Source organism: Streptomyces sp. NPDC037290, assembly GCF_055603245.1.
Map to the genome: position 1 here is coordinate 686,961 of NZ_JBVJVZ010000004.1, position 55,134 is coordinate 742,094.

A 55,134-nucleotide genomic window follows, 5' to 3' on the forward strand; every position below is an offset into this window, starting at 1 on the left:
CGGACAGGCCCTAGCAGAGGGTCCGGCGCCGCGCAATCCGTGCGGCGCCGGGCGGCACCGACGGGGCTGTGGTGTCCCGCGCCATGGTGGCGACCCCCACACATACGTACGGTTCCGCCACGCCCGGCGCCGTGTGCGCCGCCCCGCGCGCGAGCGGCCCGGGACACCCGCCCTGCGAAGGAGCCGCCCATGCCGCTGCCGCCGTTCCGCCAGGTGCCCGGAGCGCCGCCCCGTGCCCGCTTCCTGACCCGCCTCCTCGCCGTCGTCGCCGTCGTCCTCGGCACCGCGCTCGCCGGTCCCCTGCCCGCCGCCCGGGCCTCTGTGGCGCTCACCCGGGTGAGCGACTTCGGGTCCAATCCGGGCGCCCTCGCCATGTACGTGTACCGGCCCGCGTCCCTGCCCGCGCACCCACCGGTCGTCGTGGCCCTGCACGGCTGCACCCAGAACGCGCAGGTCTACGCCGACAACTCCGGCCTGCCCCAACTCGCCGACCGCGACGGCTTCCTGCTGGTCCTCGCCGAGACCAGCTCCGCCAACAACCCGAGCCAGTGCTTCAACTGGTTCCAGACCACGGACAACCGGCGCGGTGGGGGCGAGGCCCTCTCCGTGCGGCAGATGGTGAGCCAGGCCGTGACCGCCTACGGCGCCGATCCCCAGCGGGTCTACGTCACCGGTCTGTCCGCGGGCGGCGCGATGACCGCCGTCATGCTCGCGACCTACCCCGACGTGTTCTCCGCGGGCGCGGTCGTCGCGGGCCTGCCCTACGACTGCACCAAGGACAACAGTCCCTACACCTGCATGAACCCGGGCGTCGACCTCAGCCCGGACCAGTGGGCCCAGCGGGTGCGGGACGCCCATCCGGCGTACACGGGGTCGTGGCCGCGCACGGCCATCTGGTACGGCGACCAGGACACCACGGTCGTCCCGCGCAACGCCACGGAACTGCGCGACCAGTGGACGGCCCTGCACGGCCTCTCCCAGACCCCGAGCCGCACCGCCACCATCGGCCCCGACGCCACCCAGCAGGACCAGTACCTCGCCGCCGACGGCACGGTCGCCGTCGAGGTCGACCGGGTCCCCGGCATCGGCCACGGCACCCCGGTCGACCCGGGCACCGGCACCCAGCAGTGCGGCAGCACCGGAGCCCCCTACTTCCCGGACTCGATCTGCTCCAGCTACTGGATCGCCCGGTTCTTCGGCCTGGACACCTCCGACCCGGGCGGCGGCGGTGGCGGCGGCGACGCCTCCTGCTTCACGGCGAGCAACTTCGCCCAGGTGCAAGCCGGAAGGGCCACCACCAGCGGCGGCTACACCTACGCCAAGGGATCACAGCAGAACATGGGCCTCTACAACACGTTCGTCACCCATACCCTGAAGGAGTCACCCACGGGCTACTACACCATTGCCGACGGCGGCTGCCCCTGACATCCAGTCAGCCACGCCCGGTCATAGTGGCCGACCATGCTACTGGGGCCGTCTTCATGGCGGCCCTACACATGTCCGCCGCATCCACTGAGCCCCTAGCCTCCAGCGCGTCCACCCACAGCCGGAGGAACCCGTATGCCCACCCCAGCGCCCGGACGGCGGACACGCCGAGCCGTTCTGCCCGCACTCTCGCTCACCGCGGCCTGCCTGCTCCTGACCACCCCGGCCACGGCCGCACCCACCGGCACACCGGACGGCCACTGCACCGGCCGCGCCCACCTCCGGGTGCCCGGCGCCGCCCGCCAACAGGCCGACTGCCTGGACGAGCTGACCACCGCCGGCACCGTGGCCTCCCGCCACACCGACCCGGCCGACTACGCCGGTCTCACCCCCAAGGACCTGCCCACACCCAGCGGCGTCCCCGGCATCCAGATCGACGGCTACTTCCCGGACACCTCCACCACCAACACCGACCACGGCTGGAACCACGACTCCCAGTTCGTCGTGCGCCTGCCCGACCACTGGAACGGCGGCCTGGTCGTCGCCGGCACGCCCGGCAACCGGGAGCAGTACGCGAACGACAAGGCCATCTCCGACTGGGTGCTCGCCCGCGGCTACGCCTACGCCGCCACCGACAAGGGCAACACCGGCACCGCCTTCCACCGCGACGGCCGCCGCCCCGGCGACGCCATCGCCGAATGGAACACCCGCCTCACCCAGCTCACCCGCGCCGCCCGCGCCGTCGTCACCCAGCGCTACCACCGGCCCCCGGCCCGCACGATCGCCACCGGCCAGTCCAACGGCGGCTACCTCGTCCGCTGGCAGCTGGAGCACCACCCCGAGCTGTACGACGGCGGAGTCGACTGGGAAGGCACCCTCTGGCGCACGGCCGGCCCCAACCTCCTCACCTTCCTGCCGCAGGCCCTGCGCGACTACCCCGCCTACGCCGCCGGCGGCCCCGCGGCCGCCCGGGCCGAGGCCGCCCTCCACCGGGCCGGCTACCCGGCCGGCTCGGAGTTCCTGTGGCCGTACCACTACCAGGTCTACTGGGACCTCACCCAGCGCATCTACCGGGAGGAACTCGACCCCGGCTACGACGGCGCCACCGAGGCCGGCACTCCGTTCTGCACCTCCGGCGCACCCCGCTGCGACGCCGACTACGACTACGCGACCCGGCCCGCCGCCGTCCACCGCGCGGTCGACCGGATCGCCCTCACCGGACGCATCGGCAAACCGCTGATCACCCTTCAGGGCACTCTCGACGTGCTGCTGCCGATCAGCCAGGACTCCGACGTCTACGCCCGCATGGTGCACGCGGCCGGACGGGGTGCCCTGCTGCGCTACTACCGCATCGAGGACGGCACCCACACCGACTCCCTCGTCGACGCCTTCCCCGACCGGCTCCGCCCGATGGTGCCCTGCCACCACTCGGCCTTCGAGGCCCTGGAACGCTGGATCAACGGCACCGCCCTCCCGCCCGCCGACCACACGGTCCCGCGCCCGCCCGACACGACCCCGGCCACGCTCCTGACCAGCTGCCGCCTGAGCTGAGCGGCGACGGTCCCGAAGCGGCGCGGGTCCCCGGCCGATCCCGGCACCGCCGGCGGACCGGCGCCGCACTTGCGGCGCAGCCCACGTACCATGTCCGCATGTCGTTCCTCCGCCGCCGCAGCGCCACTCCCGCCGGACCCGACTTCGACGTGCTGGCCATGGACCCGGGCGACTGGCCGGGCAACCTCGGCGCGGGCCTGCTGCCCGCCCCCGACGGCACCTGCCAGGGTGTCTTCCTGCGCTACGACCTGTTCGGCGGCCGCGGCCCCGCCATGATCATCGGCAATCTGCCGCAGGGATCCCCGGCCCGCGAGGTCACCGAGGGCGAGATCCCCTTCGAGGTGGGACAGCTCCTCCTCGCGCTGGAGAACGACGAGGAGGTCACCGTCGTCGGCGTCGAGGACACCCCGGTCCTCCAGGGTGACAACCTCCTGATCGTGCGGCGGCTGAAGCTGTCCGAGTCCCGGATCTCCTGCGTCCAGTTCGACCGCAGCGACGGCGTGCTCGTCACCATCGCCGCCTGGGACCGCCCCATCACCGACGACCTGTACGCCCTGCTGAAGCCGCTCCCGGCGGAGCTTTTCCAGCAGGGCTGAGGCCCAGGGGCCGCCGCTAGCCGGCCGAGCCCTCGAGGGTCACGTCCGCGGCGCGGACGAACCCCACGCGGTGGCCGTACTGGATCTCGTAGTACAGGTCCTTGCCCACCACAACCCGGTGCGAGTCGGTGGTGAAGGTGACCGAGTAGTAGTACTCGCCCGGCACCACGTCACCCACCACGTACTTCTGCCCGGCCGCGATCGTGTACGGCAGCGGCACGACCGACTGGGCGGGGACGTCCGCCGGGTAGGCCTCCTTCTCCGGGTACGCGCGGCCGTACACCGGAACGCTCGCCAGGCCCTCCTTGGGCGTGACCACGAGCCCCCTGGCCGGCACCGCCGCCGGTGCCTCGCGCGGGTTCTGGAACCAGGCCTTCTGACCCAGGTACCAGATGGCGGTCCAGTCGCCCCAGTGGTCCGCCACCGCGTACTGCTGGCCGGTCGAGACCCGCGACGACAGGTCGTTGACGTCGATGGTCGGGTCCTTCTTCAGCCCGATGTCCTTGATCAGTGGCGCGTTCACGTCGTGGTCGGAGTACAGCCGCACCTCGGTGGAACCGTGCGCCGTGCACGGCTGGCCCGGGGTGGTGCACCCGGTGTACGCCGGCTGGTTCGTCGTGTAGTCCGGCAGGATGGTCACCAGCCCGCCCTGTCTGCCCGCGGTACGCCTGAAGGGGTGGCCCAGCAGCTGGAAGTAGTGCCGCCAGTCCCAGTACGGGCCCGGGTCCGTGTGCATGCCGGGGATGGTGGACGTGGTCGGGCCGGGCACGTTGTCGTGGCCCAGGATGTGCTGCCGGTCCAGCGGGACGTCGTACTTCTGGCTCAGGTACCTCACCAGCCGGGCCGAGGAGCGGTACATCGCCTCCGTGTACCAGGCGTCCGGGTTGGCGAGGAACCCTTCGTGCTCGATGCCGATGGACCGGGCGTTGATGTCCCAGTTGCCCGCGTGCCAGGCCACGTCCTTCGCCTTGACGTGCTGGGCGATCAGACCGTCCGTGGAGCGCACGGTGTAGTTCCACGACACGTAGGTGGGGTCCTGGATCAGGTGCAGCACCCCGTCCCAGGCGCCCTCCGTGTCATGGATGACGATGTACTTGATGTGCTGCGACACCGGACGGTCGCCAAGGTCGTGGTTGCCGTAGTCGTTGTCACCGAACTGCGCGTACGGCGCCCAGACCGACTCGCAGGACACCGAGGCGGGGCACTCCACACCGTCCCTGGGCAGCGTGCCCAGGCCGGCCCGCAGCAGCTGGGCGGTGTCGGCGGTCAGCCCTGGCTGGGCCGCGAGCGCGACCAGTTGGCCGTCGTCCGTGGTGCGCTGCTCGCCGGTGCGCAGGACGTCGTAGACGTCGTTCGCGTACGCCGCCGCGGTCGCCGTGTCGTCGGCGCCCGAGAAGCGGGCCACCGCGCCGTACCAGTCGGCCGGGTCGGCGCTCAGTGGCTCGCCCAGCTCCTTCTGCGCGGCGGCGAGCAGGGCGGCGCCGCCGGCCACGTTCGCCGCCGGGTCGGTGCGCAGCGCCTCGGCCGGCAGACCGGTCAGCTCCGCCGCCTTCGCGAGTGTCTTCAGGCGGGCCGGGAGCGCTGACTGGGCCGGTACCCGGACGTCGGGGTGCACGGCGTCGCGGGCGGTGTCGCCGCGGGCGTCCCCCGTGCCCTCGGCGAGGTGCTCCGTGGCGGCGATCGCCGTCCGGGCGTCCGTGAGGTGCATCGGGCCGTAGCCGCCGGACACACTCGGCGCGCCCGCGTGCCAGTCCCAGCGGGACTGGAGGTAGGAGACGGCCAGCAGGACGCTCTGCGGCACGTGGTAGTCGGCCGACGCGGTCGCGAACGCCTCCTGCAGACCGTCGGTGGAGCCCGTGGCGCCCTGGGCCGGGGCCGCACCGAGCAGCGGCAGCAGCAGGGCCGCGGAGGCCAGGGGGCCGACGGCCCGCCGCAGGTGTCTGTGGCCGGGTGTGGGCGTGGGGTCGGTGGCGGAACCTCGCAATGCGGCCTCCTGTGACGGGCGGGCGTGGCGGGGCGTGCGGCGCCGAGCTGGGTCAGTGGTACCGGCTTGCCGACGATCCGTCAATGATGCCGTCAGGACAGGGATTTCCCATGTCACACAGGGAGTTTCGGCGAGTTTCGCGGCGGCGGTGCCCGGGCCTGCGCGGCGTCACTGGCGTACACCAGTGGCCATGGCCGGACCGGACGTGAGAAGTCCGGACACACGAAGGTCCGCGGTGCGCCGCCGCTCTGGCGCACCGCGGACCTTCGTCCCCGTCAGCGAGTGCCGACCGCCGCGCGGACGGCCCTGCGGGCCATCTGGCAGTCGTCGTGCAGCCGCCTGAGCAGCAGCCGCTGTTCCTCGCCGGACGGCGCGGCCCCCGCGTGGGCCAGGCCCGGTGCCGCCGGGGCCACCTCGTGCATCGCACGCTGCAGGGCCGTCTCGTACGTACGGATCTCCCGGGTCAGCAGCAGCATCAGGTTCACCAGGAAGGCGTCCCGCGAGGCCGGTCCCGCCGACTGGGCGATCTGGCTGATCTGCCGCCGGGCCGTCGGCGCGTCCCCGAGGACCAGCCACAGCGTCGCCAGGTCGTACCCCGGCAGATACCAGCCCGCGTGCTCCCAGTCCACCAGCACTGGACCGGCCGGTGACAGCAGGATGTTGGACAGCAGGGCGTCGCCGTGGCAGAACTGCAGCATCCCGTGGCGGCCCACCTCGTGGGCGATGCCGTGCAGCAGCTTCTGCAGGTCGCCGAGGTCCCGGTCGGTGAGCAGCCCCAGCTCGTGGAACCGGGAGATCCGGGTGCCGTAGTCCAGCGGCATGTCGAACGTGCCCGCCGGGGGCCGCCAGGCGTTCACCCGGCAGATCGCGCCGAGCGCGGCCCGGATGTCCGCGCGGGGCGGCGCCTCCGCCGGATGCCGTTGCAGCGCCGCCACCCGGCCCGGCGAACGCTCGATCACCAGTGTGCAGTTGTCCGGGTCCGCCGCGATCAGCCGGGGCACACGGACCGGGGGCCGGTGCCGGACGAACGAGCGGTATGCGGCTATCTCGTGGCGGAACCGCTCGGCCCAGGCGGGCGAGTGGTCCAGCAGACACTTGGCCACGGCCGTGCCGCGCCCCGCCGTCCCGACGAGGAGGACGGACCGCCCGCTGCGCCGCAGCACCTGCACCGGAGCGAACTCCGGACAGATCCGGTGCACCGAGGCGATCGCGGTGCGCAGCTGCGCACCCTGCGGACCGGACAAGTCGAGTCTCCCGCTGAGCGGTTGGCCACCGGGCTGCCCCGGGAGCCGGCGGGGCCGGCCCGCGACCGGAACGGGTCCGCCCGGACGCGCCACCGGGTCGAGGTACGGTCCGCCGCCCGCGGGGCGGGAGCGCAGCGGCCGGGGCGGGGCGGACACGGAGGACGATGCTGCGTACATGGGAGATACAGATCCCTTCGTGTGCCTGCGGTGCCTGCCTGTGGTGCCGTGCTCGACGCACATGCGCGGGGCCGGTGGCTCGAGGAGCCCGTACTCCGATCGCATGCACTGCGAGCGTGCGCCTGCCCGGCCCGGCCGTCCGGGTGCACCCTGGGGAATGCATCCGCCGGCTCGGTGGGGCCGAGCGGCGACCGGGTCGGGGTGGCGCGTTCCTACTCGACACCCGATGCCCAGTGGCACACCATCTGGCGGACCCTGGCGAACCCTGGCGAATAGTCGCCCGGCAACCTCCACAGGGCTACTGTCAACTCAGCCGAGAACCTGGGGGCTTGACGTGAGCGGACAACCCAACACCCGCCTTGCGGACCTGTTCGGCCTGGCCGGCTGGTCCAAGGGTGAACTCGCGAGGCTGGTCAACAAGCAGGCGGCGGCCATGGGCCACCCCCAGTTGTCGACCGACACCTCCCGGGTGCGGCGGTGGATCGACATGGGAGAGATCCCGCGTGATCCCGTACCGCGGGTGCTGGCGGCCCTGTTCACCGAGCGTCTCGGCCGTGTCGTGACCATCGAGGACCTCGGTCTGGTACGGCACGGGCGAACAGGGAAACGGCAGGGCGACGGGATCGAGGAACATCCCGACGGCGTGCCGTGGGCGCCCGAACGTACCGCCGCGGTCCTCACCGAATTCACGGGAATGGACCTCATGCTCAACCGACGCGGCTTGGTGGGCGCGGGTGCCGCGCTCGCCGCGGGATCCGCACTCAGCAGCGCCATGTACGACTGGCTGCACACCGACCCGGCCCTGAAGGCCGACGCCCCCGTCCTCGACGACCCCCTGCACGCCGACCCCGCTGGGTTCGACCGCTATGAGGCCGCCCCCATCGGGTCGCAGGAGGTCGAGGAACTGGAGCGCTCGGTCGAGGTGTTCCGTGCCTGGGACGCGGCCCGTGGCGGCGGGCTTCAGCGCAAGGCGGTCGTGGGCCAGCTCAACGAGGTGGGCGGCATGCTCGCCTACCACCACCCACCCCATCTCCAGCGGCGCCTGTGGGGCGTCGCCGCCAACCTGGCCGTCCTCGCGGGCTGGATGTCGCACGACGTCGGCCTGGAGCCCACGGCGCAGAAGTACTTCGTGATCGCCGCCCATGCCGCCCGCGAGGGCGGAGACCGGCCGCGCGCCGGTGAGGCACTGTCCCGGGCGGCCCGGCAGATGGTGCACCTCGGGCGGCCCGACGACGCACTGGACCTGATGAAGCTCGCCCAGTCCGGCGCCGGCGACCGCCTGCAGCCGCGCACGAAGGCGATGTTCCACACCATCGAGGCCTGGGCGCAGGCATCGATGGGCAAGAGCCAGGCGATGCGCCGCACCCTCGGCCAGGCGGAGGACCTCTTCGTCTCCGACCGGCAGGACGCGCAGACACCGGACTGGATGCAGACCTTCAAGGACGAGGACCTGTACGGCATGCAGGCCCTCGCCTACCGCACGCTGGCCGAGTTCGACCCGAGCGCGGCGGCGCACGCCCAGTACTACGCGGAGAAGGCCCTGGCCCTGCGCATCGACGGGCGGGAGCGGTCGAAGATCTTCGACCATCTGTCCATGGCGTCGGCCTGCTTCATCGCCGACGACCCCGAACAGGCGGACCGCTACGCGCGGCTGGCCCTGATGTCGATGGGCTCGAACTCCTCCCGTCGCACCTGGGACCGGCTGCGCCAGATGTACCGGCTGACCGCGGAGTACGCCGGCTATCCGAGGATCCACGAACTGCGGGAGGAGATCCGGCTCGCCCTGCCCAAGCCGAGGGCCAAGGGCGCGGGCAGCGCACAGGCGTGAGCGCACAGGCACAGGGCCTGCGCGGCACATCACCCCACCCACACCCGGTTCAGCTCATGCGGTGACCCTGGCGACGAGCACGCAGGCGTCGTCCTCGCGTCCGGCACCGCCGAACTCCTCGACCACCACTCGTACGCAGTCCTGCGCGGTGCGCGCCGCCCCGAACCGCGGGGCGAGGCCGAGCAGGCGGTCCACGGCGTCGGCCGCGCTGTGCCCCGGCACCACCCCGTCGGTGTGCAGCAGGAGGAGGTCACCCGGTTCCAGGGTCACCTCGGCCTGCCCGTAGACGGCGCCCGAGGTGGCACCGAGCAGGACGCCGTCCGGTGCGTTCAGCACGCGCCCCGTCCCGTCGCGGTACAGCAGCGGGGCGGGGTGTCCTGCCTGCGCCCACTCCAGGGTGCGGGTTGCGGGCCGGTAGCGGCAGCAGACGGTGCTGCCGAGGGCGGGCTGCACGGTGGCGTCCAGCAACTGGTTGAGCATGCGAAGCAGTTCGCCGGGCCGGGTGCCGGCCAGGGCCATGCCGCGTACGGCACCGAGCAGCGTCGCCATACCCGAGGCGACGGCCACCCCGTGCCCGGTGAGGTCGCCGACGCTGAGCAGGGTCTCGCCGTCGGACAGTTCCAGCGCGTCGTACCAGTCACCGCCGAGCGGTGTGGTCGTCGCCGCGGGCAGGTGCCGGGCGGCGAGGTCGAGCGTGGGCGGCCCCTGGTGCGGGAGCCGCAGGGAGCCGCGCCATGGCGGTAGCACGGCTTCCTGCAGCTCAGCCGCGATCCGGTGCTCGGTCTGCTCCCGCCGGCGCTGACGCTGCAGCGAGTCACGGGTCTCGCGCACCGTCCGCCGGCAGCGGCGCAGTTCGCTGACGTCCCGCAGCACGGCCCACATCGAGGCGGTACCGCCGTCGGCGCCGAGCACCGGTTCGCCCATCATGTGCACCGCCCGCACGGAGGCGTCGGGCCGTACGACGCGGAACTCACCGTCGATCGGTTTGCCGTCGACCAGGCAGTCCGTCATCATCGCGGTGAGTTTCGGCCGGTCCTCCTCCAGGACCAGCGAGGGCAGTTCGTCCAGCGTGAGGGCGGGGGCGGCCGGGTCGAGACCGAGGATCTGGTACAGCTCCCCGGACCAGGTCGCCTCGTCCGTGATCAGGTCCCACTCCGCGCTGCCGACCCGGCTGAGCAGTGAGCCGGCCGGGACGGGAGCCGGCCCGGGCGGGCCGGCGGGCGACTCGGCGGGCCCGACCGGGGACGCGGTCTCGAGGCCGTCCCGCAGCTGGGCCAAGTGCGTGTCCAGGTCGTCCAGTTGGTGCAGTGCGAGGGCGTACAGGGCGCGCTGCCAGCGCTCCTCCGGGTCCGCACCGTCGCTCTGAGTGTCCCGCCGTACGGCGTCCACGTCGCCCTTGAGCCGTCGCGTCTGGTTGATCAACTCCTCGACCGAGCCGCGTCCGGGTGGCTGGGCGGCTGGATGGCCCGCGGAGACTGGGGACGGCATGACGCACTCCGATGGGGGACGAAACGGCCGGGAGGGACGGGGGGGACCGTTACGACTCTCGCACAGCCCGCGACGCCCCGTAAGGGATTTGGCAACACACGATACGGTGGTGCTTCCGGCATATGCCAGAGTCTTCCCTGACCGCTCCCGGCACACGAATGACGTACGCGCGCTGCGGTCCAAGTCGTACCCCGACTACGGGAGTTGCCCCACGCGGGCAGGTTTCCGTCGACACTCGCTCGCGTGTTCGCTGCACCCGTGTTCGCCCGTGTCGTGATCGTCTTGTACCCGTCGAAGTCTGACCGGATTTGGCGGCATGCGAGGCGCCCCCGAAGACTCCATACAAGCATGGACGCCATCACAGTCGAACAGCCCGCCCAGGCACGGCTCATCACCGCCGAGGACCTGGAGATCCCCGTGTCGGCCACGCTGCGCTACAGCACGGACGACCCCCTGGCCGTCCGGGTGGACTTCCCTCCCGAGGCCGCCCTGGAGGGAGAGGAGGTCACCTGGATCTTCGCGCGCTCCCTGCTCGACCAGGGGCTGCGGGCCCCGTCCGGCCACGGGGACGTACAGATATGGCCGTACGACCGCACCCGGACCGTCGTGGAGTTCCACTCGCCGTACGGCCTCGCTCTGCTGCAGTTCCCCGCCTCGGCGCTGCGCCGCTTCCTGCTGTGTACCTACGCGGTGGTGGGTGCCGGGCAGGAGGACGTGGCCGGTGTGGTGGAGCGGGGGCTGAGTGCCCTGTTCGGCGGGGTGTGACGGAGCCCGGCCCCCTTTGACTTCTGTTCATCTCCGCCTCACCGCACCGGTATGGACCTCGACGTACACCGCGGGCACCCTGGCGCGCGGTGTGCCGCAGGGGCACTCCGGTGACGAGGACGGGGCGAATGACACCGATCAGCCGAAGAGGCTTCGTGGGGCTCGGCGCTTCCGCGGCGGCGGGTGTGGCGCTGGGCGCCGGCACGCGTACGACGGCGGCCGCCGCCACCACGGCGACCGGCACGATCAAGGATGTCCGGCACGTGGTGATCCTCATGCAGGAGAACCGCAGCTTCGACCACTACTTCGGCCGTCTGAAGGGCGTGCGCGGCTTCGACGACCGCAGCGGCATCACCCTCAGCGGCGGCCACCCGGTCTTCAACCAGCCGAACGGGACGGGCCGTCAGTACCCGTGGAAGCTCAGCGCGACGCCGTCCGCCGGCGGCAAGGACGGCGAGACGCTGGCCCAGTGCAACGGTGACCTGCCCCACTCGTGGTCCTCGCAGCACTCCGCCTGGAACAAGGGCCGCATGGACAACTGGGTCGCGGGCGTGGGCAACGTCCGCTCGCTCGGTTACCTGGACCGCTCCGACATCCCCTTCCACTACGCGCTCGCCGACAACTACACCGTCTGCGACGCCTACTTCTGTTCCGCGCTCAGCGCCACCGGCCCCAACCGCACCTACCTGTGGAGCGGCAAGGTCGACTCCACCTCCTACGACGGCGGCGACGAGTCCGGCCTGACCTGGCAGACCTACGCCGAGGCGCTGCAGGCCGCCGGGGTGACCTGGAAGGTCTACCAGAACGCGGCGGACAACTACGGCGACAACGGCTGCGCCTACTTCAAGGCCTTCGCGAACGCCAAGGCGGGCGACCCGCTGTACGACCGCGGCATGTCCTCGGTGCCGAAGGTGACCGGCTCGACCCCCGACGACATCGCCGCCGCCCTGAAGGCCGACGTCGTCGCGGGCACCCTCCCGCAGGTCTCCTGGATCGTGCCCAACCAGGCCTTCTCCGAGCACCCCTACGCCCCGCCCGGCGACGGCGCCCACTTCGTCAACCTCGTCTACCAGGCCCTCGCCGCCGACCAGGACGTGTTCGACTCCACCGTCCTGTTCCTCAACTACGACGAGAACGACGGCTTCTTCGACCACGTGCCCCCGCCGGCGCCGCCCGCCGGAACGGCCGGGGAGTTCCTCAACGGGGTGCCGTACGGCTTCGGCTTCCGTGTCCCGATGATCGTCGTCTCGCCCTGGACGCGCGGCGGCTGGGTCTCCTCGGAGGTCTTCGAGCACACCTCGGTGCTGCGCTTCCTGGAGACCTGGACCTCCGCCATCGGCAAGCCGGCCAAGTGCGCCAACATCAGCGACTGGCGGCGCAGGGTCAGCGGCGACCTCACCGGCGTCTTCGACTTCGCCAACCCGGTCCTCGGCCCGGTCTCCCTGCCCGCCACCAGCGTCATCGGCATCGGCACCTGCGGCCCGCTGCCCAACCCGGTGCCGACGGACAACGCCCAGCCCGCGCAGGAGTCCGGCACCCGTCCGGCCCGCGCGCTGCCCTACCAGCCGAACGGCTTCCTGGACCATCTGGAGTTCGGCGCCGCCGGCAGGATCCTCGCCTGGTTCACCATGGCCAACCAGGGCGGCCCGGCCACCCGCGCGGCCCACTTCTCCCTCCACCCCAACGCCTACCGGGACACCACGCCCTGGCAGTACACGGTCGACGCCGGCGGCACCGCCTCCGACTCCTTCAACATCGGCACCGGCTTCGGCGGCGGCAGTTACGACTTCACCATGACCGGCCCCAACCGATTCCTGCGGCGCTTCCAGGGCGACGCGACCAAGGCCGGCAAGGCGGCGGAGGTGAGCAGCCGGTACGCGGTCGAGCCGGGCACGGGCAAGCTCGCCGTCTACTTCAAGATGACCAACTCGGGCACGTCATCGGTGAAGTTCACCATCACCTCCCACCACTACCGCAGCGACGGCCCCTGGACCTACACCGTCGCCGCGGGTGCCTCGACGGAGGACTTCTTCAACGCCGTCGCGTACCAGAACGGCTGGTACGACTTCACGGTGACCGTCGACTCGGACGCGACCTGGTCGCGCCGGTTCACCGGGCACCTGGAGACGGGCGCCGCCAGCATCAGCGGCTGACCGCGGCGTACAGGTCCGGGCGCGGAGCGAGGCCGACGGCCACCCGCCCGCCGCCGTCCAGCGCCCGGACCCCCGCCTCGGCGACGACGGACGCCGCGTACCCGTCCCAGGCGGTCGGCCCGGTGACCTCGCCGCGCCGGGCGGCGTCGACCCAGACCTGGACCTCGCGGTCGTAGGCGGCGCGGAAGCGGGCCAGGTAGTCCTGCGCCACCTCCTCGCGGGCACCGCCCGCGGTGGTGACGACCATGGTGTGCTCGTCGCCGATGCGTGCGCTGCCCTTCTCGCACACGGCCTCGCAGCGCACCTGGTAGCCGAAGCCGCAGTTGACGAACACCTCGACGTCGACCAGTGCGCCGCCTTCGGTCTCGAACAGCACGAACTGCGGGTCGAGCAGGCCCTCGGGGGCGTCCGCCGACGGGGTGGGACGCAGCACGGTCACCGCCGTGAGCTCCTGCCCGAGCAGCCAGCGCGCCGCGTCGATCTCGTGCGAGACGGAGCTGTTGATCAGCATCGCGCTGGTGAAGTCACCGGGGGAGGAGACGTTGCGGTGGGTGCAGTGCAGCATCAGCGGCCGGCCCAGGCCGCCGCCGTCCAGCAGCGCCTTCAGCCGGCGGTACTCGGCGTCGTAGCGGCGCATGAAGCCGATCTGCGCCAGTCGGCGCCCCAGCCGTGCCTCGGCCTCCACGACCCGCAGCGCGCCTGTGGAGTCCGGCACCATGGGCTTCTCGCACAGCACCGGCAGTCCGCGGGCGAACGCGGCGAGCAGGGCCTCCTCGTGGGCAGGCCCGGGGGAGGCGATCAGCGCGGCGGCGACACCGGGCGCGTCGAGCGCGGCCACCGGGTCCGTGTGCACGGTGACCCCGTCGAGGCCGGCCGTCGCCTCCTTGGCCCGCTCGACGTCGGGATCGGCCACGGCCGCGACCCTGGCTCCGCTGACCGTGTGGTCGAGACGTCGTATGTGGTCGGCCCCCATGTGTCCGGCACCCAGTACCGCCACTCCCAGCAGGTCACCCATGCGTGCGCTCCCTTACGCCGACGATCACGCCGTAGCGTACGCCGCGCAGGGAGCGCCGCCCGGGGGCCCCGCTCCGGGGAAGTACCGCCGCCGGGGCCGGGGTTCAGTACCGGAGCACTCCGGCGATCCCGTTCGCGTCGTCCAGCGTGCCGTCGGGCACGAAGCGGACGTCGGCGCCGGTCTCCAGGCACTGCTCGACGATCTCGTCCACGATGTCCTCGCGGGCGTCCAGGTCGCCGGGCTCCGCCGGCACCAGGTGCTCGCCGAGATCGCGGACCGTGGCCCGGAAGTTCTCCTCCACGGCGAGCAGCCGGACCCGGCCCTCGCGGGCGCTCTGCCACAGTTCGTCGAGACCGGCCGCGTAGGTCCGGTGGCCGCGTGCGGAGACCAGCTCCCGGACCACGCCGGTGGTGTCCTTGCGGGCCTCCGCCTCCAGCACCGGCCGCAGCGCCTGCCACACCGCCTCGGGACCGGCGTGCGCGAGACCGCCGTGCGGGACCTGTACGGCGGCCTTGGCGACACTGCCGACCTCGTCCAGCAGGGACAGGGCCGCCTGATCACCGGTGACGTACAGCGGCCGGGGCTGGTCGCGCAGGACCGTGTTCATGGCGGTGTCCGCCTCGCGCAGGAACTGCCGCGTGCCCTCGTCGCTGAACGTGCTCGGCAGGCCGCCCGTCCGCATCTGGCGCTCGGGATCGAAGTTCTCCTGCCGGCGCTCCAGGGGGAAGCCGCCCGAGCGGTCCTGCACCACGCGGTCCTCGCCGCCGCTCCACAGCGTGACGCGGTCCGCGGAGACCGACAGCGCCCAGAAGGGACGTTCGGCGGCCTGTGCGGCGACCAGGTTGCGGGTGAGGAAGGTGTCCGAGAGCACCACCCGCTCGGGGACGGTGCGGGCCAGGGACCACACCTGGTGCTCACCGGGGGCGGCGAAGATCACCAGGCCGTCCTCGGCATGCGCCAGGTCCACCTCCGCCAGCGCCCGGTCGAGCTGCGCCACGACCTCGTTGCGCCGCTCGCGGGTGACGGCGGGGTCGGACTCCAGGCGCCTGCGCGCCTCGGTGACCACATTGCGCAGCCGGACGGGATCCTGGCCGTTCTCGGGTTCTCGGCGATGTGTCGGGGTCAGCACCGACACCGCCGGGTACGGGCGCGGGCGCCGGAGTTCGGCGAGGGTCGCGGGACTCAGTGCGTGCTCCATGACAGCACGATAGGTCGGATTCACAGGTACGGCATTCGGGGTAATCCGGACCGGAGGCCGCCGGGGATCCACCCGCCGGACCACGGGGACGCGATGCCCTCGGGACGGGTACCGTACCGGCCAGTAACCGCATCGCGGCGCACCCCGGGAGGCCTGACATGCCGCAGCTCGAACTCGACGGAGCGGCCCTGACGTACGACGACGAGGGTCCCCGTGACACGGGGGAGGTGCCCCTGGTGTTCGTCCACGGCTGGACCGCCGACCGGCACCGCTGGGACCACCAGATCGCGCACTTCTCGCCGAGACGCCGGGTGATCCGGCTGGACCTGCGCGGGCACGGCGAGAGCAGCGGGGCGGGCGTACCCACGATCGGGGAACTGGCCCAGGACGTCGTCGCCCTCCTCGATCACCTGGAGGTCGAACGGTTCGTGCTGGTCGGCCACTCGATGGGCGGGATGATCGCGCAGACCATCGCGCTGGCCCACCCCGAGCGGGTGGAGCGGATGGCGCTGGTGGGCTCGATCGGCCGGATGACGTACAGCCGCGGCCGGGGTCTGCTCATGGCCGCCTCCACCCTCGTGCCGTACCGGCTGTTCGTGGCCGCCAACATCCACCGCGCCTTCGCGCCCGGCTATCCGCGCGAGGAGATCCGCGCGCACGTCCGTGCCTCGGCCGCGACCCCGCGCGAGGTCGTGATGACGCTGTACGGCGCCATGCGTGCCTTCGACGTCCTCGACCGGGCCGGCGAGATCCGCACGCCCACGCTGATGGTGCACGGCTACCACGACGTCCAGCTGCCGGTGCGGCAGATGCTCCGGATGGCGAAGGCCTACCCGGACGCGGTCGTGCGCGTGCTCGACGCGGGACATGAGCTGCCGCTGGAGAAACCGGCGGAACTGACCGCCGTGCTGGATCGCTTCGTGTCCGAAAGGCGTGGCGCTTTGTGACCGGAAATGCCTGACGCTTGCTCCCTTGGGGAAGTTTTTGCCCGTGGCCGGTTCCTGATGGCGCCGGCCCGGGGGTGCGGGCTTCGCGGGATTTCGCGCGCGCAAAATACGGCCGAAACCGTGGGGGAGGGGGAGGGGCGGGGAGGCCGTCCGTGTTACCGCCACGTTGACTGCCTTGGGCAACCGGTGGAGGCTGGCCGTATAGGTGCTAGATACAACTGGTTTGCCGGCCGGTCCCTGGTTCACCTGGGAAAGTCGAGGTGAGCGGGGGAGCCGGCGGCGAGCCGGAGGCAGGAGTAGCGCATGTGCGGCATCACCGGATGGGTCTCCTTCGACCGTGATCTCACCGTCGAGGCCACCACATTGCATGCGATGACCGAGACGATGGCCTGCCGCGGCCCGGACGACCGCGGCACCTGGGTCCGGGGCCCGGCCGCCCTCGGGCACCGCCGCCTCGCGATCATCGACCTCCCCGGCGGCCGGCAGCCGATGTCCCTCGACACCGCCGAGGGAACCGTCGCCCTGGTGTACTCCGGGGAGGCGTACAACTTCACCGAGCTGCGCCGGGAACTCGAGGACCGGGGGCACCGGTTCACCACCGACTCCGACACCGAGGTCGTGCTGCACGGCTACCTCGAATGGGGCGACGCGGTCGCCGGACGGCTCAACGGGATGTACGCGTTCGCCGTCTGGGACGGCCGCCACGACAAGCTCGTGATGATCCGCGACCGCATGGGCATCAAGCCGTTCTACTACTACCCCACCCCCGACGGCGTCCTGTTCGGCTCCGAGCCGAAGGCGATCCTCGCCAACCCGCTGGCCCGCCGCCGGGTGACGCTGGACGGGCTGCGGGAACTGTTCGTCCTGGTCAAGACCCCCGGACACGCGATCTGGGACGGCATGCGCGAGGTGGAACCGGGAACGGTCGTCACCGTCGACCGCTCCGGCCTGTCCACCCGTGTCTACTGGCGCCTGGAGACCCGCCCGCACACCGACGACCGCGACACCACCATCGCCACCGTGCGCTCGCTGCTCGACGACATCGTGCGCCGTCAACTCGTCGCCGACGTCCCGCGCTGCACCCTGCTCTCCGGCGGCCTCGACTCCTCCGCGATGACCGCGATCGCCGCCCGGCAACTCGGCGAGCAGGGCGAGAAGGTGCGCAGCTTCGCCGTCGACTTCGTCGGGCAGACCGACAACTTCGTCGCCGACGAACTGCGCGGTACCCCCGACACGCCCTTCGTGCACGACGTGGCGGAACTCGCGCGCACCGACCACCAGGACATCGTGCTCGACGCGCGGTCACTCGCCGACCCCGCCGTACGCGAGCAGGTGATCCGCGCCCGCGACCTGCCGGCCGGCTTCGGCGACATGGACGCCTCGCTGCTGCTGCTCTTCCGCGCCATTCGCGAGAAGTCCACGGTGGCCCTGTCCGGCGAGTCCGCCGACGAGGTCTTCGGCGGCTACCTGCAGTTCTTCGACGAGGAGGCCCGCCGCGCCGCCACCTTCCCCTGGCTGACCAGCATGGGCCGGCTCATGGGCGACGACGCCGAGGTGCTGCGCGCCGACCTCGGCAAGTCCCTGGACCTGGAGGGGTACGTCGCGGACGGCTACCGCACCGCCGTGGCCGCCATCGACCGGCTGGACGGCGAGAGCGACTTCGAGTACCGGATGCGGCAGATGAGCCATCTGCACCTGACCCGGTTCGTCCGCGCCCTGCTCGACCGCAAGGACCGGATGAGCATGGCCGTCGGCCTGGAGGTCCGCGTACCGTTCTGCGACCACCGGCTGGTCGAGTACGTCTACAACGCTCCCTGGGCGCTGAAGTCCTTCGACGGCCGGGAGAAGAGCCTGCTCCGGGAGGCCGCCGCGGACGTCCTGCCGCGCTCGGTGTACGAGCGGGTCAAGAGCCCGTACCCGTCCACGCAGGACCCCCGCTACGCCCGCGCGCTGCAGGAACAGGCCCGGGAGCTGCTGTCCCGCCCCTCCCACCAGGTCTTCGACCTCGTCGGCCGCGACCGGCTCCGCCAGGCCGCCGAACGCGAGGCGCCGATCAGCACCCAGGCCGCCCGGCGAGGCCTGGAACGCACCCTGGACCTCGCGCGGTGGCTGGAGGTGTACACCCCCGAGGTGACGCTCAGCTGAGGCCGATGGCCCGGTCCGCGGCCGCCGCCGTGGGCTGCCACCACGTCGTCACCGGCTCCCACACCAGGACCTGCTTCCCGGTGCCGAGCCGCGCGGCGGTGAAGGAGCGGCCCCCGTGCGCGGCCGAGGCGGCCACGGTCACGCTGTCCGTCCGGCGGGCCTCGGGGTCCGCCGGGTCGCCGATGGTCCGGACGTCGGCGTGGGCGGTCCTGCCCGCCGCGAGCCGGTAGCTGCCGCTTGCGCCCTGCGGCATCGGCAGGGCGGCGCCGTCGAGGTTCCCGAAGGTCACCGTGGGCACGCGGTCGACGACGCACGCGCGCGTGCCCCGGTTGGTGACGCTCATGCGCACCACGGTCGGGTCGCCGGCCGCGGCCTTCGCGTGGACCGTCAGCGACGTCTCGGCACAGCGGACGGGCCGGGCCCCTCCCGCGGCGGCCTGGCTCTGCGGCGCGGTCAGCAGCAGGACCGCCGTGGCGGCCGAGACGGCGGGTACGGCGATGGCGGCACGGATACGCATGGTGGTCTCCCCCTGTCGTGGTCACGTACGGGTTGCGGCGGCCGAAGCACGCCTGCCCAGTGTGACGACCGCGATGCGTGGGAGGTTGTGCCGGATTCGCGCCTGTTACCCGGTTGCGTCACCGCTGTCATCAGCTGGCGGAGTTCGCGGTGCCGCTCCTGTCGTCGCCGTCCGCCGGGCAGGAGCTGCCGCTCGGGGGCAGGGTGCCGTAGAGGAGGAAGTCGTCGACCTTCCGGTGGACGCACTTGGAGGAGCCGTACCCGGTGTGGCCGTCGCCCTTGTTGTCGAGCACCACGGCCGACGGGCCGAGCCGGGCGGCCGTCTCCACGGTCCACCGGTACGGCGTCGCCGGGTCGCCCCGCGTGCCCACGAGCAGCATCTTCGCCGAGTGGACGTCCTTCACCCGGTCGCGGATGAAGTCGGTGCCCCGGGGCCAGCCGTAGCACATGAGCAGCTGGCTGAGCCGGTAGCGGCCGAAGACCGGCGAGGCCTCCTCGTACGCGGACCGCAGGGTGCCGAGGTCCTTGGTGAGCTGGGCCGCGTCGGGCCGGTCGGGGTCGTCCGCGCAGTTGATCGCCATCAGCGCGGACGCCAGGTTGTCCGACGGGACGTTCTGCGGATCGACCAGACCGCCGTTCTTCACGTGCCCGACGCGCCCTGCCCGGGGCGGAGCGGCGCCGCCGTCGGCGAAGTTCAGCACCCCGCGCGTGTCACCGTCCTCCGTCAGTGAGGCCAGGGCGCGCTCCAGGGCGGGCCACAGCTGCCTGCTGTAGAGGGCCTGGCCGATGGCGCCCACCAGGTCCTGTCCCGAGAACGTGCCGCCGAAGTCCATCGGGATCGGGTTCTCGTCCAGCGACCGCACCAACCGGACCACCTGGTCATCGGCTGTCCGCCGGTCCTGGCCGAACGGACAGGCGACGTCCGCCGTACACCAGTCCAGGAAATCGTCCAGCGCGGTCTGCTCGCCCTGTGCGCCGGCCACCCCCTGCTCGGAGAGCGGCTCGGTCAGGGTGTCCACGCCGTCCAGGGCGAGCCGGCCGACCTTGTCCGGGAACTGCGCCGCGTACACCGCGCCGAGCCGCGTTCCATAGGAGAAGCCCAGGTAGTTGAGCTTCTTGTCACCGAGGGCCTGGCGGATGACGTCCAGGTCGCGGGAGGCGTTCACGGTGCCGATGTGCTGCAGCACCGGGCCGGAGTTCCGGGCGCAGTCGCCGGCGGCCTTGCGCAACTTGGTGAGCAGCGCCTGGGGATGGCCGAGGTCGGCATGGCCGTCCACCGCGTCCGAGGCCTCGCCGCTGCCCTCGCCGCAGCTGACCGGGGAGGACCGGCCGACGCCGCGCGGGTCGAAGCTGACCACGTCGTAACCGTTGGTCAGGTCCATGAACTCCTTGCTGTCCGAGGCGAGTTCGGAAATGCCGGCGCCGCCCGGGCCGCCGAAGTTCAGCAGCACCGAGCCCCGCGACGGCCCCGTCGCCCGATAGCGGGCCAGGGCCAGGTCGAGGGTGCCCGCGCGAGGCCGTGCGTAGTCGAGCGGGACGGTGACCTTCGCGCACTGCAGGTCCTTCGGCATGTCCGGGCCCTTGCAGGTCGTCCACGTCACCTTCTGCCGGTAGAACCGGGACAGGTCGGGCTGCGGCTGCGGTCGGTCGGTGCCCGCCCGGGGCAACCCGGCTCCGAGCAGAGCCAGGGCGAGTGCTCCGGCGCCCGCGCAGCGCCGCACGGCGGGCCGTCTGGACAGCTTGGCCAGCATCGATCGCCTCCCGGGACGCCTGTCGCGGACCGGGGGGACGGCGCCCTCGACCCACCATAAGCGGGCCCCGCGGGGCCCGCCTCCGGACGAGCGGAACGACAGCCGCTGCCGTACCCTTCGCGCCCTCCATGCCTGTTGGCGATCATTGAGCGGCTTTACATGCAGTTCGATAACAGTGTCGCTCGACGGGGTGAAAGACCGATAAGCCATAACTCGGATGGTTCGCCTGCGTTCTATGTGGTGCGGGTGAGTACCCGTGACGACGTCTGGAAGGCAGGGAACCTATGAGACGGGCTACCCGAAACGGTGTGATCGCCATTGCCGCCGCCTCCGGGGCGATGGCCCTGGCGCTGCCGGTGTCCGCCGCCTTCGCGGCCGACGGCGCGGGCGCCGACGGCTCCGCGGCCGGCTCACCCGGGCTGATCTCCGGCAACGGCATCCAGCTCCCGGTGCATGTGCCGGTGAACGTGTGCGGCAACACCGTGAACGTGGTGGGGCTGCTCAACCCGGCCGCCGGCAACGCCTGCGCGAACCGCGGTGCCGGCAAGGCCGGCTCGTCCGCCTCCGGCGGGGCGTCCGCCCATGGCGGCGCACAGGACTCGCCCGGCGTGGTGTCGGGCAACGACATCCAGCTCCCCGTCGACCTGCCGGTCAACCTCAGTGGCAACAGCGTCAACGTGATCGGGGTGGGCAACCCGGCCGAGGGCAACCACTCCGTCAACGGCGAGGCGCCCGCCACCCCCCGCCATCCGCGCAGCCCGAAGCCGCCGGCCCCCGCCAAGCACCGCCCCAGCCCACGGGCGAACCCCGTCACACAGGCGGCGGTGCTGGCCCACACCGGAATGGACGTGACGGCCCCCGCCGTCGCCGGCAGCGCCACGCTCCTCCTCGCGGGCACGGCCCTCTACCGCCGTTTCCGCCCCGGTCACCGCATCTGACCCGGCACCCCCGAAAAGGCCCCACCGGACGCCGGCCCGGTGGGGTACCGGGCGGCCACGGGCCGACGTCGCCCAGGGCGCGGTAAGTTGACCGGATGACGGGCGGCGTACACGAGCGATGGCGGGCACTGTCACGCCCGACTCGTTGGGTGCTCGTGGTGTATGTCGGCGGATTCCTGGAGGGAACCTGGTCCCACGTCCTCTACCTGGTGCGGGACGGCATCCACGCCTACTCCGGCTTCGGCCCGCTCCCGTTGCAGGTGTTCTTTCTCGCCCTGGTCGTCCTCGACCCCCTGGTCGTCGTCCTGACCCTGCGAGCGCGGCCCTCGGCCGTCTGGGCGGCGGGCGGCGTGATGACACCGGACGTCCTCGGCAACTGGTACGTCAACTGGTCCTGGGTGAAGGCGAACCCTGATCGACTGCTGCAGCCGGTGGGGCTGTTGCCCATCACCCTGTTCGGACTCTTCGTCGCGGCGACGGTGCTTCCCCTGGGGCGCGCAACGGCTGATCTCCCCGTGGCGCGGCCCCCGTTGATCCGGAAGGATGCGGCACGGCAGTCCGGTCCCGACGGAAATGGAGCGCACCGATGACCTCTGCGGCCCCCCACGACCTCGTCGTCACACAGGCCACCCTCGACGACTGGCCGGTGATCGCCGGATGGGCGGCGGCGGAGGGCTGGAACCCGGGGGTGTCCGACGGTCCCGCGTTCTTCGCGCAGGATCCCGACGGGTTCTTCCTCGGCCGGATCGACGGGGAGCCGGTCTCGGCCATCTCCGTCGTGAACTACGGCGCGGACTACGCCTTCCTGGGCTGCTATCTCGTCCGCCCCGACCTGCGCGGCCACGGCCACGGCCTCACCACCTGGAAGACCGCCCTCGCCCACGCCGGCAACCGCACCGTCGGCCTGGACGGCGTCGTCGCCCAGCAGGACAACTACCGCCAGTCCGGGTTCGAACTCGCCTACCGCACCATCCGGTTCGCCGGCACCGCCCCGCGGAGCGGGACGCCCGCGGGCGTCCGGCCGGCCGGCCCCGCCGACCTCGCCGCGATCACCGCCTACGACAGCGCCTGCACCCCGGCCGACCGCCCGCGCTTCCTCACCGAGTGGCTCACCGGCCCCGGTCACCGGGCCGTCGTCCGCCAGGACGGCGCCCGCATCACCGGCTACGGCGTGCTCCGTCCCGGCCGGGACACCCTGCGCATCGGCCCCCTCTTCGCGGACACCGCCGACGACGCCCGCGCCCTCTTCGCGGCCCTCACGGCCGACATCGCCGGACGCGAGGTCGCCATCGACGTACCCGAGCCGAACGCGGCCGGCGTCGCGCTCGCCGAACAGGCGGGACTCAAGGCCTCGTTCGAGACGGCCCGCATGTACACCGGGCCGGTCCGTGAGCACGCCCGGCACCGCGTGTTCGGCGTCACCACGCTCGAACTGGGCTGACGCTCAGGAGCGTTGACGCGGACGTGTGCGGCAGCGCACCTCGGGCGGCGGTACGGGCTCGGCCGGCGCGTCCGCCCGCGGGGCAACGGCGTGCCGCAGGCGCGGGAAGGCGTACCGCCGGGCCGCAGCGACCGTGGCCAGGGCCAGCACGGCCGGCGGCAGGGCGGTCCAGGGGAGGGCTCCGGGGCCCAGCGCGTCCAGCGCCACGCCGCCGGTGAGGGAACCGGCGGCGATGCCCGCGTTGTAGACCGTGGTCTGCAACGCCGTCGCCACGTCGGCCTCGGCCGGCCCCGAGGCGTCGACCAGCGCGGTCTGGATCAGCGTCGGCGCCCCGCCGAAGGCCACGCCCCACAGCGCCACCGCGCCGAGCAGCAGCGGGTGCGCCCGCGACCCCAGGCCCAGCACGATCAGGACCCCGGCGAACAGCGCGAGCGCACCGAGCAGCGTCGCGCGCAGGTGCCCGTCGATCAGGACCCCGGTGATCCAGATCCCGGCCACGGTGGCCGTCCCGAACACCGCGAGCAGCAGGCCCGTACGGCCGTAGCCGGCCTGCCGGGCGAACGGGGCGACGTAGGTGTACATCACCTGGTGCCCCAGCAGCAGGAACAGGGTCACCGACAGCACGGGGCGGATGCCGGGGCGCTGCGCGACCCGGATGAGCGGCACGCGCGCGTGCGTGGGTTCGCCGGGGAAGGCGGGCACCCGCAGCCGTGTCCAGCCTGCGATCAGGACGGCGAGCGCGGCCAGTGTCGCGAAGGCCGCCCGCCAGCCCACGGCACCGGCGAGGGCGGTACCGGCGGGCACTCCGAGGGACAGGGCCAGGGTGATGCCGGCGAGCACGATCGCGATGGCCCGCCCGCGCCGCTCGGCCGGTACCGTCCGGGCCGCGTAACCGGCCAGCATCGCCCACAGCGTGCCGCCGGTCGCGCCGGCCAGCAGCCGTGCCGCGAACGTGAGCGGATACGAGGACGACAGCGCCACCAGCGCGTTGCTGACGGCGAAGCCCAGCAGGGCGCCGCACAGCACCGGCCGCCGTGGCAGCCCGCGCAGGGCCGCGGTGACCGGGACCGCGGCCAGGAAGGAGGCGGCCGCGTAGGCGGTGACCAGGTAACCGATCCGGGACTCGGTCACCCCCAGCGGGGGCGCCATCGCGGGCAGCAGGCCGGCCGGCAGGAGTTCCGTGAGAACGGCGGTGAACGCGGCACAGGACAGGGCCAGCAGCCCCGACCACGGCAGCGGACCAGCTTTGACCCGGGAAGGCGTGGAGGACACGGTCATGCGACCATGGTCGGAGCCTGACATCAGTGTGAAGGTCAAGCGTGGACGGGGAGGCAGGCATGCGGATCGGTGAACTCTCCCACCGCACGGGCGTTCCCACCCGCCTGCTGCGCTACTACGAGGAACAGGATCTCCTCCACCCCGACCGCGCCGCCAACGGCTATCGCAGCTACCCGGAGTCCGCGGTCGCCGACATCCAGCAGATCCGCGGCCTGCTGGACTCCGGACTGACCACGGAGATGATCCGCGCCATCCTGCCGTTCCTCTCCGGCCCCGGCGAACTCCACCCGCCCGCCGAGTGCGTGACCTCCACGACGGCCGCCCTGCTCCAGGCACACATCGAGCGCATCCAGTCCCGCATCGACTGCCTGTCCCGCAACCGCGACCGGCTCAGCGCCTATCTGGCCGCCGTGCGGCCGGACCCGCGGTAATCGCGTTGCCCGGCCGGAGCATTCCTGCTGAGCTGGGCCCATGGATCACTCGGCGGTGCTCGCCCACTACGACCGTGACATGCGCGAGAACGCGACCCCGGACGGCCCCGCTGCCCGGATCGAACGGGCCGGCGGCGTGGTGCGTCAGGTCGCGGACGCGCACGGCTGGAACGGCGTGCTCTGGTCCGACCTGGACCGGGTGGGCGCGGACCGGGCGATCCAGGACCAGATCGCCCACTACACGAGCCTCGGCCGCGACTTCGAGTGGAAGCTCTACGGCCATGACCGGCCGGCGGACCTCGGCGACCGGCTCACCGCCGCCGGATTCCGTGCCGAGCCGGAGGAGACGCTGCTCGTCGGCGAGACCGAACGGTTCGCCGTGGACGCCGAACCGCCCGCGGGCGTCCGGCTCGTGCGGGCCACCGACCCGGCCGGCGTCGACCTCGTCGTGGACGTCCACGAGAAGGCCTTCGGGACCGACGGCACCCGGCTGCGGCACCGGCTGCTCGCCCGCCTGGCCGCCGACCCCGGCACGGTCGTCGCCGTGGTCGCCCTCGCCGGCGACGAACCCGTCAGCGCCGCCCGGATGGAGATGGTGCCCGGCACTTGGTTCGCCGGGCTGTGGGGCGGCGGCACCGTCGAGGCCTGGCGGGGCCGGGGCGTCTACCGCGCCCTGGTCGCCCACCGTGCCCGCGTGGCCGCCGCCCACGGCTACCGCTACCTCCAGGTCGACGCGTCAGCGATGAGCCGCCCGATCCTCGAACGCCTCGGCTTCCACGCCCTGAGCACCACGACCCCCTATCTGTACGGGGGTTGACCCCGGCGTCAGTGGCGCACCCGGGCCCGGTCCAGGGCCGCGATCCCCGCCGCGGCGAGGGCGATCTGGATGAACCACTCTATCCAGTCGGGCCCCTTGGTGTCCGCCACCCCGAAGCCGGCGGCGATCGCCGAGCCCAGCAGCGCGGCCACGATGCCGACGACGATGGTCCACAGGATGCCGATGTGCTGTCGTCCGGGGACGACCAGGCGCCCCAGGACGCCGATGACAAGGCCGATGACGATGGCGCTGATGATGCCCGAGATCTCCATGACCACCCCTTTTTGTGTTGCCTCCCGCTCATCGTCTGCCCGCTGTGAGCGGAGGCAGTCCGCTCGGCTCATTGCCGGGACTTTCTGTTCATCCGGCCTTCATGCCATGTACCTTTCAACCAATCGACGCGTGTAGAACCCTCAAGCGGGCTCTACGCGCGCAGACTTGGCGCCGCACCGCCTCTCCCCACCCCTCATGGAGGTTCGCCGGATGCTTGGATCCAGGAGATCCCGCCGCAGACTCACCACCGCCCTGGCCGGATTCGGGCTGCTGCTCGCCGGGGCCGCGGTCCAGGTCGGCAGCGGCACCGCCGCCCACGCGGCGACCACGCACCGCATCCTGTTCGACAACGCCCACGCCGAGACGGCCGGCAACGCCGACTGGATCATCTCCACCAGCCAGCCCGACCCGCTCGGCCAGGACTCCACCCCGTCGGCCGAGACGGACTGGACCGGCGCCCTGTCCTCCTGGGGCGTGGCGCTGCAGAAGACGGGCGACTACAGCCTGAAGACCCTGCCGTCCGGCTCCAGCCTCAGCTACGGCGGTTCGTCCTCGCTCGACCTGTCGAACTTCGACACGCTGGTCCTCCCGGAGCCCAACACGCTGTTCACCAGCGCCGAGAAGACGGCGATCATGAACTTCGTCAAGAACGGCGGCGGGCTGTTCATGATCTCCGACCACACCGGAGCCGACCGCAACAACGACGGCGAGGACGCGGTCGAGATCCTCAACGACCTGATGACGAACAACAGCGTCGACTCCACCGACCCGTTCGGCTTCTCGATCGACTCGCTGGACGTCAAGAGCGACTACCCGGCCGCGATCAGCGACAGCACCAACCCGGTCCTGCACGGCTCCTTCGGCACGGTCACCAAGAGCCTGATCGCCGACGGCACGACCGCCACCCTCAAGCCCGCCGACAACTCCTCCGTCAAGGGCCTGGTCTACCGCAGCGGCTACTCCGGCAACACCGGTGCCTTCTTCCTCACCAGTACGTTCGGCAGCGGCCGGGTCGCCTTCTGGGGCGACAGCTCCCCGATCGACGACGGCACCGGCCAGTCCGGCAACACCCTGTACGACGGCTGGAACGACTCCGGCGCCACCAACGCGGCCCTCGCCCTCAACACCACGGCCTGGCTGGCCGGTTCGGGCACCAGCAGCGGTGGCGGAGGCGGCGGCACCGGCGGCTGCACCGCCGCCCAGCTGCTGGCCAACCCCGGCTTCGAGTCCGGTGCCACCTCCTGGACCGCCTCCAGCGGTGTCATCAGCAACGACACGGGTGAGGCCGCCCGCACCGGCTCCTACAAGGCCTGGCTGGACGGCTACGGTTCCGCCCACACCGACACGCTCTCCCAGCCGGTGACCGTCCCCGCGGGCTGCACGACTGCCACGCTCTCCTTCTACCTGCACGTGGACACAGCGGAGACGAGCACCTCGACGGCCTACGACACCCTCAAGGCACAGGTGGTCAACAGCAGCGGCACGGTGCTGTCGACGCTCGCGACCTACTCGAACCTGAACGCGGCGAGCGGCTACACCCAGCGCAGCTTCAGCCTCGCGAGTTACGCGGGCCAGACGGTCACCGTCAAGTTCACCGGCACGGAGGGCTCCACCCTCCAGACGTCGTTCGTGATCGACGACACCGCGCTCAACGTCAGCTGAACCACGAGGGGGCGGGCCGTCCGGGCCCGCCCCCGCCCGGTCAGGCCGCCGGCACCGTGGTCTGCGGTACGTTCCAGCCGGAGACCCGCACAGCCGGCGCCGAGCCGTGCAGATCGGCCGTGCGGTAGGTGGCGGTCAGCGTCACCGACTCGCCCGGCCACAGGCTCACCTCGTTGTCCGACCAGCGCACCGGCAGCACCGGCTTCCCCTGCCCGTCCACGAGGTGGGCGTCCGTCAGCAGCGCCGGGGTCTTCCCGCTGCCCGCGTTCCGCAGCGTGACCGTCGTGGTCGAGGTCCCCTCCGACGACTCGGTGACCGCCGTCGCCGACACCGGCACCGGCGCCATCGAGGCGAGCCCCTGGAGGTCGGCGTAGCTCGTCGTGGGCGTGTAGTACCAGGTGGTACCACTCCAGTCGAGGGCGTCGGGCCGGGTGGAGAGCCAGTACACGTTCCGGCTCACCTCCTTGCCGTCCGCGCCCGTCAGGACCAGACGCAGCAGATACGCCGACGCCAGTCCGCTCACCGAGGACGGCAGGGTGAAGGCGGTGCCGTGCGCCCCGTCGCCGCTCACCGCCAGGCCCGTGGCGGTCTTGTCGTACCTCTGCGTGCCGTCGGGATCGAACAGCGTGGCGCGTGCGGTGAGGCCGCTCGCCGGGGCGTGCCCGTGGTTGACGACGACGACCGAGCGGTCGTCGTAGGAGTACTGGACGTGCACCGGCTCGTTCGCCTTCTTCGCGCCGAAGTAGGCCCCGCCCTGGTCCAGGTAGCGGTCCGTCAGCTGCCAGTGCAGCGAGGTCCAGCCGCTGTTGAACATCCAGTGGATGACGCCGGTCGAGGGCGCCGTGGAGTCCGTGGCGTTGCGGTCGTAGGCCTCGTACTGGGCGCGGACGTTCTCGTACTGGGCCAGCTGGGCCTTGCGCACATAGTCGGCGAGGCTCGTCGGGGCGCCGTAGCGGCCGGCGAGGGCGGCGTCGTAGATCTTGAGCGTGCCGAAGGTCGGGGACGGCGAGCGGTGGTACTGCTTGGCGTCCGGGTCCTTCCAGAGGGTGTCCAGTTCGGCGGGGGTCATCATGCGGCGGAGCGTGTCGAGGGTGGGGATGCCCGGGCCCGCGCTGGTCTCGGAGTTGAAGCCGGTGGCCCCGCCCTCGCGTTTGGCGTACCAGTACCCCGGCGGTACCCAGTCGTACGGCCCGGTCATCTTCATGCCCGAACCGCCGAGCTGCGGGGACGCCTTCCCGGAGGCGGCGGGGACCACCGGAGCGGTCCAGTCGGCGGCCTTCAGGGCGTCCAGGTAGGTCTTCTCGATCCTCGCGTCGGGGGCGAAGTCGCTGCCGATCAGGAAGGAGATCACGCTCGGGTGGTCGCGCAGCCGGGCGGCCTCGGCGGCCATGGACGCCTGCGCCACCGGATAGTCGGCCTCGGTCCACTTGTCGCCGGCCTCGCTGCCGTTGACCTGGCCCTCCCACTTGTCGCAGCACTCCCAGCCGGGCAGGGTGAGCACGCCGTAGCGGTCGGCCAGGTCGAAGAACTCGTCCGGCTCCAGGTGGCCTTCCAGGCGGATCGTGTTCAGACCCAGGTCGACGGCGTACTTCAGCCGGTCCTCGGCATACGTGCGGTCCCAGCGCAGGAACTCGTCCGGGGACCAGCCGCCCCCCTTGATCAGCAGCCTGCGGCCGTTGATCCGGTACTCGCGAGCGCCGTCGGCGTTCAGGGGCGCCTGGACGTCACGGATGCCGAAGGTCTCGTGCGCGGTGTCCGAAGCCGTACCGGCGACGGACGCCGTCAGGTCGAGGTCGTACAGCGGCTGACCACCCATCCCGGCCGGCCACCACACCTTGGGCGAGGTGAGACGCAGGCCAGGGGTGTCGGCGGGGGAGAAGGTGACGGTCCTCGTCTCGTGGGCGGCCAGCGGCACCTGCCGGGTGAACGTCGTCGCGCCGATGCGTCCGGTGACCTCGGCGGTGACCGCGGCGCCGGTGTCGTTGCGGGCCTGTGCCCGCACCGTGAGGTCGGCGGAGGCGAGCGACGGCATCGCGAGCCTGGTCACGACGTGCGCGTCACGCAGCGCCACCGGGCCGCTCCTGCGCACCACGACGTCCCGGACGATGCCCATGTTCCGGTCCGCGGGCGGCTGGAGCCAGTCCAGCCAGCCCATGGTGAGGTCCTTGCTCGGGTCGTTGGGCTGGATGCGGAAGGCGACCGTGTTGGTGCCGGACCTGACCAGCGCGGTGATGTCCAGTTCGTGGTGCGGGTAGACGCCGGTGACGTCGGCGGCCTTCGCCACCTGGTGGCCGTTGACATAGACGTCGGCCGCGGAGATCACCCCGCTGAAGTCGAGGAAGGTGCGCCGGGTGGTGTCGTCGACCGTGAAGTCGGAGCGGTACCACCAGGGGACCTGGAAGTCGGCCTTCGCGATCTTCTGCTGGTTGGTGGAGAAGAACGGATCGGCGTACACGCCGTCGGCGAGCAGTGCGGCCAGGACCGTCGAGCGGGGCCCCGCCGGAAACCAGCCCTTGGCCGGGTAGCCGGGGGAGGAGACGGCCGCCGGTGCGTCGCTCATCTTCGTCGAGGACTGGATGGTGTATCCGTTGAGCGGGGTGCCGGTGCCGGCCGCGGAGGGGACGCGGGTGGCCGGGACGGGCCCGTGCGGCGGTACCTGGTGTCCGGCGCCGGCCCAGGCGCCGCTGGTCAGGGAGCCGAGCAGGGCGAGGGCCAGCCCGGTGACGGCGTACCGGCGTGTGGCGGCGGGGCGAGGGAGCATGGCAGAAGCACCGGCCTCGTAAAGTTAGGAAACTTTACTAACCTGGCTCAAGCTAGGGGGCGGCGCAGGCCGTGTCAATGACCGTCGGCCCCGGCGGTGTTGAGCCGGTCAGCTTCCGGCCGCCCTGCGCTCGAACACCAGGTCCCGTGCCGTCTCCAGCGCCGTGGCCACCGCGCCGAGCAGGACCGCGTCCTCGCCGAGCCGGCTCGGCGCGATCCGCGGACGCAGCGGGGTGAGGGTGCGCACGTGCTCCTGGACCGGGCGCAGCAGCAGGTCGACGCTGTGCCCGACGCCGCCGCCGAGCACCACCAGGTCGGGGTCGAGCACGGCGGCGGCCGCCGCCACGGTGTGCGCGATCCGCTCGCTCTCCCGTTCCACCGCCCGCGCGGCGGCCGGATGGCCCTGCCGGGCCGCGTCGAAGACCGCCTTCGCGGTGAGCTGCCCGCGCATCCCGAACTCCCGGGCGGCCTCCACCACGGCCACCCCGGACACCGCGTCCTCCAGCCGCTCCGGCTTGTGCCGGCCCGGCCAGGGCAGGAAGCCGATCTCACCGGCCAGCCCGTGCGCCCCCGTGAACAGCCGCCCCTCGCTGACGACGCCCATGCCGAGTCCGGTGCCGATCAGGATGTACGCGAACAGCCTGCTGCCCGCCGCGACGCCGTACGTGTACTCGCCGAGCGCGGCCAGATTGGCGTCGTTGTGCACCTCCAGCGGCACCCCCAGCTCCTCGCGCATCCGGTCGACGAGCCCCGCCCGCCCCCAGCCCGGCAGGTGCATGGCGTACCGCACCCTGCGCTGCTTCGCGTCGTAGACGCCGGGCGTGCCGACCACGCCGTGCACCACCTCGGCCGGGTCCACCCCCGAGTTGGCGATCACCTGCTGGGCGGTGCCCACGACCAGGTCGGCAAGGGCGGCCGAGGCGCGGGCCCGGTTGCGCACGTCGGCCCTGGCGACGACCGTGCCGTCCAGGTCGACCACCGCCACCCGCAGCCAGCCCCGGCCGATGTCCACGCCGAGCGCGTACCCGGCGGCGGGGTCGGGGGCATAGAGCACGGCGGTGCGTCCGCGCTCCGGGGCGTGGGTGCCGACCTCGTGCACCAGGCCGGCCGTCTCCAAAGAGGCCAGCGCGCTGGAGACCGTCGGCTTCGACAGGCCGGTCTCCCGGGCCAGCTGGGCGCGCGACGCGGCGCCGAGGGCGCGCAGCCGGTCCAGCAGCAGCCGCTCGTTGGCGCTGCGCAGCCGCCGGCGGCTCCAGGGCTGTTCCTGCTGCTCTTCGACGTCACTGGCGGTCATCGGACCATTCTCAGGTATTCCCGGCGCATACTTGACGCCCCTAGTAAGGCTCCTTAACTTTATCGGCCAGTCAGCCCGCCGGGTGCCGCCGAGGCCGCCCGTGGCGTCAGGAGTCCCCATGTCCGGTAGTCCTCCACCCACGGGTGGTTTCGTTCGCCGTGTCGGCCTGTTCCAGGCCACGGCCATCAACATGAGCCAGATGTGCGGCATCGGCCCGTTCGTCACGATCCCGCTGATGGTCACCGCCTTCGGCGGCCCCCAGGCGGTCATCGGCTTCGTCGCGGGCGCCGTCCTCGCCCTGTGCGACGGCCTGGTCTGGGCCGAACTGGGCGCCTCCATGCCCGGCTCCGGCGGCAGTTACGTCTATCTGCGCCAGGCCTTCCAGTACCGCACGGGCCGGCTGATGCCGTTCCTGTTCGTGTGGACGGCGATGCTCTTCATCCCGCTGATCATGTCCACGGGCGTGGTGGGCTTCGTGCAGTACCTGGGGTACCTGGCCCCGGACCTCGGGCCGACGGCGGGCGACCTGACCGGCCTCGGCGTCATCGCCCTGGTCGTGCTCCTGCTCTGGCGCGGCATCGAGCACATCGCGCGCATCACCGCCGTGATGTGGACCGTGATGATCGCCTCGGTGGTGCTGGTCATCGGCGCCGCGGCCACCGACTTCAGTCCGCACCGGGCCTTCACCTACCCGTCGGGCGCCTTCGACCTGACGAGCAACCACTTCTGGCTGGGCTTCGCCGCGGGCCTGACCATCGGCATCTACGACTACCTCGGCTACAACACCACCGCCTACATGGGCGCCGAGATCAAGGACCCCGGCCGCGCGCTCCCGCGTTCGATCCTCTTCTCCATCCTCGGCATCATGGCGATCTACCTGCTGCTCCAGATCGGCACGCTCGGGGTGATCGACTGGCAGCGGATGTCCGACCCGCACGACATCGCCTCCACCTCGGTCGCCTCGGCGGTGCTGGAGAGGACCTGGGGCAAGGGTGCCGCCGACACGGTGACCGTGCTGATCCTGGTCACGGCGTTCGCCTCGGTCTTCACCGGCCTGCTCGGCGGCTCCCGGGTGCCGTACGACGCCGCCCGCGACCGCGTCTTCTTCAAGCCGTACGAGAAGCTGCACCCCGAGCACCGCTTCCCGACGCTGGGCCTCGCGACCATGGGCGTGATCACCGCGGTCGGCTTCCTGATCGGCCGCCACACCGACCTCGCCACCCTGATCCAGCTCCTGACCACGGTGATGGTGATCGTCCAGGCGCTCGCCCAGATCGTGGCCGTGACCGTGCTGCGCCGGCGCCGGCCGGACCTGCGCCGCCCCTACCGGATGTGGCTCTACCCCCTGCCGGGCGTCATCGCGTTCGTCGGCTGGTGCGTGATCTACGGCTATGCCGACAGGAACTCCCCGGGCCGCCACCCCATCGAGTGGTCCCTGGCCTGGCTCGCCCTCGGCTGCGTGGCCTTCGTCGTGTGGGCGCGGACCGAGAAGGTGTGGCCGTTCGGCGAGCGGGAGATCACCGAGGAGTACAAGGTCCTTGAGATGAGCTAGGGTTACGGCAGACTTCGCGAGCCTCCCCGGACCGGACACCATGTCCGCCGGGGAGGCTGCGTGTATGACCGAGACATTCCCGGCGGACGTGACCGTCCGCCCCGCCACCCATCAGGACCGGCCCACCGTCGCACGGCTGTGGCTGATGTTCCGACACGACCTCTCCGAGTTCGGGGGCGTCCTGCCCGCCCCCGACGGCGGCTTCCGCGACGAGTGGGTCGACTGCGCCTTCACCCGGGCGGACTGGGCGCCGTACCTGTTCCTCAGCGACGAGCGTCCCGTCGGCTTCGCGTTCGTGCGCGGGCTCGACGGCCCGGTGCGGGTGCTGAACAGCTTCTTCGTCGTGCGCGGCGCGCGGCGGCGCGGGCTCGGGACGCGCCTCGTGGAGGAGGTGCTGCGCCGGCACCCCGGGACGTGGGAGATCGCCTACCAGGACCACAACCCGGTCGCCGTACGGTTCTGGCCGTACGTCGCCCGGGTGCTGGCCGGGGACGCCTGGACGCGCGAGCTCCGGCCGGTGCCGGACCGGCCGGAGCTGCCTCCGGACGTGTGGATCTCCCTCGCCGTGACCGGCTGAGCGGGGCCGGTCCGCCAGGCGGACCGGCCTCACCTTCCTCGCGTCCTCGACTACGGCCTGGGGGTGCTCCTCGCCGCCGTACCGGCGCAGACGAGGCCGAGTACGAGCGCGAGTGCGCCGATGACGATGTTGTTGATGATCACGCCCGCGTCGGGGCCGCTGCCCACGATCCAGGGGGCGATGATCATCCAGATGCCCATGGCGCACATGGCCCAGCTGAGGCCGTACATCCGCTCGGGGGCCCGGGTGAATCCCAGTGCCAGCAGCCCTATCGCGACACCGATGATCAGGTTGTGCGTCATCAGGGCGGGCTGGCTCGCCGTGTAGTGCACTATCCACGGAGATGCCGCGCAGTAGAGCCCGAGCAGGAAGACCGGCCCGTCCACGAGCGCCACATCACGACCGCCGAGCATACGGGCGTAGCGGTCCCGCATTTCGGAGACATCGGGGTGGGTCGTCATATCACCCCTGTGCAGGTTGGCCATGACTCGTCTCCTTTGACTTCGCAGGCCAGACCGCGTCTGGTGCGGTGTGCGGATATCCCCGCATATTCCCAGTTTGCTCTTATTTATTCTTTATGTGTAGACCCGCGTCGGGTGACATGTCGGCGTCGACCCGGGGAAGCCGAGAAGTACAGGACGTACATTCCGTCCGGCTGCCGACCCTGGAGGTGACCGACCGTCATGGATGCGAAGGTGCTGGAGCGGTTCCCCGCGGGGGCCCCGCGCGGATCGTGGCCCGCCGAGGAGTACGCGGCCGCGCGCCGGGCCGCGGGTGAGCGGGTGACCGTGGTGATGGACCTGAAGTCCGACGCCTTCCTCGTCGTCGCCGAGGCGCCGGACGGCGACGGCCACCGCTGAGCGGGGACCCGCGGCCGGGACGCGGGGGCCCGGCGTGCCGGGCTCAGGCCGCCGTCAGTTCCCGTGCCCGGTGTACGAACGCCGCGTGCAGGTCCCGGGCCGCCTGCGGCACCGACTCCGCGCGTCGGCGCTGGAGCATCAGCAGCACCCGGGTGGTGTCGCCGGCGATCGGCCGGCAGGTGATCGTGCCGGACCGCTCCAGCGGGTCCCCGAGGACACTGAAGTCGGGCAGCACGGTCACCCCGAGCCCCTCGGCGACCAGCAGCTTGCCCATCTCCGCGCCGTCGGTGGAGCAGGAGAACGCCGGCGTACGGCCGGACAGCAGCCGGTGCACGTACCGGTGCATCACATAACCGGTGCGCATCGCGATCAACGGCACACCGAGCAGGTCCTCGGCACCGACCGCCGGCAGTGAGGCGAGCGGGCTGTCCGGGCGCAGGCACACCACCGGCCGGCCGCGCAGCAGCTGTGTGCACTCCATGCCCGCCGGCACGTCGTCGCCGTCCAGGTGGTTCACCAGCCCCAGGTCGAAGCCGCCCTCCACGAGACCGCGCTGGATCTCCGTCTGCTGCGCCCCGACCACCTCGACCTGGGTGACCGGATGCGCGGACCGGAACGCGCGCAGCACGGGAATCAGCAGCGGCACGGTCGCCGCGTTGACCGTCCCGACGCGCACCATCCGGCTGATGCGGTGCTGCTCGCCGGCCGCCGCCCGCAGCCGGTCCACCGCCTCCAGCACGCTCACGATGTGCGGCAGCAGCTCCCGGCCCGCCGCGCTCATCGTGGCGCCCGACCGCTTCCGCTCCAACAGATCCACCCCGAGTTCCCGCTCCAGGTTGCGCACGGTCTCGCTCAACGCGGGCTGGGACAGGCGCATTTCATCGGCCGCCCGGCGCAGTGAGCCGAGCCGGGTCACGGCCGCTATGTATTCCAGCTGTTCGGTCCGCACCGTCGCACAATGCCGGGCACCCACGGACCGGTTCAAGGGTTTTCCTGTCACACCTTCGTGAAATTCAGTGGTCCGCGATACGAGACCGGTCGGGTTCTCCTTGACGGCTTTGACCGGCGACTGCCACGATCGACGGCATGACGATGCGACTGGACCTCACGCGGCGACGCCATGTCGACCTCGCGCGCGTTTCCAGCGCCTCCTGTTGCGCCGCGGCCTGATCGCCCGAATCCTCCTCCGGTCCGCCGCCCCCGCTCTCCTCCGGCACCGCCTGAATTCTCCGCTCCCTGCCCGCACGGAATTCGGCCTGCCCGGAAAACGTCACCGAGCAATTCCGCACCAGGAGTTCCGCATGCCCGCAGCGCCCCTGAAATTCGCCTACTGGGTCCCCAACGTCAGTGGGGGACTCGTCACCAGCACGATCGAACAGCGCACCGACTGGGGATACGACTACAACCGCGAACTCGCCGTACTCGCCGAGAACAACGGGTTCGAGTACGCCCTCAGCCAGGTCCGCTACATGGCCAGTTACGGCGCCGAGTACCAGCACGAGTCCACCAGCTTCAGCCTCGCCCTGCTGCTGGCCACCGAGCGCCTGAAGGTCATCGCCGCCGTCCACCCGGGTCTGTGGCACCCCGGTGTCCTCGCGAAACTCGGCGCCACCGCCGACCACCTGTCGAACGGCCGCTTCGCCGTGAACGTCGTCTCCGGCTGGTTCAAGGGCGAGTTCACCGCGCTCGGTGAGCCCTGGCTGGAGCACGACGAGCGCTACCGCCGGTCCGAGGAGTTCATCACCGCCCTGCGCCGGATCTGGACCGAGGACCACGCCGAACTCGCCGGTGACTTCTACCGGTTGCGTGACTTCTCGCTCAAGCCCAAGCCGCTCAGCACACCCGAGCGGCCGCACCCGGAGATCTTCCAGGGCGGCAACTCCACCGCCGCCCGGCGCATGGCCGGCCGGGTCTCCGACTGGTACTTCTCCAACGGCAAGGACTTCGACGGCGTCGTCGAGCAGATCGAGGACGTCCGCGCCGCCGCCGCCCAAGCGGGCCGCACCGCACCGAAGTTCGGCCTCAACGGCTTCCTCATCGCCCGGGACACCGAGGCCGAGGCGCGCGAGACCCTGCGCGAGATCGTCGCCAGGGCCGACACCGAGGCGGTCGAGGGCTTCGGCGCGGCCGTGAAGCAGGCGGGCCAGTCCACGGCCGACAAGAAGGGCATGTGGCAGGACTCCGCCTTCGAGGACCTCGTGCAGTACAACGACGGCTTCCGTACCGGGCTCATCGGCACCCCGGAGCAGATCGCGCAGCGCATCGTCGCCTACAAGAAGCTCGGCGTCGACCTCTTCCTCCTCGGCTTCCTGCACTACCACGAGGAGGTCGAGTACTTCGGCAAGCGCGTGCTCCCGCTCGTGCGGGAGCTGGAGGCCCGGCTGCCGCAGCAGGAGCCGGAGGCCGTGCCGGCGCGTGCCTGACCGGCCGCCGACCTCCTGCACGGCACCGCACCGCACCGCGTCGCATCGCACCGCGAGATTCGATTCCCCTCCCGGGCGCCCGCCCCGTACGGGCGCCCGGCGCACCCCCAGAAAACGAGGCACCCCATGGCCACCGTCCTGTCCGTCTCCGGCAGCCCCTCCGCCTCCTCCCGCACGGGACGCCTGCTGCGCCACCTGGACCAGCGGCTGATCGCCCAGGGTCACCAGGTGGTTCCGCTGGACGTCCGTACCATCCCCGCCGAGGCCCTGCTCGGCGCGGACTTCCGGCACCCCGCCATCGCCGAGGCCACCGAGCTGTTCGCCCGTGCCGACGGCGTCCTGATCGGCACACCCATCTACAAGGCGTCGTACTCCGGTGTCCTGAAGGCACTCCTGGACCTGCTTCCGCAGTACGCGCTCACCGGCAAGACCGTGCTGCCCCTGGCCACCGGCGGCTCCGCCGCGCACGTCCTCGCCATCGACTACGCGCTGCGCCCGGTGCTGAACTCCATGGGGGCGGCCCACATCGTCCAGGGCTGGTTCACCCTCGACAAGGACATCACCGTCCGGGAGGACGGCTCGCTCACCGTCGCCCCGGCCACGGCCGAGGCGCTCGGCCACGTGGTGGACCAGTTCTCCGCGGTCCTCGACCGCACCCCGGCCCTGGCCGCGGCGAGCTGAGCCGCCCCATGACCGCACACGTCATCGCCGACGACGCCGAGGCGCTCGCCGTCGCCGAGGCCCTGGCCGTGGAGTTCCGCGCCGGGGCCGCCGAGCGGGACGCCGGGCGGCGGCTGCCACGGGCCGAGGTGGACCGCCTGTCCGCCTCCGGGCTGCTCGCCGTGACCGTGCCCGCCGACCACGGCGGCGCCGACGTACGCGCCGGGACCCTGGCGGAGATCTTCCGGCTGCTCGGCTCGGCCGACGGCAGCCTCGCCCAGATCCCGCAGAGCCACTTCGCCTACGTCAACGTGATTCACCGTCAGGGGACCGATGAGCAGCGGAAGTTCTTCTTCGCGGAACTGCTCGCCGGCCGCCGGTTCGGCAACGCGCAGTCCGAGGCCGGCACCCGGCACGTCCAGGACATCCGCACCCGCCTGAGCCCGCGGCCCGACGGGTCGTACCTGCTGACCGGTGTCAAGCACTACTGCACCGGTGCGCTCTTCGCCGACTGGATCCCGGTGCTGGCCCGCGCCGAGGACGACAACCTGCACGTCGCGTACGTCCCCCGGGACGCCCCCGGCGTGACCGTGGTCGACGACTGGGACGGCATGGGACAGCGGACGACCGCGAGCGGCACCGTCCGGCTGGACGCCGTCCCCGTGCCCGCCGACCGCGTCCTGCCGCACCACCTCACCTTCCGCGGCCCGCAACTCCACGGAGCCGTCGCCCAGTTGCTGCACGCGGCCATCGACACCGGCATCGCGCAGGGAGCGCTCACGGAGGCGGCCGAGTTCGTCCGCACCAGGAGCCGCCCCTGGTTCGAGAGCGGAGCCGAGAGGGCCACCGAGGACCCCCTGCTCGTCCAGCGCTTCGGTGAACTCGCCCTCCAGGTACGCACGGCCGAGGCACTGCTGAAGGAGGGTGCCCGCGCGGTCGACGCGGCCCGGGCCCGGCTCACCGACGACTCGGCGGCCGAAGCCTCCGTCGCGGTGGCCGCCGCCAAGGTGCGCTCGGCCGAGGCCGCGGTGGAGGTGGCGAGCGCGCTGTTCGAGGTGGCCGGCACCCGCTCCGCGCTCGACTCCCTGAACCTGCACCGCCATTGGCGCGACGCCCGCACCCACACCCTGCACGACCCGGCCCGCTGGAAGGTCCAGCACATCGGCCGGTACGTGCTGAACGGAACCCGGCCGCCCCGGCACGGCCTGCTCTAACGGACACTCGCGATCGGAGACCCCCGTGTCCCTCACCTTCCACTGGTTCCTGCCCACCAACGGCGACAGCCGCCATGTCGTGGGCGGCGGCCACGGCACCCCGGCCACCGTCTTTGGCCGGGACCGGCCCCCGACGGTCGCCTACCTGAGCCAGATCGCCCGGGCCGCCGAGGACCTCGGCTTCGTGGGTGCGCTCACCCCGACCGGTGCCTGGTGCGAGGACGCATGGCTGACCACCGCGATGGTCAGCCAGAACTCCGAGCGGCTGAAGTTCCTCGTCGCCTTCCGGCCCGGTTCCGTCTCGCCCACGCTCGCCGCGCAGATGGCGTCCACCTTCCAGCGGCAGACCGGCGGACGGCTGCTGCTCAACGTCGTCACCGGCGGCGAGAGCCACGAACAGCGGGCCTACGGCGACTTCCTCGACAAGGACGCCCGCTACCGCCGTACCGGCGAGTTCCTGCACATCGTGCGGGACCTGTGGGACGGCAAGAGCGTCGACCTGCACGGCGAACACCTGCGGGTCGAGCAGGCGCAGCTCAGCCGGGTGCCCGACCCGGTGCCCGAGGTGTACTTCGGCGGCTCCTCGCCCGCCGCGGGTGAGGTCGCGGCCCGCTCCGCGGACGTGTACCTGACCTGGGGCGAGCCTCCGGCCCAGGTCGCCGGGAAGATCGCCTGGATCCGGAAGCTCGCCGCCGGACACGGCCGCAGCCTCCGCTTCGGCATCCGGCTGCACGTCATCACCCGCGACACCGCCGAGCAGGCCTGGGCGGAGGCGGACCGGCTGCTCGAGGGATTCGACCCGGAGACCGTACGGGCCGTCCAGGCGGGCCTCGCCCGCAGCGAGTCGGAGGGCCAGCAGCGCATGCTCGCCCTGCACGGCGGCAGCCGTGAGAGCCTGGAGATCCACCCCAACCTGTGGGCCGGTATCGGCCTGGTGCGCGGTGGTGCGGGTACCGCTCTGGTCGGCAGCCACGACGAGGTCGCCGAGCGGATCAAGGAGTACCACGCCCTCGGCATCGACGAGTTCGTGCTCTCCGGCTACCCGCACCTGGAGGAGGCGTACTGGTTCGGCGAGGGCGTGCTGCCCCGGCTCGCCGCGCAGGGACTGTGGGCGCATCCCGGTGGCACGGCGTCCGTGGCCTCGGCCCAGGTGCCGTTCGCGAGCTGACCAACCGGCCCTGGCAGACTGGGCGTTCATGACACGGGAACCGAAGGACATCACGGGGGCGGTCACCTGGGGCCTGCTGGCCGCGTGGGCCGTGCACGACACCGAGGAAGTGGTCATGGTGCCGCGCTGGGTGCGCACCCATGTGCCGGAGTTGCGCAAGAGGTTCCCCCGGGTGCCGGAGACGGTGTGGCGGCGGCTGGAGGCCGTGGACGCGAGGGAGTTCAGCACCGCCGTCGCCGCGATGGCGGTGGTGCTGGCCGCCGCGGCCGCCGACGGTCACCGGACCGGGGGCCGCTCGGCCGTGTACCAGACGGCGCTCAACGCCTTCGGTCTGCACGGCCTGGTCCATCTGGCCCAAGCGGCCGCGATGCGCGGCTGCACACCGGGCTGCGCGACCACGCCCCTGGTGGTCCTCCCCTTCACCGTGTGGGCGCGCGGCCGGCTCCGCCGGGCCGGCGTCCTGCGCCCCACCCGGCCACGTCATCTGGCCGAGGGCCTCGCCTTCGCCGCAACGGCCGCGGTCGGCACCCACGCCCTGGCCCAGGCGGCCCTGCGCCGACGGTGACGACGAGCACCCCGGCTCAGCCGAGCCGGTGCGGCGGCGCTGACTCACGCACCGGTATCCGCGGGCGTTCCTGGCTCAGGGGCCTGCCAGGGTCCGCAGATGCGCTGCCCGGGTCTCGGGCGTCTGGCCCTGTACCAGCAGGAACAGCGCCTCCCGGGCCAGACGCTGGGCGCGGCTGGTGAGGGCCATCGAGCGGCCGCCCCCGGCCACGACCGCCGCGGTGGTGGCCGTACGCAGCACCTCGTACGCCTGCGCCCGCACCGCCAGCCGCTCCTCGACCCGCTCCAGTGGTGCCGGATGGCCGGCCAGGGCGTAGGCGCGGCGGCGGACGTCGGCGAGCCGGGCCGTGAGCGGGGCGGACGTCTCCGGGTCCAGCAGGGACAGCGCGGCCTCCGCCACACCGAAGACCGCCGGACTGGCGTTCAGCGTCCTGGCCCGGTCCCCGGGCGCCCAGCGTTCGTACGGCGTGCGCAGGGCCACCGCGTCCTCCGGCAGCCACAGCCCGGCCAGCTCCAGCGACACCGTGCGCGCGGCGGTCAGCGCCGCGAGACGCATCGGCTCGGATGCCCGCAGCCCCGGCTGCTCGCGGGCCTCGGCGAAGGCGAACAGCACTTCACCCGTGTCGGTCGCCCCGGCGAGCAGCAGCACGTCGTTCAGGCCCCACCCGGTGTACCAGGGCACGGTCCCGTCGAACCGCCAGCCGCCGCCCTCCCGGCGCACGCGCACGGGGACGCGACGTGGATACGACCGCAGATGCGCGTACGCCACCCCGGACAGCAGTTCCCCTCGTACCAGCGGGCCCAGCAGCCGGTCCCGTACCGGGAGCTCGCTCTGGAGCAGGGTCTGCACCGGTGTGTGGTGCTGGGTCTGCACGAACCACGTCGAACAGCACGCCCCGGACAGGAGTTCCGCGATCCGGCGGACCGCGTCCGGTGGCGCGCCCGAGCCGCCGTACGCGGCCGGAGCACCCGCCCCGAGCAGCCCCGACCGTTTCACCGCCTCGACATGGCTCTCCGGCACGCCCTCCCGGTCGACCCGCTCGGCCTCGGGGATCAGCAGGTCCGCGGCGAGCCGGCGGGCGCGGTCGACGAGCGGATGTGCGGTGCCGGCTGTCATACGGGAGATTCTGTCGAAGATTCCGCCGGGTGCCGTGTCGATCCGGGGGCCCGCCGTTCGTGCAGGAGGTGACAGGCGTCGGAGAGACCCTGAAGTCAGAGGAGAACATCATGAAGCACTACCTGCTCAGCGTGGTCCAGCCGGCCGACGGCACCCCTCCCGCTCCCGAAGCGCTCGCCGCGATCATGCGCGACGTCGAGGCCTTCAACGACGAGCTGCGCGCCGCCGGAGCGTGGGTGTTCGCCGGCGGCCTGCACGGGCCGGAGACCGCCACCGTGCTCCGCCCCAAGGACGGCGACGTCCTCGTCACCGACGGTCCCTACGCCGAGGGCAAGGAGTACCTGGGCGGACTGTGCCTGATCAGGGCCGCCGACCTGGACGAGGCGCTGGCGTGGGGCCGTAGGGCAGCCCTCGCCACCACCCTGCCCATCGAGGTGCGGCCCTTCGTGGACCAGCACTAGGGCCGCGTACCGCGCCCCTTCCCGGAACGCGAGTGGGCCCCGATCGTGATCAGGGCCCACCGTGGTCTCCGCCTCTGCCGGCTGTTCAGGCCCGGCGCAGTGCGGAGCGGCCCGCGAAGCGCGCCGAGGCGCCCAACTCCTCTTCGATCCGGATCAGTTGGTTGTACTTCGCCGTGCGGTCGGAGCGGGAGAGCGAGCCGGTCTTGATCTGACCGCAGCCGGTCGCCACCGCCAGATCCGCGATGGTGGTGTCCTCCGTCTCGCCCGAGCGGTGCGACATGACAGCCGTCCAGCCCGCCTCGTGGGCCGTGGCCACCGCGGCCAGCGCCTCGGTGAGGGTCCCGATCTGATTGACCTTGACCAGGACCGAGTTGCCGACGCCGGTGCGGATGCCCTCGCGCAGCAGCGTTTCGTTGGTGCAGAACACGTCGTCGCCGGTGAGCTGACAGCGGTTGCCGACGCGGGCGGTCAGCTCACGCCAGCCGTCCAGGTCGTTCTCCGCCATCGGGTCCTCGATGGAGACGACCGGGTAGGCGTCGATGAGCTTGGCCAGGTAGTCGGCGTGCTGGGAGGGGGTGCGACGCACCCCCTCGCCCGCGTAGTCGTACACCCCGCCGCGGAAGAACTCCGACGACGCCGGGTCCATGACGAGGCCGATGTCCGTGCCGGGGCGGTAGCCGGTGCGCTCGATGGCGGTCAGCACGAAGTCGAGCGCCTCCTCGGCGGTGCGCAGTGCCGGCGCGAAGCCACCCTCGTCGCCGACGCCCGTGGAGTGCCCGGCGGCCAGCAGGTCGCGGCGCAGGGTGTGGAAGACCTCGCTGCCCATGCGGACGGCCTCGGCGAAGGTGTCCGCACCCACGGGCGCGATCATGAACTCCTGGAAGTCCAGCGGATTGTCGGCGTGGGCGCCGCCGTTGACGATGTTCATCATCGGCAGCGGCAGGAGGCGGGCGTCAGGGCCGCCGAGGTAGCGGTAGAGGGGCTGGCGGTGGGCGGCAGCGGCGGCCTTGGCGGCGGCGAGGGAGACGCCGAGGACCGCGTTGGCACCGAGCCGGGACTTCGTGGCGGTGCCGTCGAGGTCCACCAGCGCGGCGTCGAGACCCGCCTGATCCGCCGCGTCCCGGCCGCGCACGGCCGCCGCGATCTCCCCGTTGACGTGGGCCACCGCGCGGTCGACGCCCTTGCCGTGCCAGCGCGTGGAGTCTCCGTCGCGCAGTTCCACGGCCTCCCTGGCACCCGTGGAGGCGCCGGAGGGGACAGCCGCACGCCCCAAGGACCCGTCCGCCAGGACGACGTCGACCTCGACCGTGGGGTTGCCCCGGCTGTCGATGATCCGGCGGGCGGTGACGGTCTCGATGACGGCGTTGACGGTTTCGGCCGCCGTTGCGGACATGGGAGTTCCTTCCCGTTGTCGTGTGCCGTGGCCCCGGCTGCGACAACGCTGGCGCTGAGCCCGACAAGCCCAAACCCTACAGCAATGCTGCTCAGTTTTGCTGTACAGCATTGCTGTGCAGGTCGGGTGCACAGCTTTGCTGGCCAACGGGGTAAAGTGCCTTATGCCCACCTCGGAAGCCGCCGCCATCGCCGCTGAACTGCGCACCGCGATGGGCAGGCTCACCCGGCGCGTCAAACACGAGGACCGCATCCCGCTGGGCCAGGCCGCCGTGCTCGGTGCACTCGACCGCAACGGCGCCATGACCACCAGCGACCTCGCCGCCGATCAACGCGTACGCCCCCAGTCGATGGCCCGGGCGGTGGGACTGCTCATGGAACAGAACCTGGTCACGCGCCGGGCGCACCCCACGGACGGCCGCAAGTCGCTGGTCGAGCTGTCGGACGCGGGCCGGGCCGCGCTCGAAGCGGAGCGCGGCCGCAGGGCCGGTTGGCTCGCGCAGGCCATCGAGGCCGAACTCACCGATGAGGAGCAGGCGTTGCTGGCACGGAGCGCCGCCCTGCTGGAGCGGCTCGCCGCGCGTTAGGGCCGGGCATGTCGCCTTCTTCCGGCGTCAGCGGTCAGCGGGTGAAGGCGTCGCGGTTCGCGTCGGCGAGGTGGGCGGCAGGGGCCACGGCCGGACGAGCTCGAAGAGTGAGGGCCTTCCGGCCTGGTGTGGATCGCGACATCGGCACCAGCGGCCGGAAGGCCCTCGGGCCGGGTCAGCCGGTGGGGCGCTGGCCCGACGGCGGCTGGATCACGGCTGGGTTCCATTCGGGTACGGGGCGTACGGGTCGTTGCAGCCGCCGCGGTCGCCATCCCAGTCCTGGCCGCCGTACCAGTGGAGCGTGGCCCACTCGGTGCAGCCGCTGCCGTTGACCTCCGCACCTGCCCGCCAGGCGTCGGGGTTCGGCGTGCCGTGCGTCCACTGCGTCGCCTCGAAGTACCACTGGGTGTTGCTGGTGTTGACGACGCCGGATGCCAGGAGCGGCCCGTAGGGGGAGCTGACCTTGATGGTCGCCGTTCCGCCGACCCGGTTGATGAAGTCCTGGTTCCACCACCAGTAGACGCCCACGTGATCGTTGCACTGGTTCCAGTACTGCTGGACCCATCCGGCGGTGATCCACCCCTGCCAGCCGTACGGTGCCTTGTCCCCGATCCAGACCCGCGGGTTGCACGCGGTGGTCACGCTCGGGGTCGCCGTGCTCGTGCGCGGAATGTGGTGCTGCGCGGGGTGAGCCGCGCCGCCGGTGGCACTGATGGCTGCGGGCGCGGAGTCAGCGGCGGTCGCCGTGGTGGCGGCGCCGAACGCGGTTCCGCCGGCGAGAGCGAGCGCGGCGGTGGTCAGGGCGATGGTGCGGCGGAACTTGCGTGCTCTGGGCAGTGCAGACACGTTTTCCCCTCGTTTCGTGTTGCCGGTGCGTGCGCAACGGCATTGACGGCGCGGTGCCTCTGGGGCGCCGGCAGACGTGGCCGGTAGCCCAGCGGTGCCGATGGCGCCGGCCTCGTCGCGTGGGTAGGCCCTGCGTGGAGCGGCAGGTCCAGGAAGCACCGGCTGGTCCGGTGGCCGACGCTCGGAGGCTACGAAAACGTGCCCGTGGGTCGTCCTAGATTCGTCCTAGCCTCGACCTGGCGTCACGGTCTGCCGGCGGAGGTCGATGGTCCGGGCACGGGGTGGCCGCCGTGAGCAGGAGGGCCGGGCGATCGCACGAGGAAACCGCCTCAGTTCATGCCAGCTTCTCGTCCTTGATCGCCAGCTGCTGGTCTCCCCGCCGGTAGCCGACGGTGCGGATGCCGAGAGCGTCCTTCAGCTGCCGGGCGGGCACGACCTGGGGCGTGGGAGCGGGGGCCCGCCCCGGCTTGGGCAGCGGGTAGGCGGTGGTGGTGGCGGAGTGGAAGGTGATGTTGCCCTCCGTCTTGGTGAACAGCTGGTGGACGTGTCCGTTGAGGCAGGTGACCGAGGAGAAGCGGCGCAGGAGCGCGATCACCTTCAACGCGTCGTCCGTGCTCCAGCCCCACTGTGGGTACATGGCGAACAGCGGGATGTGGCTGAAGACCACGACGGGGGTGTCGGACGGCAGACCCGCGAGGTCCTTGCGGACGAAGTCGATCTGCTCGGTGCCGAGGTGGCCGAGCTTCTCCAGGCTCAGGGTGTTGACCAGGGCGACGAAGTGCACCCCGTGGGTGTCGAAGCTGTACCAGCCGTCGCCGAGCGTGCCCGTGCCGAAGGTCTGCCGGTAGGCGCGGCCCGCGTCGCCGATGGAGTCGTGCTCGCCCGGCACGGTGAACACGCGATCCGTCCGCAGTCCCGTCATCATCTGCCTGACCTGGTCGAACTGTCCCGCCGTCGACAGGTGGGTCAGGTCGCCGCTGTGCATGACGAAGTCGGGCCTGAACCCGAGCCCGTTCACCTGGTCGATCGCTTCGGTGAACGAGCCGACCACGTCCGTGTTGGCCGGGCCCTGGAAGCCGATGTGGCTGTCGGAGACCTGCACGAACCGCAGGGCACCGCTCGGTGCCGCAGCGGCCCCGACGGCGCCGGCGGTGGCGTTCCGGGAGCCGGCGACATGGCTGACCACCTCTCCGCCGGCCACGGTGAGTGCGACCGCCCCGCCGAACCATCCCGCGTGCCGCAGGAGCTGACGCCGGGACATGCCGTGTTCGGAGGGGAGTTCCTCGGCGTCACCGACCGGTGCCGGGCCCTGCTGGTCGTCGTATGCGGTCATGAGGTCACCTCCACGGTGGCGGTCATGAACGGATGGATGGTGCAGAGGTAGGCGTAGCTGCCGGGCTTGGTGAACGTGTAGGTGTAGGTGCCGTGTGTGGCGAGGGCGGGCGAGTGCAGCGGGCCGCCCGAGCCGGCACTGGTGACGGTGTGGGCGTCGGTGTCCTGATTGGTCCAGGTCACCGTGGTGCCCGCCTTGACCTTCAGCGTGGCCGGAGAGAAAGCGAAGTTCTTGATCGCCACAGCGTCTTTGGACACCGGTGTGCCGGCCGCACTCCCGCTCGGGGAGGTCATGGGCATGGTCATGCTGGGCATCGCCGAGGCGCCGCGCATCCCGGCCAGCTGATGCTGGGCCGGTCCGGGCGTGAGGGAGCCGGTGTCCGAGGGACGGGCCGTATGGCCGCACGCGCTCAGGAGCCCCAGGACACCCGCGGTGGCGACGGCCAGCCCGGTCGCACAGCGCGATCGGCGGCCCACGGGTCGGAAGTTGACGTACATGATGTTCAATCCCCACTGATCAGGTGATGCCGCGCACGACGGCTCATGCCTGGTTCCACGGGCGGCGGCGCCGCATGGTTCGGCCGATGTGCAGCTTTTCCTGGACTCAGCGGTAATCACTGGACATAGCACGACAAACGCGCTGATATGCGTGATGATCGCCTTATGCCATGGAGTGCTCGAAAACGTGGCGAAGCGGCTGATCCGAATCGCTCCGGGCGCCGTGTCTCGGGTAACGGGACCGTTTCGACCGCGGACGAGGAACTGCTCCGGGCGCTGTATGCCGAGCACGCAGGCCCTCTCTTCCACTACGTACTGCGACTGACGTCAGGAGACCGGCAGTGGGCCGAGGATGTCGTGCAGGAGACGTTGCTGCGGGCGTGGCAGCACCCCGAGGCGTTCACACCCGAACGCGGTCCGGCGCGCGCCTGGCTGTGCACGGTCGCCCGGCGCCTGGTCATCGACATGCACCGGGCCCGGCAGGCGAGGCCGGCGGAGGTCGGCGGCGAGGCCCTGGAGCGGGCCGCGGAGCAGACGCCGGGCGAGGACCGGATCGAGCAGGCGCTGCAGAGCTGGGCCGTGGCCGACGCCATCCGGACGCTGTCCCCGGACCACCGCGCCGTACTGCTGGAGACGTACTACCGGGGCCGGAGCGTGGCAGAGGCCGCGCAGGTGCTGGGCATCCCGCAGGGCACCGTCAAATCGCGGACGTACTACGCCCTGCACGCTCTCCGGCTGGCACTGCAGGAGCGGGGCATCGAGCCATGACCACGGCATGGAGGAGGTGCCGGCCATGAACGCGGACCACGAGGCCCTCCGGCTGGCGCTGGGCGGATATGTCCTCGGCGCACTGTCCCCGGCGGAGACGGAACAGGTGCGTGCGCATCTCACGGAGTGCGACGAGTGCAGCGCGGAACACGCCGAGCTGGCCGGACTGCCGGCGCTGCTCGCGACGGTCACCGCGGCAGAGGCCGAGGGCCGGCCCCTGGCCGTCGGCGGCGAGGATCCGGCCGATCGTCTGGTGCGGCGGGCGGCGGAGAACGCCGGGGGCTCACCCGGGGCTCCGCCCGGCACGTCCAGGGCGCCCCGGGCCCCCGAGGCGGGCCTGCTCGACCGGATGCTCCAGCAGGCCACTGCCCGGCGCCGCAGGACATGGCGTCGGCAACTGGCCGGCGCGGCCGCCTCGTTGACGCTGGTCGCCGGTGCGGCGGCCGGCGGCACGTGGCTGGCGATCGGCGGATCCGTGGCCGGTCAGGCGGCACGGCCCCCAGCGGTCTCGCCGGCTCCGTCGCGCACGTTCTCCGGAAGCGATCCCACCACCGGCGTCACCGCTTCGGTGCGGGTCTCACCCTCGGCCTGGGGCAGTGTGCTGGAGGTGTCCGCCCGAGGGGCGCCGCCGGGCATGACCTGCCGTCTGCAGGCGGTCGGGCCCGGTGGGACCAGGGCGGACGCCGCCACCTGGCGGGCGGGCGAGTATCCCGCCGGCACCACGGTCCCCGGGGCGGTCCCGATGTCCCCGGCGGCCATCCAGCACTTCGAGATCGTCGCGGACAACGGCCAGAAGCTGGTCACCATCCGGGCGTGAACCAAGTGGGTGCGCAAAAGAGGCATATCGGTTGAACCATATGGGCTCGGCATTCGTACCACTAGATGAGTGCTCACATACGGGTTCCTACGCAGAAGAGCCAGAAGACCATGTTTGTGACCGATTCTTCCCTCCGTGCCGGCTCGCTCCCCGCACCCTCCTGCCACCACCAGGCGATGCTCACCCTGCCCGCGCAGGAGGCGCACGTCCCCGCCGCTCGTCATCTCGCGGCGGAACTGCTGGAGTGCTGGCATGTGCCCGAGAGTGAGCGGGACTCCGCCGTCCTCATCGTCGACGAACTCGCCGCCAACGCCGCCCAGTACGGCCACGAGCGCATGACGCTGCTGCTCGTCCTCGACGGTGGCACCCTGCACATCGTGGTCAGCGACTCCGGAACGGCGGTCGAGCGCGTCCGCCACGAGGTGGCCCCGGACGAGCACGGCCGTGGCACCGGCATCGTCGACTCCCTCGCCCAGTCGACCGAGGTCCACCAGACGCTCGGCGGCCGGGAAGTCCGCGCCTGTCTGCGGTGCTCGGCGTGATCGAGCCCGTACGCTTCCGAGAGCCGGCCACGGCAGCGCCGCCGCCGTCCACGGGGCCGCACCGCGCCCACGGCCGGCGGCGCCCGGGTCGCGGCGTGATCGGACAGAAGGGTGCGGGTGCCCATGCCGGACACCGTCGATGCCGAGACCGTCTTCCGCGCCGAGTACGGGCGTGCGGTCTCCGTCCTCGTCCGCTTCCTCGGCGACATCGACCTCGCCGAGGAAGCGGTGCAGGACGCCTTCACCATCGCCGTGCGCACCTGGCCCGGGACCGGCGTGCCGCCGAGCCCGGCCGGCTGGATCATCACCACTGCCCGCAACAGGGCCATCGACCGGCTGCGCCGCGAATCCTCCCGGGACGCCCGGCACGCCGAGGCCGCCCGGCTGTACGCGCCCGACGCGCCGCCCGAGGAAGGCCCCGTGCGGGACGACCGGCTCCGCCTGATCTTCACCTGCTGCCACCCCGCGCTCGCCCTCCAGGCCCGGGTCGCCCTCACCCTGCGCCTGCTCGGCGGCCTGAGCACCGCCCAGATCGCCCGCGCCTTCCTGGTGCCGGAGCCGACGCTCGCCCAGCGCCTCGTCCGGGCCAAGGCCAAGATCCGCGACGCGGGCATCCCGTACCGCGTGCCCCGCGCCGCCGACCTGCCCGAGCGGCTCGGCGGGGTCCTCGCCGTCGTCTACCTGATCTTCAACGAGGGCTACACCGGCGACCCCGCCCTGTGTGCGGAGGCGATCCGCCTCGGCCGGCTGCTCGCCGGTCTGATGCCGGGCGAACCCGAGGTCACCGGCCTGCTCGCGCTCATGCTGCTGACCGAGGCCCGGCGGCCGGCCCGGCAGGGCGCGGACGGCGTCCTCGTCCCGCTGCCCGAGCAGGACCGCTCGCAGTGGGACCGGACACTGATCACCGAGGGCCAGGACCTGGTCCGCGAGTGTCTGCGCCGCGGCCGGCCGGGCCCGTACCAGATCCAGGCGGCCATCAACGCCGTGCACAGCGACGCGCCCACCGCCGCCGCCACCGACTGGCGCCAGATCCTGCAGCTGTACGACCAGCTCATGGCCGTGGCGCCGACCCCGGTCGCCGCCCTGAACCGCGCGGTCGCCGTGGCCGAGACCGAGGGCCCGGCCAGGGCGCTCGACCTGGTCGCCACCCTGGACCTCGGCCGCTATCACGTGCTGCACGCCGTCCGCGCGGACCTGCTGCGCCGCCTGGGCCGCACCGCCGAGGCGGCGGCCGCGTACGGCCTGGCCGCCGAGCTGGCCGGGAGCGAGGCCGAGCGGGCCTACCTGGAGCGCCGCCGACGGGAGACCGGCCCCACGACGGCGTGGCCCACGTCACCGGTGGCGCCGGAATCAACTTGAGGACCTGAAAGGTTGGCAAATACATCCATGAGACCTAGGCTCGGGCCGAACCAGCCCGTGCACCCCCAGCGAGGCATCCGTGAACCACCCCGTCATCGAGCAGCCCGCCGACATCGTGGCCCGGCTGCGCGCCACCTTCGCCACCGGCCGCACCAAGCCCGTCGAGTGGCGCACCGGCCAGCTGCGCCGCCTGCGCGCGATGCTCACCGAGCGCGGGGCCGACCTCGCCGCGGCCCTCCACGCCGACCTCGGCAAGAGCAGCACCGAGGCCCAGCGCACCGAGATCGACTTCACCGTCCGCGAGATCGACCACACCCTCGACCACCTCGCACAGTGGCTGCGCCCCGAGCCCGCGCCGGTCCCGGCCCACCTCGGGGCCGACGCGAGGGCCTGGACGCAGTACGACCCCCTCGGCGTCGTCCTCGTCATAGCGCCGTGGAACTACCCGGCGCAGCTGCTGCTCGCGCCGATGGTCGGCGCCCTGGCCTCCGGCAACGCGGTCGTCGCCAAGCCGAGCGAGCTGGCCCCGGCCACCTCGGCCGCCCTGGCCGAGCTGATCCCCGCCTACCTCGACACCGACGCGGTCGCCGTCGTCGAGGGCGGCATCCCGGAGACCACGGCCCTGCTGGCCGAGCGCTTCGACCACATCTTCTACACCGGCAACGGCACCGTCGGCCGGATCGTGATGCGCGCCGCCGCCGAGCACCTCACCCCGGTCACCCTCGAACTGGGCGGCAAGTCCCCGGTGTTCGTGGACCGCGGCGCCGACCTCGACGTGGTCGCGGACCGGCTGGCCCGCGGCAAGTTCCTCAACGCCGGCCAGACCTGCGTCGCCCCCGACTACGTCCTGGCCGACCCGGAGACCGCCACCGCCCTGGAGGCCGCCCTGGTCCGGGCGATCGAGGCGCTGTACGGCACCGACCCGGCGGCCTCGCCCGAGTACGGCCGGATCATCAACGAGCGGCACTTCGACCGGCTCAGCGGCCTCCTCGGTTCCGGCCGGGTCGTGGTCGGCGGTGCGAGCGACCGCACGGCCAGGTACATCGCGCCCACCGTCCTCGCGGACGTCGATCCCTCGTCGCCCGTCATGCAGGAGGAGATCTTCGGGCCCGTCCTGCCCGTCGTCACCGTCTCCGGCCTGGACGAGGCGATCTCCTTCATCAACGACCGCGACAAGCCGCTGGCGCTGTACGTCTTCACCGAGTCCGACGCGACCCGCGCCCGCATCGCCGCCGAGACCTCCTCCGGCGGCCTCGGGTACGGCCTGCCCCTCGCCCATCTCACCGTCTCCGACCTGCCGTTCGGGGGCGTCGGGGAGAGCGGCATGGGCAGCTACCACGGCCGCTACTCGATCGAGACGTTCAGCCACCGCAAGGCGGTCCTGGACAAGCCGCTGAACTGAGCTGAACGGCAGGTCAGTTGTGCGATACTCCGCCGGATGACCACTGAAACGATCACTGCGGACGCCGCCGGCACCTTCCAGCTCGGCGACCTGCCCGTCCACCGCGTCGGCCTCGGCGCGATGCGGCTGACGGGCAGCGCCGCGTTCCACCACGGAACGCCCGGCGACCGCGCACGCTCCATCGCCGTGCTGCGCCGGGCCGTGGAACTCGGTGTGAACCACATCGACACCGCCGCCTTCTACTTCTCCGCCACGCGCTCCGCCAACGAGCTGATCAACACCGCCCTCGCCCCCTACGGCGACGACCTGGTCATCGCCGCCAAGGTCGGCCCCTTCCGCGACTACCACGGTGAGTGGGGCACCTCGGCCCGCCCCGACCAGCTGCGTGGCCATGTGGAGGAGAACCTGCGCCAGCTCGGCCGCGACCACCTCGACGTGGTCTACCTGCGGCGGATGAGGCAGGACTCCATAGCCGAGCACTTCGGCGCGCTCGCCGAACTGCGCGAGGCCGGTCTCGTCCGGCACCTCGGCATCTCCTACGTCAAACCGCGCCATCTCGTCGAGGCGCTGGAGATCGCCCCGGTGGTGTCCGTGCAGAACCGCTACGCCCTGGACCGTCCCGATCCGGCTGCCGACGAGATGCTGCGCCTGTGCGGCGACCGGGGGATCGCCTTCGTGCCGTTCTACGCCGTCGCCGGCGAGGCCGGTGAGCAGGCGGCGACCGACACCCATGACGACACCGTGCGCGACATCGCCCGGGCGCACGGCGCGAGCCCCGCGCAGATCCGCATCGCCTGGACCCTGCACCAGGGACCGCACGTCCTGGCCATCCCGGGCACCGGCAACCCGGACCACCTCGCGGAGAACGTCGCCGCGGGCGCCCTGCGCCTCACCGGGGACGAACTGGCGCGGCTGGACGCCCTGCGCGGCCCCGCGAGCTGAGGCCCCCCGGCCGCCGCTCCCGCCTCCCGGGCGGCGGCCCGAACGGGCGGACCTCCCATAATGAGGTGCGGCAGCACATCCGTACGAAGGCCCGGTTGACTACCATCGTGTAGACGGTCGTCGGGGCCGCACACGAACACGGGGTGAGGAACGTTCCATGACCGAGGCCAAGGACGAGCGCCGGCCGGCGGGCGAACTCGAAGCGACCGTCATGGCCGCGCTCTGGGCCGCGGGCGGCCCCCAGACGCCCGGCGAGGTCCAGCGCAGCCTCCGCACCGACCTGGCCCGTACGACGGTGACCACGATCCTCACCCGTCTGTACGAGAAGGGAGTCGTCCAGCGGCACCGCAAGGGCCGCGGCTACGCCTACGTCCCGGTCCGGGACGTCCAGGACGCGCACGGCCTCACCGCCCGCCGCATGCACAGCGAGCTGGACCGGGACGGGGACCGCGAGACGGTCCTCGCCCGCTTCGTCGCCCAGCTCAGCCCCGACGACGAACGCATCCTGCGGGACCTCCTCGAAACCGGCGAACGATGACCGCGCTGCTCCTGTTGCCGCTCCTGCTGCCGTTCGCCCTGCCGGCCCTGGCCCGCCGGGCCCTGGACCGGCTGGTCCCGGTCGCCGCGCTGTGGGCCGTCACCGCCTGTGCGGTCCTGCTCGCCGGCTGCTCGCTGGCCGCCCTCGGCTCGTTCGTTCTCATCGGGCTGCTCAAGATCCCGCCCTTCGCCGCGCTCGGCGAGCTGATCCACCCGCTGCACACCGCCTCCGACCTCGTCGTCCTGCCCGCCGCCGCCACCTCCGTCGGTGCCCTCGCCGTCTGCGGCTGGACCCTCGTCCGCTCGGTGCTGCACCAGACCCGCGCCTTCCGTGCCGCCCGCACGGAGGCCGGGCGCGGACCCGCGGCCGGCGACCTGTGCGTGGTGGACTCGCCGTGCCCCGACGCCTACGCGCTCCCCGGCCGCCCGCACCGCGTCGTCGTCACCACGGCGATGCTCCGCAGCCTGGACGGACCCGAGCGGGAAGCGCTGTTCGCACACGAGCGGGCACACAACCACGGCGGCCACCACTACTTCCTCGCGGCCGCGGAACTCGCCGCGCACTGCCATCCGGCGCTGCGCCCGGTCCGCGAGACCATCCGCCTCGCCGCCGAGCGCGCCGCCGACGAGGCCGCCGCCGCCCGGGTCGGCGACCGGCGCCTGACCGCCCGGGCCATCGCCCGCGCGGCCCTCGCCGGGCAGGCCGCCCGCTCCCAGCGGCCCGACTTCGCGGCCGCCGCGACCACCGGCCCCGTCCCTCAGCGGGTCCAGGCCCTGCTCGCCGCTCCGCTCGGGCCCCGGGCGGGCCGGACGGTCGCCGCCCTCCTCATAGCCTGCACCGCCGTCTCCTGCGCCGCCTCGGCCGCCGGACTGGCCGACTTCCACCACCGCGTCGAGATCGCCCAGGGCGACGAAACGCGCTGACGCCCTCGTCCGGGGACACCCGCCCGCCCCGTACCGGGCGGCTGGAAACGCCCCGCCGCAACGCGCGTAGAAGAGGGACTGGCGCGCGTCAGGTTTTACGTATAACCTCACCCGCTAACCACCCTCACCGGAAGGTCCCGATGCGACGCGTCGCCCTGGTCACCCTCGTCGTCGACGACTACGACGAAGCCCTCCGCTTCTACACCGAGGCCCTCGGCTTCCGGCTGGCCGAGGACACCCCGCGCCCCGACGGCTCCCGCTGGGTCGTCGTGGAACCGGGGAGCGACGGCGCCGGTACCGGTCTGCTCCTGGCCCGCGCCAAGGGCGAGGACCAGCGCGCCCGGATCGGCGACCAGACCGGCGGACGCGTCGGGTTCTTCCTGCACACCGACGACTTCGCCCGCGACCACGCCCGGATGACCGCGGCCGGCGTGACCTTCCTGGAGGAGCCGCGCCACGAGCCGTACGGCACCGTCGCCGTCCTCCAGGACCTGTACGGCAACCGCTGGGACCTGCTCCAGCCCGCCTCCTGACCCTTGAGAACCACTGAGGAAAGCCCTGCCATGACCGTGCCCCGCATCGACACCGAGATCCTTCGCCGGCTCCCCAAGGCCGTGCTGCACGACCACCTCGACGGCGGCCTGCGTCCCGCCACCGTCGTCGAACTCGCGGCGGAGATCGGTCACACCCTGCCCACCACCGACCCCGACGAGCTGGCCGCCTGGTACTTCGAGGCAGCCAACTCCGGCGACCTCGTCCGCTACATAGCCACCTTCGAGCACACCCTCGCCGTCATGCAGACCCGCGCGGGCCTGCTGCGCACCGCCGAGGAGTACGTCCTCGACCTCGCCGCCGACGGTGTCGTCTACGCCGAGGTGCGCTACGCCCCCGAGCTGAACACGCGGGGCGGGCTGT

At 72.2% G+C, this 55,134-nt stretch carries 53 protein-coding genes (1 of these 53 cut by a window edge); 35 read left to right on the forward strand and 18 right to left on the reverse strand.

Annotated features, from left to right (window positions below; all coding sequences use genetic code 11):
* Positions 1–189 precede the first annotated feature (189 nt).
* The 3 genes from ACZ7HQ_RS18080 (at position 190) to ACZ7HQ_RS18090 (ending at position 3,572) form a co-directional block, all read left to right on the forward strand.
* The gene (locus ACZ7HQ_RS18080; protein WP_470990523.1) at positions 190–1,425 is read left to right on the forward strand and encodes an extracellular catalytic domain type 1 short-chain-length polyhydroxyalkanoate depolymerase; all 1,236 of its coding nucleotides are present in this window, start codon (positions 190–192) and stop codon (positions 1,423–1,425) included.
* Positions 1,426–1,560: 135 nt separating this feature from the next.
* On the forward strand, positions 1,561–2,976 hold the full coding sequence (locus ACZ7HQ_RS18085) for a 3-hydroxybutyrate oligomer hydrolase family protein (protein WP_470990525.1): 1,416 nt from the start codon (positions 1,561–1,563) through the stop codon (positions 2,974–2,976).
* A gap of 98 nt (positions 2,977–3,074) precedes the next feature.
* Positions 3,075–3,572, forward strand: a complete 498-nt coding sequence (locus ACZ7HQ_RS18090; protein WP_470990527.1) for a hypothetical protein — start codon at positions 3,075–3,077, stop codon at positions 3,570–3,572.
* A 16-nt stretch (positions 3,573–3,588) separates the two neighbouring features.
* Here ACZ7HQ_RS18090 and ACZ7HQ_RS18095 read toward each other — a convergent pair whose 3' ends face one another.
* Positions 3,589–5,556 carry an N-acetylmuramoyl-L-alanine amidase gene (locus ACZ7HQ_RS18095; protein WP_470990528.1) on the reverse strand — a complete coding sequence of 656 codons (1,968 nt, stop codon included), beginning with the start codon at positions 5,554–5,556 and terminating at the stop codon, positions 3,589–3,591.
* Positions 5,557–5,831: 275 nt separating this feature from the next.
* Positions 5,832–6,977 carry an aminoglycoside phosphotransferase family protein gene (locus tag ACZ7HQ_RS18100; RefSeq protein WP_470990530.1) on the reverse strand — a complete coding sequence of 382 codons (1,146 nt, stop codon included), beginning with the start codon at positions 6,975–6,977 and terminating at the stop codon, positions 5,832–5,834.
* Positions 6,978–7,311: 334 nt separating this feature from the next.
* Here ACZ7HQ_RS18100 and ACZ7HQ_RS18105 point away from each other — a divergent pair, with 334 nt between their 5' ends.
* Positions 7,312–8,805, forward strand: a complete 1,494-nt coding sequence (locus ACZ7HQ_RS18105) for a DNA-binding protein NsdB (protein WP_470990532.1) — start codon at positions 7,312–7,314, stop codon at positions 8,803–8,805.
* Positions 8,806–8,859: 54 nt separating this feature from the next.
* On the opposite strand, the gene ACZ7HQ_RS18110 is transcribed toward ACZ7HQ_RS18105, so the two are convergent.
* Entirely contained in the window at positions 8,860–10,293 is a 1,434-nt protein-coding gene (locus tag ACZ7HQ_RS18110; protein WP_470990534.1) for a PP2C family protein-serine/threonine phosphatase, read from the reverse strand.
* A gap of 348 nt (positions 10,294–10,641) precedes the next feature.
* Here ACZ7HQ_RS18110 and ACZ7HQ_RS18115 point away from each other — a divergent pair, with 348 nt between their 5' ends.
* Together ACZ7HQ_RS18115 and ACZ7HQ_RS18120 are read left to right on the forward strand one after the other, a co-directional pair.
* Positions 10,642–11,058, forward strand: coding sequence for an SsgA family sporulation/cell division regulator (locus ACZ7HQ_RS18115; protein WP_470990536.1), 417 nt, complete (start codon positions 10,642–10,644; stop codon positions 11,056–11,058).
* 128 nt (positions 11,059–11,186) lie between these two features.
* Positions 11,187–13,211, forward strand: coding sequence for a phosphocholine-specific phospholipase C (locus ACZ7HQ_RS18120; RefSeq protein ID WP_470990538.1), 2,025 nt, complete (start codon positions 11,187–11,189; stop codon positions 13,209–13,211).
* Here ACZ7HQ_RS18120 and ACZ7HQ_RS18125 read toward each other — a convergent pair.
* Both ACZ7HQ_RS18125 and ACZ7HQ_RS18130 read right to left on the reverse strand, forming a co-directional pair.
* Entirely contained in the window at positions 13,201–14,226 is a 1,026-nt protein-coding gene (locus ACZ7HQ_RS18125; RefSeq protein ID WP_470990540.1) for a Gfo/Idh/MocA family protein, read from the reverse strand. The genes ACZ7HQ_RS18120 and ACZ7HQ_RS18125 overlap by 11 nt on opposite strands.
* Positions 14,227–14,329: 103 nt before the next feature.
* Positions 14,330–15,424, reverse strand: coding sequence for a baeRF3 domain-containing protein (locus ACZ7HQ_RS18130; RefSeq protein WP_470990542.1), 1,095 nt, complete (start codon positions 15,422–15,424; stop codon positions 14,330–14,332).
* Between the two features lie 158 nt (positions 15,425–15,582).
* Here ACZ7HQ_RS18130 and ACZ7HQ_RS18135 point away from each other — a divergent pair, with 158 nt between their 5' ends.
* A complete protein-coding gene (locus ACZ7HQ_RS18135; RefSeq protein WP_470990544.1) occupies positions 15,583–16,371 on the forward strand; it encodes an alpha/beta fold hydrolase in 789 nt (262 codons plus the stop codon).
* A 303-nt stretch (positions 16,372–16,674) separates the two neighbouring features.
* Positions 16,675–18,516: an asparagine synthase (glutamine-hydrolyzing) gene (gene asnB, locus ACZ7HQ_RS18140; protein ID WP_470990546.1), complete on the forward strand. Its 1,842-nt coding sequence runs from the start codon at positions 16,675–16,677 to the stop codon at positions 18,514–18,516.
* On the opposite strand, the gene ACZ7HQ_RS18145 is transcribed toward asnB, so the two are convergent.
* Complete coding sequence (locus ACZ7HQ_RS18145; RefSeq protein WP_470990548.1) at positions 18,509–19,033, reverse strand: DUF4232 domain-containing protein; 525 nt, start codon at positions 19,031–19,033, stop codon at positions 18,509–18,511. The genes asnB and ACZ7HQ_RS18145 overlap by 8 nt on opposite strands.
* 130 nt (positions 19,034–19,163) lie before the next feature.
* Positions 19,164–20,783, reverse strand: coding sequence for an alpha/beta hydrolase (locus ACZ7HQ_RS18150; protein WP_470990550.1), 1,620 nt, complete (start codon positions 20,781–20,783; stop codon positions 19,164–19,166).
* Positions 20,784–21,091: 308 nt separating this feature from the next.
* Between ACZ7HQ_RS18150 and ACZ7HQ_RS18155 the strand changes: the two genes are divergently transcribed.
* From ACZ7HQ_RS18155 to ACZ7HQ_RS18165, 3 genes are all read left to right on the forward strand, one after another.
* Positions 21,092–21,721 carry a chaplin gene (locus ACZ7HQ_RS18155; RefSeq protein WP_470990552.1) on the forward strand — a complete coding sequence of 210 codons (630 nt, stop codon included), beginning with the start codon at positions 21,092–21,094 and terminating at the stop codon, positions 21,719–21,721.
* 149 nt (positions 21,722–21,870) lie between these two features.
* Positions 21,871–22,311, forward strand: coding sequence for a hypothetical protein (locus tag ACZ7HQ_RS18160; protein ID WP_470990554.1), 441 nt, complete (start codon positions 21,871–21,873; stop codon positions 22,309–22,311).
* Complete coding sequence (locus ACZ7HQ_RS18165; protein ID WP_470990555.1) at positions 22,308–23,162, forward strand: GNAT family N-acetyltransferase; 855 nt, start codon at positions 22,308–22,310, stop codon at positions 23,160–23,162. The genes ACZ7HQ_RS18160 and ACZ7HQ_RS18165 overlap by 4 nt, the downstream gene beginning before the upstream one ends.
* A 3-nt stretch (positions 23,163–23,165) precedes the next feature.
* Here ACZ7HQ_RS18165 and ACZ7HQ_RS18170 read toward each other — a convergent pair whose 3' ends face one another.
* Positions 23,166–24,440, reverse strand: a complete 1,275-nt coding sequence (locus ACZ7HQ_RS18170; protein ID WP_470990557.1) for an MFS transporter — start codon at positions 24,438–24,440, stop codon at positions 23,166–23,168.
* 59 nt (positions 24,441–24,499) lie between these two features.
* On the opposite strand from ACZ7HQ_RS18170, the gene ACZ7HQ_RS18175 reads away from it, so the two are divergent.
* Positions 24,500–24,871 (forward strand): MerR family transcriptional regulator, encoded by a 372-nt coding sequence (locus tag ACZ7HQ_RS18175; protein ID WP_470990559.1) that lies wholly within the window; start codon positions 24,500–24,502, stop codon positions 24,869–24,871.
* A 40-nt stretch (positions 24,872–24,911) separates the two neighbouring features.
* On the forward strand, positions 24,912–25,688 hold the full coding sequence (locus tag ACZ7HQ_RS18180; protein ID WP_470990561.1) for a GNAT family N-acetyltransferase: 777 nt from the start codon (positions 24,912–24,914) through the stop codon (positions 25,686–25,688).
* Between the two features lie 8 nt (positions 25,689–25,696).
* On the opposite strand, the gene ACZ7HQ_RS18185 is transcribed toward ACZ7HQ_RS18180, so the two are convergent.
* Positions 25,697–25,960 carry a GlsB/YeaQ/YmgE family stress response membrane protein gene (locus ACZ7HQ_RS18185; RefSeq protein ID WP_470990563.1) on the reverse strand — a complete coding sequence of 88 codons (264 nt, stop codon included), beginning with the start codon at positions 25,958–25,960 and terminating at the stop codon, positions 25,697–25,699.
* Positions 25,961–26,171: 211 nt separating this feature from the next.
* Between ACZ7HQ_RS18185 and ACZ7HQ_RS18190 the strand changes: the two genes are divergently transcribed.
* Positions 26,172–27,623 (forward strand): hydrolase, encoded by a 1,452-nt coding sequence (locus ACZ7HQ_RS18190; RefSeq protein ID WP_470990565.1) that lies wholly within the window; start codon positions 26,172–26,174, stop codon positions 27,621–27,623.
* Positions 27,624–27,663: 40 nt separating this feature from the next.
* Here the strand turns inward: ACZ7HQ_RS18190 and ACZ7HQ_RS18195 are convergent, their stop codons facing one another.
* Complete coding sequence (locus ACZ7HQ_RS18195; RefSeq protein ID WP_470990567.1) at positions 27,664–30,384, reverse strand: glycoside hydrolase family 2 protein; 2,721 nt, start codon at positions 30,382–30,384, stop codon at positions 27,664–27,666.
* 108 nt (positions 30,385–30,492) lie between these two features.
* The gene (locus ACZ7HQ_RS18200) at positions 30,493–31,677 is read right to left on the reverse strand and encodes an ROK family transcriptional regulator (RefSeq protein ID WP_470990569.1); all 1,185 of its coding nucleotides are present in this window, start codon (positions 31,675–31,677) and stop codon (positions 30,493–30,495) included.
* 118 nt (positions 31,678–31,795) lie between these two features.
* Between ACZ7HQ_RS18200 and ACZ7HQ_RS18205 the strand changes: the two genes are divergently transcribed.
* Complete coding sequence (locus ACZ7HQ_RS18205; protein WP_470990570.1) at positions 31,796–33,229, forward strand: APC family permease; 1,434 nt, start codon at positions 31,796–31,798, stop codon at positions 33,227–33,229.
* Between the two features lie 64 nt (positions 33,230–33,293).
* A complete protein-coding gene (locus tag ACZ7HQ_RS18210) occupies positions 33,294–33,806 on the forward strand; it encodes a GNAT family N-acetyltransferase (protein ID WP_470990572.1) in 513 nt (170 codons plus the stop codon).
* Positions 33,807–33,856: 50 nt separating this feature from the next.
* Here the strand turns inward: ACZ7HQ_RS18210 and ACZ7HQ_RS18215 are convergent, their stop codons facing one another.
* A complete protein-coding gene (locus ACZ7HQ_RS18215; protein WP_470990574.1) occupies positions 33,857–34,291 on the reverse strand; it encodes an SPW repeat protein in 435 nt (144 codons plus the stop codon).
* Between the two features lie 198 nt (positions 34,292–34,489).
* Between ACZ7HQ_RS18215 and ACZ7HQ_RS18220 the strand changes: the two genes are divergently transcribed.
* Complete coding sequence (locus ACZ7HQ_RS18220) at positions 34,490–34,666, forward strand: hypothetical protein (RefSeq protein WP_470990576.1); 177 nt, start codon at positions 34,490–34,492, stop codon at positions 34,664–34,666.
* Positions 34,667–34,709: 43 nt separating this feature from the next.
* Here ACZ7HQ_RS18220 and ACZ7HQ_RS18225 read toward each other — a convergent pair whose 3' ends face one another.
* Positions 34,710–35,615 carry a LysR family transcriptional regulator gene (locus ACZ7HQ_RS18225; protein ID WP_470990578.1) on the reverse strand — a complete coding sequence of 302 codons (906 nt, stop codon included), beginning with the start codon at positions 35,613–35,615 and terminating at the stop codon, positions 34,710–34,712.
* A gap of 143 nt (positions 35,616–35,758) precedes the next feature.
* Between ACZ7HQ_RS18225 and ACZ7HQ_RS18230 the strand changes: the two genes are divergently transcribed.
* The 6 genes from ACZ7HQ_RS18230 (at position 35,759) to ACZ7HQ_RS18255 (ending at position 40,696) form a co-directional block, all read left to right on the forward strand.
* Complete coding sequence (locus ACZ7HQ_RS18230) at positions 35,759–35,836, forward strand: putative leader peptide (RefSeq protein WP_350786652.1); 78 nt, start codon at positions 35,759–35,761, stop codon at positions 35,834–35,836.
* Between the two features lie 131 nt (positions 35,837–35,967).
* Positions 35,968–37,089, forward strand: a complete 1,122-nt coding sequence (gene sfnG, locus ACZ7HQ_RS18235) for a dimethylsulfone monooxygenase SfnG (protein WP_470990580.1) — start codon at positions 35,968–35,970, stop codon at positions 37,087–37,089.
* A 126-nt stretch (positions 37,090–37,215) separates the two neighbouring features.
* Complete coding sequence (ssuE, locus tag ACZ7HQ_RS18240; RefSeq protein WP_470990582.1) at positions 37,216–37,770, forward strand: NADPH-dependent FMN reductase; 555 nt, start codon at positions 37,216–37,218, stop codon at positions 37,768–37,770.
* 8 nt (positions 37,771–37,778) lie between these two features.
* The gene (locus tag ACZ7HQ_RS18245; protein ID WP_470990584.1) at positions 37,779–38,963 is read left to right on the forward strand and encodes an SfnB family sulfur acquisition oxidoreductase; all 1,185 of its coding nucleotides are present in this window, start codon (positions 37,779–37,781) and stop codon (positions 38,961–38,963) included.
* Positions 38,964–38,988: 25 nt separating this feature from the next.
* On the forward strand, positions 38,989–40,131 hold the full coding sequence (locus ACZ7HQ_RS18250) for an LLM class flavin-dependent oxidoreductase (RefSeq protein ID WP_470990586.1): 1,143 nt from the start codon (positions 38,989–38,991) through the stop codon (positions 40,129–40,131).
* A gap of 28 nt (positions 40,132–40,159) precedes the next feature.
* Positions 40,160–40,696, forward strand: a complete 537-nt coding sequence (locus ACZ7HQ_RS18255; protein WP_470990588.1) for an HXXEE domain-containing protein — start codon at positions 40,160–40,162, stop codon at positions 40,694–40,696.
* 75 nt (positions 40,697–40,771) lie between these two features.
* On the opposite strand, the gene ACZ7HQ_RS18260 is transcribed toward ACZ7HQ_RS18255, so the two are convergent.
* Positions 40,772–41,812 carry an acyl-CoA dehydrogenase family protein gene (locus ACZ7HQ_RS18260; RefSeq protein ID WP_470990589.1) on the reverse strand — a complete coding sequence of 347 codons (1,041 nt, stop codon included), beginning with the start codon at positions 41,810–41,812 and terminating at the stop codon, positions 40,772–40,774.
* A 110-nt stretch (positions 41,813–41,922) separates the two neighbouring features.
* Here ACZ7HQ_RS18260 and ACZ7HQ_RS18265 point away from each other — a divergent pair, with 110 nt between their 5' ends.
* Entirely contained in the window at positions 41,923–42,273 is a 351-nt protein-coding gene (locus tag ACZ7HQ_RS18265) for a YciI family protein (protein WP_470990591.1), read from the forward strand.
* 85 nt (positions 42,274–42,358) lie between these two features.
* Here the strand turns inward: ACZ7HQ_RS18265 and eno are convergent, their stop codons facing one another.
* Positions 42,359–43,666 carry a phosphopyruvate hydratase gene (eno, locus tag ACZ7HQ_RS18270; protein ID WP_470990592.1) on the reverse strand — a complete coding sequence of 436 codons (1,308 nt, stop codon included), beginning with the start codon at positions 43,664–43,666 and terminating at the stop codon, positions 42,359–42,361.
* Between the two features lie 163 nt (positions 43,667–43,829).
* On the opposite strand from eno, the gene ACZ7HQ_RS18275 reads away from it, so the two are divergent.
* Positions 43,830–44,252, forward strand: a complete 423-nt coding sequence (locus ACZ7HQ_RS18275) for a MarR family winged helix-turn-helix transcriptional regulator (RefSeq protein WP_470990594.1) — start codon at positions 43,830–43,832, stop codon at positions 44,250–44,252.
* A gap of 210 nt (positions 44,253–44,462) precedes the next feature.
* On the opposite strand, the gene ACZ7HQ_RS18280 is transcribed toward ACZ7HQ_RS18275, so the two are convergent.
* The 3 genes from ACZ7HQ_RS18280 to ACZ7HQ_RS18290 all read right to left on the reverse strand — a co-directional run bounded on the left by ACZ7HQ_RS18280 (position 44,463) and on the right by ACZ7HQ_RS18290 (position 46,928).
* A complete protein-coding gene (locus tag ACZ7HQ_RS18280) occupies positions 44,463–45,098 on the reverse strand; it encodes a hypothetical protein (RefSeq protein ID WP_470990596.1) in 636 nt (211 codons plus the stop codon).
* 334 nt (positions 45,099–45,432) lie between these two features.
* A complete protein-coding gene (locus ACZ7HQ_RS18285; RefSeq protein ID WP_470990598.1) occupies positions 45,433–46,431 on the reverse strand; it encodes a metallophosphoesterase family protein in 999 nt (332 codons plus the stop codon).
* The gene (locus ACZ7HQ_RS18290) at positions 46,428–46,928 is read right to left on the reverse strand and encodes a cupredoxin domain-containing protein (RefSeq protein ID WP_470990599.1); all 501 of its coding nucleotides are present in this window, start codon (positions 46,926–46,928) and stop codon (positions 46,428–46,430) included. Before ACZ7HQ_RS18290 ends, ACZ7HQ_RS18285 begins: the two co-directional genes overlap by 4 nt.
* A 147-nt stretch (positions 46,929–47,075) precedes the next feature.
* Here ACZ7HQ_RS18290 and ACZ7HQ_RS18295 point away from each other — a divergent pair, with 147 nt between their 5' ends.
* The 10 genes from ACZ7HQ_RS18295 to ACZ7HQ_RS18340 form a co-directional block, all read left to right on the forward strand.
* Positions 47,076–47,696, forward strand: a complete 621-nt coding sequence (locus ACZ7HQ_RS18295; protein WP_470990600.1) for a sigma-70 family RNA polymerase sigma factor — start codon at positions 47,076–47,078, stop codon at positions 47,694–47,696.
* 25 nt (positions 47,697–47,721) lie between these two features.
* Positions 47,722–48,513, forward strand: coding sequence for a zf-HC2 domain-containing protein (locus ACZ7HQ_RS18300; RefSeq protein ID WP_470990602.1), 792 nt, complete (start codon positions 47,722–47,724; stop codon positions 48,511–48,513).
* 116 nt (positions 48,514–48,629) lie between these two features.
* Complete coding sequence (locus ACZ7HQ_RS18305; RefSeq protein ID WP_470990603.1) at positions 48,630–49,055, forward strand: ATP-binding protein; 426 nt, start codon at positions 48,630–48,632, stop codon at positions 49,053–49,055.
* 123 nt (positions 49,056–49,178) lie between these two features.
* Positions 49,179–50,414, forward strand: coding sequence for an RNA polymerase sigma factor (locus ACZ7HQ_RS18310; RefSeq protein WP_470990605.1), 1,236 nt, complete (start codon positions 49,179–49,181; stop codon positions 50,412–50,414).
* 79 nt (positions 50,415–50,493) lie between these two features.
* Positions 50,494–51,816 (forward strand): aldehyde dehydrogenase family protein, encoded by a 1,323-nt coding sequence (locus ACZ7HQ_RS18315; RefSeq protein WP_470990607.1) that lies wholly within the window; start codon positions 50,494–50,496, stop codon positions 51,814–51,816.
* 36 nt (positions 51,817–51,852) lie between these two features.
* Entirely contained in the window at positions 51,853–52,758 is a 906-nt protein-coding gene (locus ACZ7HQ_RS18320; protein ID WP_470990609.1) for an aldo/keto reductase, read from the forward strand.
* Positions 52,759–52,915: 157 nt separating this feature from the next.
* On the forward strand, positions 52,916–53,296 hold the full coding sequence (locus ACZ7HQ_RS18325; protein WP_470990611.1) for a BlaI/MecI/CopY family transcriptional regulator: 381 nt from the start codon (positions 52,916–52,918) through the stop codon (positions 53,294–53,296).
* A complete protein-coding gene (locus ACZ7HQ_RS18330) occupies positions 53,293–54,219 on the forward strand; it encodes a M48 family metalloprotease (RefSeq protein WP_470990613.1) in 927 nt (308 codons plus the stop codon). The genes ACZ7HQ_RS18325 and ACZ7HQ_RS18330 overlap by 4 nt, the downstream gene beginning before the upstream one ends.
* A 140-nt stretch (positions 54,220–54,359) precedes the next feature.
* Entirely contained in the window at positions 54,360–54,752 is a 393-nt protein-coding gene (locus ACZ7HQ_RS18335) for a VOC family protein (RefSeq protein ID WP_470990615.1), read from the forward strand.
* A gap of 30 nt (positions 54,753–54,782) precedes the next feature.
* A protein-coding gene (locus ACZ7HQ_RS18340) for an adenosine deaminase (protein WP_470990617.1) crosses the window boundary here: on the forward strand, positions 54,783–55,134 show its 5' end (the start). Its footprint extends 719 nt past the window's final position; only the first 352 of its 1,071 coding nucleotides appear in the window; it begins with the start codon at positions 54,783–54,785; the stop codon falls past the right edge of the window.

What these genes read in the sequence shown, in the direction of transcription:
- ACZ7HQ_RS18080 (WP_470990523.1), top strand. Translation starts at nt 190, where the DNA reads ATGCCGCTGCCGCCGTTCCGCCAGGTGCCCGGAGCGCCGCCCCGTGCC.
- ACZ7HQ_RS18085 (WP_470990525.1), top strand. Translation starts at nt 1,561, where the DNA reads ATGCCCACCCCAGCGCCCGGACGGCGGACACGCCGAGCCGTTCTGCCC.
- ACZ7HQ_RS18090 (WP_470990527.1), top strand. Translation starts at nt 3,075, where the DNA reads ATGTCGTTCCTCCGCCGCCGCAGCGCCACTCCCGCCGGACCCGACTTC.
- ACZ7HQ_RS18100 (WP_470990530.1), bottom strand. Translation starts at nt 6,977, where the DNA reads ATGTACGCAGCATCGTCCTCCGTGTCCGCCCCGCCCCGGCCGCTGCGC.
- ACZ7HQ_RS18110 (WP_470990534.1), bottom strand. Translation starts at nt 10,293, where the DNA reads ATGCCGTCCCCAGTCTCCGCGGGCCATCCAGCCGCCCAGCCACCCGGA.
- ACZ7HQ_RS18115 (WP_470990536.1), top strand. Translation starts at nt 10,642, where the DNA reads ATGGACGCCATCACAGTCGAACAGCCCGCCCAGGCACGGCTCATCACC.
- ACZ7HQ_RS18120 (WP_470990538.1), top strand. Translation starts at nt 11,187, where the DNA reads ATGACACCGATCAGCCGAAGAGGCTTCGTGGGGCTCGGCGCTTCCGCG.
- ACZ7HQ_RS18125 (WP_470990540.1), bottom strand. Translation starts at nt 14,226, where the DNA reads ATGGGTGACCTGCTGGGAGTGGCGGTACTGGGTGCCGGACACATGGGG.
- ACZ7HQ_RS18130 (WP_470990542.1), bottom strand. Translation starts at nt 15,424, where the DNA reads ATGGAGCACGCACTGAGTCCCGCGACCCTCGCCGAACTCCGGCGCCCG.
- ACZ7HQ_RS18135 (WP_470990544.1), top strand. Translation starts at nt 15,583, where the DNA reads ATGCCGCAGCTCGAACTCGACGGAGCGGCCCTGACGTACGACGACGAG.
- asnB (WP_470990546.1), top strand. Translation starts at nt 16,675, where the DNA reads ATGTGCGGCATCACCGGATGGGTCTCCTTCGACCGTGATCTCACCGTC.
- ACZ7HQ_RS18145 (WP_470990548.1), bottom strand. Translation starts at nt 19,033, where the DNA reads ATGCGTATCCGTGCCGCCATCGCCGTACCCGCCGTCTCGGCCGCCACG.
- ACZ7HQ_RS18150 (WP_470990550.1), bottom strand. Translation starts at nt 20,783, where the DNA reads ATGCTGGCCAAGCTGTCCAGACGGCCCGCCGTGCGGCGCTGCGCGGGC.
- ACZ7HQ_RS18165 (WP_470990555.1), top strand. Translation starts at nt 22,308, where the DNA reads ATGACCTCTGCGGCCCCCCACGACCTCGTCGTCACACAGGCCACCCTC.
- ACZ7HQ_RS18170 (WP_470990557.1), bottom strand. Translation starts at nt 24,440, where the DNA reads ATGACCGTGTCCTCCACGCCTTCCCGGGTCAAAGCTGGTCCGCTGCCG.
- ACZ7HQ_RS18175 (WP_470990559.1), top strand. Translation starts at nt 24,500, where the DNA reads ATGCGGATCGGTGAACTCTCCCACCGCACGGGCGTTCCCACCCGCCTG.
- ACZ7HQ_RS18180 (WP_470990561.1), top strand. Translation starts at nt 24,912, where the DNA reads ATGGATCACTCGGCGGTGCTCGCCCACTACGACCGTGACATGCGCGAG.
- ACZ7HQ_RS18185 (WP_470990563.1), bottom strand. Translation starts at nt 25,960, where the DNA reads ATGGAGATCTCGGGCATCATCAGCGCCATCGTCATCGGCCTTGTCATC.
- ACZ7HQ_RS18190 (WP_470990565.1), top strand. Translation starts at nt 26,172, where the DNA reads ATGCTTGGATCCAGGAGATCCCGCCGCAGACTCACCACCGCCCTGGCC.
- ACZ7HQ_RS18195 (WP_470990567.1), bottom strand. Translation starts at nt 30,384, where the DNA reads ATGCTCCCTCGCCCCGCCGCCACACGCCGGTACGCCGTCACCGGGCTG.
- ACZ7HQ_RS18200 (WP_470990569.1), bottom strand. Translation starts at nt 31,677, where the DNA reads ATGACCGCCAGTGACGTCGAAGAGCAGCAGGAACAGCCCTGGAGCCGC.
- ACZ7HQ_RS18205 (WP_470990570.1), top strand. Translation starts at nt 31,796, where the DNA reads ATGTCCGGTAGTCCTCCACCCACGGGTGGTTTCGTTCGCCGTGTCGGC.
- ACZ7HQ_RS18210 (WP_470990572.1), top strand. Translation starts at nt 33,294, where the DNA reads ATGACCGAGACATTCCCGGCGGACGTGACCGTCCGCCCCGCCACCCAT.
- ACZ7HQ_RS18215 (WP_470990574.1), bottom strand. Translation starts at nt 34,291, where the DNA reads ATGGCCAACCTGCACAGGGGTGATATGACGACCCACCCCGATGTCTCC.
- ACZ7HQ_RS18220 (WP_470990576.1), top strand. Translation starts at nt 34,490, where the DNA reads ATGGATGCGAAGGTGCTGGAGCGGTTCCCCGCGGGGGCCCCGCGCGGA.
- ACZ7HQ_RS18230 (WP_350786652.1), top strand. Translation starts at nt 35,759, where the DNA reads ATGCGACTGGACCTCACGCGGCGACGCCATGTCGACCTCGCGCGCGTT.
- sfnG (WP_470990580.1), top strand. Translation starts at nt 35,968, where the DNA reads ATGCCCGCAGCGCCCCTGAAATTCGCCTACTGGGTCCCCAACGTCAGT.
- ssuE (WP_470990582.1), top strand. Translation starts at nt 37,216, where the DNA reads ATGGCCACCGTCCTGTCCGTCTCCGGCAGCCCCTCCGCCTCCTCCCGC.
- ACZ7HQ_RS18245 (WP_470990584.1), top strand. Translation starts at nt 37,779, where the DNA reads ATGACCGCACACGTCATCGCCGACGACGCCGAGGCGCTCGCCGTCGCC.
- ACZ7HQ_RS18255 (WP_470990588.1), top strand. Translation starts at nt 40,160, where the DNA reads ATGACACGGGAACCGAAGGACATCACGGGGGCGGTCACCTGGGGCCTG.
- ACZ7HQ_RS18260 (WP_470990589.1), bottom strand. Translation starts at nt 41,812, where the DNA reads ATGACAGCCGGCACCGCACATCCGCTCGTCGACCGCGCCCGCCGGCTC.
- ACZ7HQ_RS18265 (WP_470990591.1), top strand. Translation starts at nt 41,923, where the DNA reads ATGAAGCACTACCTGCTCAGCGTGGTCCAGCCGGCCGACGGCACCCCT.
- eno (WP_470990592.1), bottom strand. Translation starts at nt 43,666, where the DNA reads ATGTCCGCAACGGCGGCCGAAACCGTCAACGCCGTCATCGAGACCGTC.
- ACZ7HQ_RS18275 (WP_470990594.1), top strand. Translation starts at nt 43,830, where the DNA reads ATGCCCACCTCGGAAGCCGCCGCCATCGCCGCTGAACTGCGCACCGCG.
- ACZ7HQ_RS18285 (WP_470990598.1), bottom strand. Translation starts at nt 46,431, where the DNA reads ATGACCGCATACGACGACCAGCAGGGCCCGGCACCGGTCGGTGACGCC.
- ACZ7HQ_RS18290 (WP_470990599.1), bottom strand. Translation starts at nt 46,928, where the DNA reads ATGTACGTCAACTTCCGACCCGTGGGCCGCCGATCGCGCTGTGCGACC.
- ACZ7HQ_RS18295 (WP_470990600.1), top strand. Translation starts at nt 47,076, where the DNA reads ATGCGTGATGATCGCCTTATGCCATGGAGTGCTCGAAAACGTGGCGAA.
- ACZ7HQ_RS18300 (WP_470990602.1), top strand. Translation starts at nt 47,722, where the DNA reads ATGAACGCGGACCACGAGGCCCTCCGGCTGGCGCTGGGCGGATATGTC.
- ACZ7HQ_RS18310 (WP_470990605.1), top strand. Translation starts at nt 49,179, where the DNA reads ATGCCGGACACCGTCGATGCCGAGACCGTCTTCCGCGCCGAGTACGGG.
- ACZ7HQ_RS18320 (WP_470990609.1), top strand. Translation starts at nt 51,853, where the DNA reads ATGACCACTGAAACGATCACTGCGGACGCCGCCGGCACCTTCCAGCTC.
- ACZ7HQ_RS18325 (WP_470990611.1), top strand. Translation starts at nt 52,916, where the DNA reads ATGACCGAGGCCAAGGACGAGCGCCGGCCGGCGGGCGAACTCGAAGCG.
- ACZ7HQ_RS18330 (WP_470990613.1), top strand. Translation starts at nt 53,293, where the DNA reads ATGACCGCGCTGCTCCTGTTGCCGCTCCTGCTGCCGTTCGCCCTGCCG.
- ACZ7HQ_RS18335 (WP_470990615.1), top strand. Translation starts at nt 54,360, where the DNA reads ATGCGACGCGTCGCCCTGGTCACCCTCGTCGTCGACGACTACGACGAA.